48 protein-coding genes, 4 tRNA genes, 1 pseudogene and 1 riboswitch are annotated in these 51,175 nt (G+C 67.8%); of the genes and pseudogenes, 25 read left to right on the plus strand and 28 right to left on the minus strand.

Translation table 11 applies throughout. The features are described from left to right. Together ACLQ3C_RS19120 and ACLQ3C_RS19125 are read right to left on the minus strand one after the other, a co-directional pair. Positions 1-188: pseudogene (locus tag ACLQ3C_RS19120) on the minus strand (hypothetical protein); the annotation flags it as partial. A 461-nt stretch (positions 189-649) separates the two neighbouring features. Beyond that, complete coding sequence (locus tag ACLQ3C_RS19125; RefSeq protein WP_425706680.1) at positions 650-1,567, minus strand: alpha/beta fold hydrolase; 918 nt, start codon at positions 1,565-1,567, stop codon at positions 650-652. Positions 1,568-1,694: 127 nt separating this feature from the next. Here ACLQ3C_RS19125 and ACLQ3C_RS19130 point away from each other — a divergent pair, with 127 nt between their 5' ends. Beyond that, positions 1,695-2,606 (plus strand): alpha/beta fold hydrolase, encoded by a 912-nt coding sequence (locus ACLQ3C_RS19130; RefSeq protein ID WP_425706681.1) that lies wholly within the window; start codon positions 1,695-1,697, stop codon positions 2,604-2,606. A 238-nt stretch (positions 2,607-2,844) separates the two neighbouring features. On the opposite strand, the gene ACLQ3C_RS19135 is transcribed toward ACLQ3C_RS19130, so the two are convergent. Both ACLQ3C_RS19135 and ACLQ3C_RS19140 read right to left on the minus strand, forming a co-directional pair. Continuing rightward, positions 2,845-3,396, minus strand: a complete 552-nt coding sequence (locus tag ACLQ3C_RS19135) for a YceI family protein (RefSeq protein WP_425706682.1) — start codon at positions 3,394-3,396, stop codon at positions 2,845-2,847. Between the two features lie 133 nt (positions 3,397-3,529). Further along, the gene (locus tag ACLQ3C_RS19140; protein WP_425706683.1) at positions 3,530-4,186 is read right to left on the minus strand and encodes an NUDIX hydrolase; all 657 of its coding nucleotides are present in this window, start codon (positions 4,184-4,186) and stop codon (positions 3,530-3,532) included. Positions 4,187-4,348: 162 nt separating this feature from the next. Here ACLQ3C_RS19140 and ACLQ3C_RS19145 point away from each other — a divergent pair, with 162 nt between their 5' ends. Further along, on the plus strand, positions 4,349-5,308 hold the full coding sequence (locus ACLQ3C_RS19145) for a cytochrome c oxidase assembly protein (protein WP_425706684.1): 960 nt from the start codon (positions 4,349-4,351) through the stop codon (positions 5,306-5,308). Positions 5,309-5,329: 21 nt separating this feature from the next. Here ACLQ3C_RS19145 and ACLQ3C_RS19150 read toward each other — a convergent pair whose 3' ends face one another. The 6 genes from ACLQ3C_RS19150 to ACLQ3C_RS19175 form a co-directional block, all read right to left on the minus strand. Next, on the minus strand, positions 5,330-6,181 hold the full coding sequence (locus ACLQ3C_RS19150) for an SDR family oxidoreductase (RefSeq protein WP_425706685.1): 852 nt from the start codon (positions 6,179-6,181) through the stop codon (positions 5,330-5,332). Positions 6,182-6,625: 444 nt separating this feature from the next. Next, positions 6,626-7,012: a hypothetical protein gene (locus tag ACLQ3C_RS19155; RefSeq protein ID WP_425706686.1), complete on the minus strand. Its 387-nt coding sequence runs from the start codon at positions 7,010-7,012 to the stop codon at positions 6,626-6,628. Beyond that, positions 7,012-7,653 carry a nucleotidyltransferase domain-containing protein gene (locus ACLQ3C_RS19160; RefSeq protein ID WP_425706687.1) on the minus strand — a complete coding sequence of 214 codons (642 nt, stop codon included), beginning with the start codon at positions 7,651-7,653 and terminating at the stop codon, positions 7,012-7,014. The genes ACLQ3C_RS19155 and ACLQ3C_RS19160 overlap by 1 nt, the downstream gene beginning before the upstream one ends. A gap of 147 nt (positions 7,654-7,800) precedes the next feature. Continuing rightward, positions 7,801-7,874 (minus strand) — tRNA-Phe (locus ACLQ3C_RS19165). A gap of 29 nt (positions 7,875-7,903) precedes the next feature. After that, positions 7,904-7,980, minus strand: a tRNA-Asp gene (locus ACLQ3C_RS19170). Between the two features lie 33 nt (positions 7,981-8,013). Next, positions 8,014-8,086 (minus strand) — tRNA-Glu (locus tag ACLQ3C_RS19175). Between the two features lie 180 nt (positions 8,087-8,266). On the opposite strand from ACLQ3C_RS19175, the gene ACLQ3C_RS19180 reads away from it, so the two are divergent. The 5 genes from ACLQ3C_RS19180 (at position 8,267) to ACLQ3C_RS19200 (ending at position 10,739) form a co-directional block, all read left to right on the plus strand. Further along, a tRNA-Lys gene (locus tag ACLQ3C_RS19180) sits at positions 8,267-8,342 on the plus strand. 110 nt (positions 8,343-8,452) lie between these two features. Next, positions 8,453-8,647 carry a hypothetical protein gene (locus ACLQ3C_RS19185; protein WP_425706688.1) on the plus strand — a complete coding sequence of 65 codons (195 nt, stop codon included), beginning with the start codon at positions 8,453-8,455 and terminating at the stop codon, positions 8,645-8,647. Between the two features lie 241 nt (positions 8,648-8,888). After that, positions 8,889-9,251 (plus strand): ArsR/SmtB family transcription factor, encoded by a 363-nt coding sequence (locus ACLQ3C_RS19190; RefSeq protein ID WP_425706689.1) that lies wholly within the window; start codon positions 8,889-8,891, stop codon positions 9,249-9,251. Continuing rightward, positions 9,248-10,333 carry an ACR3 family arsenite efflux transporter gene (gene arsB / locus ACLQ3C_RS19195; protein WP_425706722.1) on the plus strand — a complete coding sequence of 362 codons (1,086 nt, stop codon included), beginning with the start codon at positions 9,248-9,250 and terminating at the stop codon, positions 10,331-10,333. The genes ACLQ3C_RS19190 and arsB overlap by 4 nt, the downstream gene beginning before the upstream one ends. Then, entirely contained in the window at positions 10,326-10,739 is a 414-nt protein-coding gene (locus ACLQ3C_RS19200) for a low molecular weight phosphatase family protein (protein ID WP_425706690.1), read from the plus strand. Before arsB ends, ACLQ3C_RS19200 begins: the two co-directional genes overlap by 8 nt. Before the next feature lie 26 nt (positions 10,740-10,765). Here ACLQ3C_RS19200 and ACLQ3C_RS19205 read toward each other — a convergent pair whose 3' ends face one another. Continuing rightward, positions 10,766-11,260 (minus strand): ArsI/CadI family heavy metal resistance metalloenzyme, encoded by a 495-nt coding sequence (locus ACLQ3C_RS19205; protein WP_425706691.1) that lies wholly within the window; start codon positions 11,258-11,260, stop codon positions 10,766-10,768. Positions 11,261-11,358: 98 nt separating this feature from the next. Between ACLQ3C_RS19205 and ACLQ3C_RS19210 the strand changes: the two genes are divergently transcribed. Further along, positions 11,359-11,721 (plus strand): Rv2640c family ArsR-like transcriptional regulator, encoded by a 363-nt coding sequence (locus tag ACLQ3C_RS19210; protein ID WP_425706692.1) that lies wholly within the window; start codon positions 11,359-11,361, stop codon positions 11,719-11,721. A gap of 63 nt (positions 11,722-11,784) precedes the next feature. Here the strand turns inward: ACLQ3C_RS19210 and ACLQ3C_RS19215 are convergent, their stop codons facing one another. Together ACLQ3C_RS19215 and ACLQ3C_RS19220 are read right to left on the minus strand one after the other, a co-directional pair. Next, a complete protein-coding gene (locus ACLQ3C_RS19215; protein ID WP_425706693.1) occupies positions 11,785-13,401 on the minus strand; it encodes an ABC-F family ATP-binding cassette domain-containing protein in 1,617 nt (538 codons plus the stop codon). Between the two features lie 588 nt (positions 13,402-13,989). Further along, positions 13,990-14,412 (minus strand): VOC family protein, encoded by a 423-nt coding sequence (locus tag ACLQ3C_RS19220; protein ID WP_425706694.1) that lies wholly within the window; start codon positions 14,410-14,412, stop codon positions 13,990-13,992. 102 nt (positions 14,413-14,514) lie between these two features. Here ACLQ3C_RS19220 and ACLQ3C_RS19225 point away from each other — a divergent pair, with 102 nt between their 5' ends. From ACLQ3C_RS19225 to ACLQ3C_RS19235, 3 genes are all read left to right on the plus strand, one after another. Beyond that, positions 14,515-15,507: a helix-turn-helix transcriptional regulator gene (locus ACLQ3C_RS19225; protein ID WP_425706695.1), complete on the plus strand. Its 993-nt coding sequence runs from the start codon at positions 14,515-14,517 to the stop codon at positions 15,505-15,507. Between the two features lie 159 nt (positions 15,508-15,666). Beyond that, the gene (locus ACLQ3C_RS19230) at positions 15,667-17,301 is read left to right on the plus strand and encodes an adenylate/guanylate cyclase domain-containing protein (RefSeq protein ID WP_425706723.1); all 1,635 of its coding nucleotides are present in this window, start codon (positions 15,667-15,669) and stop codon (positions 17,299-17,301) included. Between the two features lie 47 nt (positions 17,302-17,348). Beyond that, positions 17,349-18,236, plus strand: a complete 888-nt coding sequence (locus tag ACLQ3C_RS19235) for an oxidoreductase (RefSeq protein ID WP_425706696.1) — start codon at positions 17,349-17,351, stop codon at positions 18,234-18,236. Positions 18,237-18,257: 21 nt separating this feature from the next. Here ACLQ3C_RS19235 and ACLQ3C_RS19240 read toward each other — a convergent pair whose 3' ends face one another. Then, positions 18,258-18,896 (minus strand): alpha-ketoglutarate-dependent dioxygenase AlkB, encoded by a 639-nt coding sequence (locus ACLQ3C_RS19240; RefSeq protein ID WP_425706697.1) that lies wholly within the window; start codon positions 18,894-18,896, stop codon positions 18,258-18,260. A 288-nt stretch (positions 18,897-19,184) separates the two neighbouring features. Here ACLQ3C_RS19240 and ACLQ3C_RS19245 point away from each other — a divergent pair, with 288 nt between their 5' ends. The 3 genes from ACLQ3C_RS19245 (at position 19,185) to ACLQ3C_RS19255 (ending at position 22,945) form a co-directional block, all read left to right on the plus strand. Further along, a complete protein-coding gene (locus ACLQ3C_RS19245; protein ID WP_425706698.1) occupies positions 19,185-21,425 on the plus strand; it encodes an MMPL family transporter in 2,241 nt (746 codons plus the stop codon). 10 nt (positions 21,426-21,435) lie between these two features. Then, the gene (locus ACLQ3C_RS19250; protein WP_425706699.1) at positions 21,436-22,062 is read left to right on the plus strand and encodes a TetR/AcrR family transcriptional regulator; all 627 of its coding nucleotides are present in this window, start codon (positions 21,436-21,438) and stop codon (positions 22,060-22,062) included. Positions 22,063-22,132: 70 nt separating this feature from the next. Then, positions 22,133-22,945 (plus strand): mycofactocin-coupled SDR family oxidoreductase, encoded by an 813-nt coding sequence (locus ACLQ3C_RS19255; protein ID WP_425706700.1) that lies wholly within the window; start codon positions 22,133-22,135, stop codon positions 22,943-22,945. A 39-nt stretch (positions 22,946-22,984) separates the two neighbouring features. Here ACLQ3C_RS19255 and ACLQ3C_RS19260 read toward each other — a convergent pair whose 3' ends face one another. Then, positions 22,985-24,139, minus strand: a complete 1,155-nt coding sequence (locus tag ACLQ3C_RS19260; RefSeq protein ID WP_425706701.1) for a pyridoxal phosphate-dependent aminotransferase — start codon at positions 24,137-24,139, stop codon at positions 22,985-22,987. A gap of 155 nt (positions 24,140-24,294) precedes the next feature. Between ACLQ3C_RS19260 and ACLQ3C_RS19265 the strand changes: the two genes are divergently transcribed. Further along, entirely contained in the window at positions 24,295-24,891 is a 597-nt protein-coding gene (locus ACLQ3C_RS19265; RefSeq protein WP_425706702.1) for a pyridine nucleotide-disulfide oxidoreductase, read from the plus strand. An 81-nt stretch (positions 24,892-24,972) separates the two neighbouring features. Continuing rightward, the gene (locus tag ACLQ3C_RS19270) at positions 24,973-26,745 is read left to right on the plus strand and encodes a serine/threonine-protein kinase (RefSeq protein ID WP_425706703.1); all 1,773 of its coding nucleotides are present in this window, start codon (positions 24,973-24,975) and stop codon (positions 26,743-26,745) included. Positions 26,746-26,756: 11 nt separating this feature from the next. On the opposite strand, the gene ACLQ3C_RS19275 is transcribed toward ACLQ3C_RS19270, so the two are convergent. Next, positions 26,757-28,424, minus strand: a complete 1,668-nt coding sequence (locus ACLQ3C_RS19275) for a DNA repair helicase XPB (RefSeq protein ID WP_425706704.1) — start codon at positions 28,422-28,424, stop codon at positions 26,757-26,759. A gap of 295 nt (positions 28,425-28,719) precedes the next feature. On the opposite strand from ACLQ3C_RS19275, the gene ACLQ3C_RS19280 reads away from it, so the two are divergent. After that, positions 28,720-30,231, plus strand: coding sequence for an MFS transporter (locus tag ACLQ3C_RS19280; RefSeq protein ID WP_425706705.1), 1,512 nt, complete (start codon positions 28,720-28,722; stop codon positions 30,229-30,231). A gap of 88 nt (positions 30,232-30,319) precedes the next feature. Here the strand turns inward: ACLQ3C_RS19280 and ACLQ3C_RS19285 are convergent, their stop codons facing one another. The 3 genes from ACLQ3C_RS19285 to ACLQ3C_RS19295 form a co-directional block, all read right to left on the minus strand. Continuing rightward, positions 30,320-30,475, minus strand: coding sequence for a hypothetical protein (locus ACLQ3C_RS19285; protein ID WP_425706706.1), 156 nt, complete (start codon positions 30,473-30,475; stop codon positions 30,320-30,322). Between the two features lie 221 nt (positions 30,476-30,696). Continuing rightward, positions 30,697-33,021, minus strand: coding sequence for a helicase-associated domain-containing protein (locus ACLQ3C_RS19290; protein ID WP_425706707.1), 2,325 nt, complete (start codon positions 33,019-33,021; stop codon positions 30,697-30,699). 37 nt (positions 33,022-33,058) lie between these two features. Next, the gene (locus tag ACLQ3C_RS19295; protein WP_425706708.1) at positions 33,059-35,566 is read right to left on the minus strand and encodes a protein kinase domain-containing protein; all 2,508 of its coding nucleotides are present in this window, start codon (positions 35,564-35,566) and stop codon (positions 33,059-33,061) included. A gap of 167 nt (positions 35,567-35,733) precedes the next feature. Between ACLQ3C_RS19295 and ACLQ3C_RS19300 the strand changes: the two genes are divergently transcribed. The 4 genes from ACLQ3C_RS19300 to ACLQ3C_RS19315 all read left to right on the plus strand — a co-directional run bounded on the left by ACLQ3C_RS19300 (position 35,734) and on the right by ACLQ3C_RS19315 (position 37,479). Beyond that, positions 35,734-35,937, plus strand: coding sequence for a hypothetical protein (locus ACLQ3C_RS19300; RefSeq protein ID WP_425706709.1), 204 nt, complete (start codon positions 35,734-35,736; stop codon positions 35,935-35,937). Positions 35,938-36,060: 123 nt separating this feature from the next. Then, positions 36,061-36,555, plus strand: a complete 495-nt coding sequence (moaC, locus tag ACLQ3C_RS19305; RefSeq protein WP_425706724.1) for a cyclic pyranopterin monophosphate synthase MoaC — start codon at positions 36,061-36,063, stop codon at positions 36,553-36,555. After that, positions 36,552-37,031, plus strand: coding sequence for a MogA/MoaB family molybdenum cofactor biosynthesis protein (locus ACLQ3C_RS19310; RefSeq protein WP_425706710.1), 480 nt, complete (start codon positions 36,552-36,554; stop codon positions 37,029-37,031). Before moaC ends, ACLQ3C_RS19310 begins: the two co-directional genes overlap by 4 nt. Before the next feature lie 13 nt (positions 37,032-37,044). Continuing rightward, the gene (locus ACLQ3C_RS19315; RefSeq protein ID WP_425706711.1) at positions 37,045-37,479 is read left to right on the plus strand and encodes a molybdenum cofactor biosynthesis protein MoaE; all 435 of its coding nucleotides are present in this window, start codon (positions 37,045-37,047) and stop codon (positions 37,477-37,479) included. Between the two features lie 111 nt (positions 37,480-37,590). Here ACLQ3C_RS19315 and ACLQ3C_RS19320 read toward each other — a convergent pair whose 3' ends face one another. From ACLQ3C_RS19320 to ACLQ3C_RS19340, 5 genes are all read right to left on the minus strand, one after another. Next, positions 37,591-38,211: a transglycosylase family protein gene (locus ACLQ3C_RS19320; RefSeq protein ID WP_425706712.1), complete on the minus strand. Its 621-nt coding sequence runs from the start codon at positions 38,209-38,211 to the stop codon at positions 37,591-37,593. Positions 38,212-38,218: 7 nt separating this feature from the next. Then, positions 38,219-38,395: riboswitch (cyclic di-AMP (ydaO/yuaA leader) on the minus strand. A gap of 258 nt (positions 38,396-38,653) precedes the next feature. Then, positions 38,654-38,902 carry a MoaD/ThiS family protein gene (locus ACLQ3C_RS19325; protein ID WP_425706713.1) on the minus strand — a complete coding sequence of 83 codons (249 nt, stop codon included), beginning with the start codon at positions 38,900-38,902 and terminating at the stop codon, positions 38,654-38,656. Between the two features lie 4 nt (positions 38,903-38,906). Continuing rightward, the gene (gene moaA / locus ACLQ3C_RS19330; protein WP_425706714.1) at positions 38,907-39,998 is read right to left on the minus strand and encodes a GTP 3',8-cyclase MoaA; all 1,092 of its coding nucleotides are present in this window, start codon (positions 39,996-39,998) and stop codon (positions 38,907-38,909) included. After that, on the minus strand, positions 39,995-40,570 hold the full coding sequence (locus ACLQ3C_RS19335; protein ID WP_425706715.1) for a flavin reductase family protein: 576 nt from the start codon (positions 40,568-40,570) through the stop codon (positions 39,995-39,997). Before ACLQ3C_RS19335 ends, moaA begins: the two co-directional genes overlap by 4 nt. Positions 40,571-40,575: 5 nt before the next feature. Further along, on the minus strand, positions 40,576-40,803 hold the full coding sequence (locus ACLQ3C_RS19340) for a hypothetical protein (protein ID WP_425706716.1): 228 nt from the start codon (positions 40,801-40,803) through the stop codon (positions 40,576-40,578). Between the two features lie 248 nt (positions 40,804-41,051). Here ACLQ3C_RS19340 and ACLQ3C_RS19345 point away from each other — a divergent pair, with 248 nt between their 5' ends. Beyond that, positions 41,052-41,465 carry a cold-shock protein gene (locus tag ACLQ3C_RS19345; RefSeq protein ID WP_425706725.1) on the plus strand — a complete coding sequence of 138 codons (414 nt, stop codon included), beginning with the start codon at positions 41,052-41,054 and terminating at the stop codon, positions 41,463-41,465. A gap of 73 nt (positions 41,466-41,538) precedes the next feature. Here the strand turns inward: ACLQ3C_RS19345 and ACLQ3C_RS19350 are convergent, their stop codons facing one another. Further along, positions 41,539-42,060 (minus strand): DUF2771 family protein, encoded by a 522-nt coding sequence (locus ACLQ3C_RS19350; RefSeq protein ID WP_425706717.1) that lies wholly within the window; start codon positions 42,058-42,060, stop codon positions 41,539-41,541. 4 nt (positions 42,061-42,064) lie between these two features. Continuing rightward, entirely contained in the window at positions 42,065-44,077 is a 2,013-nt protein-coding gene (locus ACLQ3C_RS19355; protein ID WP_425706718.1) for an MFS transporter, read from the minus strand. A 117-nt stretch (positions 44,078-44,194) separates the two neighbouring features. On the opposite strand from ACLQ3C_RS19355, the gene ACLQ3C_RS19360 reads away from it, so the two are divergent. Both ACLQ3C_RS19360 and ACLQ3C_RS19365 read left to right on the plus strand, forming a co-directional pair. After that, positions 44,195-45,013: a DUF3027 domain-containing protein gene (locus ACLQ3C_RS19360; protein ID WP_425706726.1), complete on the plus strand. Its 819-nt coding sequence runs from the start codon at positions 44,195-44,197 to the stop codon at positions 45,011-45,013. Between the two features lie 23 nt (positions 45,014-45,036). Then, on the plus strand, positions 45,037-47,877 hold the full coding sequence (locus ACLQ3C_RS19365; RefSeq protein ID WP_425706719.1) for a sacsin N-terminal ATP-binding-like domain-containing protein: 2,841 nt from the start codon (positions 45,037-45,039) through the stop codon (positions 47,875-47,877). Here ACLQ3C_RS19365 and ACLQ3C_RS19370 read toward each other — a convergent pair. Continuing rightward, positions 47,849-48,472, minus strand: a complete 624-nt coding sequence (locus ACLQ3C_RS19370; RefSeq protein ID WP_425706720.1) for a TetR/AcrR family transcriptional regulator — start codon at positions 48,470-48,472, stop codon at positions 47,849-47,851. The genes ACLQ3C_RS19365 and ACLQ3C_RS19370 overlap by 29 nt on opposite strands. A gap of 133 nt (positions 48,473-48,605) precedes the next feature. On the opposite strand from ACLQ3C_RS19370, the gene ACLQ3C_RS19375 reads away from it, so the two are divergent. After that, the gene (locus ACLQ3C_RS19375; protein WP_425706721.1) at positions 48,606-49,748 is read left to right on the plus strand and encodes an acyl-CoA dehydrogenase family protein; all 1,143 of its coding nucleotides are present in this window, start codon (positions 48,606-48,608) and stop codon (positions 49,746-49,748) included. A 140-nt stretch (positions 49,749-49,888) separates the two neighbouring features. On the opposite strand, the gene ACLQ3C_RS19380 is transcribed toward ACLQ3C_RS19375, so the two are convergent. After that, complete coding sequence (locus tag ACLQ3C_RS19380; RefSeq protein WP_425706727.1) at positions 49,889-51,151, minus strand: DUF222 domain-containing protein; 1,263 nt, start codon at positions 51,149-51,151, stop codon at positions 49,889-49,891. Positions 51,152-51,175: the final 24 nt, after the last annotated feature.

Below are 51,175 nucleotides of genomic sequence, written 5' to 3' on the forward strand. Positions count from 1 at the left end.
TGCTCGAGGAGGTTGTGGGCGAGCAGTATTTGTTTCATCGCCGCGAATGCTTGTGGGCCGGTGAGGTCTGGGTCGAGATGGATGTCGCTGAGTTGCTCGACGATGCCGGCGAACAGTGCTTCGGCATCGATGATGCGGGCGGTGGAACTGTTTGAGCTTGTAGAGCTGGTGGTGGTGTCGTCGATCATTGCCCTCCCCTGGCGATCGCTGCGATGGGTCAAGTCTACATGGAAATCCGCTGAGCGCAAGGCCTCAGAAGACGAATACTGTTTGTGCACAACATCATTCGAGCGGTTCGAGCCGGCCGATTCTTGTCGGTGGCGTGTGGTAGGGGCCGTCGCTCACCGGGTGAAGTCGGCGGCAGCCAGATCGACGAGTTCGGTCGCGGTTGCTCCTTCGGTGAAGAGCCGTCGCTGACGCGCCGTTGCCGTCGAGTCCGTCGTGTGCGGCCCTCTACATCGCGGCCCGCAGGATGTCGGTGTCGACCACCGGTGCGGCCAGGCTCTCGTCGATGGCGGATGCGGCTCGGGTGACCAAGTCGCGCAACAGGATTGCCGGACCGATGGCATGACCCGCGCATTGTGTGACACCGGTGCCGCGGATCTCGATGATCGGCAGAAGATCCGGAGACCAGTTTACGGCGGAGTCTTTACGGCGCAGAATCCGCCTGATCCCACACGGAGAGCAGCTCGGCGAGGATCGCCGTCGACATCCCGAAGGTGCTCAGGTGGCTCTCGCCGGACAGGCGGAAGAGTTTGGAATCGCTCAGCAGCGAGACCATGTGCTCCCCGTGCGCGTAGGGGATGATGTGGTCGCGGTCGCCATGCCACCACCGCGTCGGAGTGGTGACGTCGGCGACGCGAAATCCCCAGTCCCGGGCGAAGATCACGATGTCGGCGAATGGAGCCTCCATTCGCCGGCTGCCGCCGTGAAGCAGGTCGTCGAGGAACATCGCGCGAAACTCGGGGCGGGCCAGCAACTCTCGGTCGGCGCGCGGTGAGAGCCGGCCGTAGAGGGAGATCGCTGGAGGGGCGATCGGGCGGGCCACGCCCAGCGCCGAGCTGAGGATCTTGCCCAGCGGTACGCCGGCCACCTGCACGATGGGTGCGGCGAGGGAACCCAGACGCATCGCGCCGCCGGCGATCGCCTCCGGCCCGGTGGTCGGTGCGACGCCGCCGACGATGCCGGCGACCGCGACGCGGCCGGGGTGGGCGTGCGACGTCGCAAGGGCGTACGGGCCGCCGCCGGAGACGCCGACCACCGCGAACCGCTCGATGCCCAGGGCATCGAGAACTACGGTGAGATCGCTGGGGAAGTCGGCCACGGAGTCGTAGCGGTGGGCGGTGGAGCTGCCGACGCCGGGCCGGTCGAGGCCGATCAGCCGGATGCCGTGTTCGGCGGCGAACGCCCGCGCCTCGAGCGGTATCTGACGTCGCGCACCGGGAGTGCCGTGCAACCACACGACGGCCCGTCCGTGTGCCGACCCATACTCGGCGAACCCGATCCGCCGCCTGCCGTTGTCGACGGCGACCGAGCCCTCGATCTTGGGACGATCGATCCGCATCATGGGCCTCAGCATCTCACGGTGAGTTCGGTCACGATGAGCCGGCGGGTGTGTGTGGCCTCCCGCCGAAGTGGCGGCGCATGCGGTAAGAGCAGTCACAACAGACGGTTCCTCGCGTAACGTCGTAACCGTGAGTCCTGCCGTTCTGGATCAGAAATTCCGACGTCTCCCGCATGCCCTTTCCTTCTACCCGGCGGTGCGGGATCTGCCGACCGGGACCATGGTGGAGTTGCCGGGACGGGGCGCGACCTTCGTCACCGATTCCGGGCCCGCCGACGCCCCGGTGGTCATCCTGCAGCATTCGGTGATGACGACCGGCCTGCTGTGCTGGTATCCGGTACTCCCGGAATTGAACCGGCGCTACCGGGTGATCACTCTCGACCATCGATGGCACGGCCGGGGTATCCGATCGGACCGGTTCGATCTGCTCGATTGTGCCGACGATGTCGCCGCACTCGCCGACGTCCTCGGGATCGAGCACTTCGTGTCCGCGGGTTTCTCGATGGGCGGCGGTATCTCCCAGCTCGTCTGGCGTCGCCATCGCGACCGGGTCGGCGGGCTGGTGCTGTGCTCGACCGGTCCGTACTTCAGCACCCATGACCCGCATCAGCGTGCACAGGCCGAACGCGCCGGGCGGCTGCTCAGACCGGTGTACAAACTCATCCCGCGCCCTTCCGATGCGAGTCTTGATCGCCCCGCCGGCCGCACCCTGGCTTGGGGGATGCGGCAGTTCCTCTCGACGCCTCTCTCGCATTCCGGCGACTTCGGAGAAGGCTTGGGCCGCTTCGATTCCCGCGACTGGCTCGCTGAGATCGACGTGCCCACCGCGGTCGTTGTCTCGACGCGCGACAAGGTCGTCGAACCGGAACGTCAGCAACTGCTCGTCGACGGTATCCCCGGTGCGCGCCGCTTCGACGTCGACGGCGGACACGCAACCTGCGTGATCGGCGCCGACAAGTTTCTCCCGCCCTTCCTCGACGCCGTCGACGAGGTGGTCCGCGCCGCCGATCTGCGCACCACCTCGCGCATCATCGTTCCCTAGGCAGTCGTGTCAGGCGCAGTCGCCACGCGTCGGGGAGGTCGCCGATCGCGCGGTGCACCGCGACATCGCTTCCGGTGGAGGCGGCGTCGGGCAGCGCGTCACTGAGGACCGCGATGTCGGACCGGACTGCGTCGGCGAAAAAGCGCAAGGGACCGGTACCGCACACGGGGTTTGCGGTACCGGTCCCTTGCTGCGATGACCTCGCCGATCGGGCGAGTCATCGGGTCATGGGGTGGGATCAGGCGCCCTGGCCGGCCTCGATCTCCAGGGTGATGGTGACCTTGTCGCCGACGACGACGCCGCCACCCTCGAGCGGCATGTCGATGTCGATGCCGAAGTCCTTGCGGTTGAGCACGGTCGTGGCCTCGAAGCCGGCGACCGGACAGTGGCCCATGCCGGGGTTCACGCCGTTGAACTCGAGTTTGAGGTCGACCGGCTTGGTCACACCGTGCAGGGTGAAGTCGCCGGTGAGTACGTAGTCGTCGCCATCGGGACGGACCGACGTCGAGGTGAAAGTCGCCTTCGGGAAGGTCTCGGCGTCGAAGAAGTCGGCGGAGCGGATGTGGCCGTCGCGCTGCTCGTTGCCGGTGCTGATCGAGGTGACATCGATCTCGGCCTGGACCGACGGGGTGCCGTCCTCGGCGACGGTGATGGTGCCGCTGAACGCGTCGAACGTGCCGCGAACCTTGCTGACCATGAGGTGCTTGACGGCGAAGCCGACGGTCGAGTGGACCGGATCGATGGTCCAGGTACCGGCGGCGATCGGTGCGGTGACGGTGGATGTGCTCATGATGTGCTCCTTGTCCGGGAGATGCCCGGGCTCGATGACTGCAGTGGTTTCTGGGTCGTGTCGGCCCATCACCCAGCATAACCGGACCGCGGTCCGATTTCATTCCCCGTTCGCGGAAGTTTGTCGGGCAATCTCATGTCCAGGCGAAGACCGGTTGTTCGAACTCGTCGACCCGGGTGTGGCGGCCGCGCAGGCACACCTCGGCGAACTGATAGAGCGCTGCGGCCGTCGGCGCGTGCACGAGTGTGGTCGCGCCGCTGGGGGACTGGTCGTCGGGGTCGCGGCGCAGGCCGGGAATCGGCATCTGGATCACCGGCCGCGGCGACTCCGGGATGGAGATGAACCGCGGCGGCACGAGGAGATCGGCAAGCGGGATGAAGAACCATTCCGACACCTCGTCGGGACTGGGTGTCGGTGTGGGCGGGCGGCCGGCCCAGCAGACGACCGGCGTGATGACGAAGCCCGACCGGGTCGGGTAGTCGTCGAGCATGCCGACGACATCGTCGGGGGACAGGGCGATTCCCATCTCCTCGTGCAATTCACGCAGCGCGGCGGTGCGTGCATCCTCGCCGGGATCCAAGCGACCGCCCGGGAGCGCGAACTGGGCGGCGTGCCTGCGCATCGTGATCGGCCGGCGCAGCAGCCAGATGCCCTGTTCGGGCCGGTCGTGCTCATCGACTCGTTCGACGACGACCACCGCGACCGCGGCGGGTCTCCCGGGTGCGGTGGCGGCGCGACGGTCGAAGGCCGACAGCCGGGTGGTCAGGGCGTCGTGCTCGACGGTGGTCACCGCTCTAGTTCACCACGTCGGCCATCGTCGCCGAAGGACGGGCTCGCCGGCGACGCCCCGGCCCCGGATGGTCCACCCGCATGGCCGAATTGTCCGGATAGCCTGCGCGCCAAATTTTTACGAGTCGATTACCTGATGCCTGGCGGCGCACACTGATAGGTCGTGGCAGCCCTTTCGACACCGTTGACGTTGCAGACCGCAGTCACCTCATGGCGATTCGACCTGCCGTCGTCGATCCTCGTCGTGTTGGTGGTCGGCATCTACCTCGTCGGACTCCGACGTTCGACGGTGCCCTCGTCGCGGGCGGTGCCGGTGTTGATAGGTGCCGCGGTATGGCTGATCGCCGGCTGCGGCTTCGTCGGCGTGTACTCCGACGTGCTGTTCTGGGTGCGGGCGCTGCAGGTGGTGCTCCTGCTGATGGTGGTGCCGTTCTGCCTTGCGCTCGGGATGCCGGGCACGATGGCGCGCGACATCGTCGGGCACGCCGCGTTCGACCGGGTGCTGGGGTCGAAGCCCGCGCGGGTGCTCGCGTCGCCGGCGACGACGTCGGCCGGGATCATCGTCACGCCCTGGCTCATCTATCTCACCGGCTGGTATCCGGCGATGCTGCAGTCCGGGGCCGTCGACACCCTCACCCGGCTGTTGCTGGTGATCTGCGGTGCGGGCTACTTCTACACGCGGCTGCAACTCGATCCGGTGCCGCGGCGTTACCCGCAGTCGATGTCGTTGCTCATCACGCTCGGCGAGACCCTCGGCGACGGCGTGCTCGGGGTGGTGATGTGGCAGGGAGGTCTGCTCGCCGCATCGTATTACGAAGCGCTGCACCGAGTCTGGGGTCCGTCGCTGCGAACCGACCAGACCATCGGGGCCGGGGTGTTCTGGATTCTGGGGGACGCCCTGGGCCTACCGTTCCTTCTCGTGCTCTTCTCACGCTTCCGCGCCGACGAGCGGTTGCGCGCCGAAGCCGCCGATGCCGAACTCGATGCTGCCGAACTCAAGGCTGCCGAACTCGCCGCCGCCGATCCGATACCGCGCGCAGCGGAGGGAGCCATCGATTCCGCGTCCGGGTCGACGACGCTCTGGTGGGAGAGTCATCCGGAGCTGCGTGACCGATTCCGGTGACCGAGATCCTCTCGAATTCGCCTATTCAACCGGAGTTTCCGGCTGCATCTCGTATGCGGTTGCCACCAACTCGGACCGCTGGCCGCGCCCGTCGGTCGACTTGCGATCCCACGGCGCGTCGATCTGCCCGCGCAGATCGTCGACGATCTCGGTCGGTACGACGTTGCGATAGGCGTCGGTCTCGCCGGTGACCACCCGGACGGCCGTCTCGTAGACCGGTTCGGGATCGTATTGCTCGTGTGGGAAGGCGATCTCGCTGTAGTCGAAGAGTCGGGCACCGGGGTCATCGTTCCAGCTCTTCCACGTTTCGAGCATGCAGTCGTTGAACCCGGTCAGGAATGGACCCGGATTGATGGTGGCCACCTCGATGCCGTACTCCGTGAGCTCTTGGAACAGCGACTCGGCGACGGCCTCGATCGCGTGCTTGGACGCCGAGTACGCGCCGGCGAAGGGATCGGCGGTCAGTCCGGCGATCGAGGACATGAAGATGATCTTGCCGCTGCGACGCTGCGCCATCGTCTTGGCGATCCCCTGCGTCAACAGCACCGGGCCGACCACGTTGACCTCGAACTGCCGACGCAGATTGTCGCCCGGTATGTCGGCCATCGAGCCGCCCTCGGCGACGCCGGCGTTGTTGAGCAGGACGTCGACGTCCCAACCCGAAGCCTTCTTCCGATCACCGGGATCGGTCACATCGAGCTTCTCCACCCGCACTGTGACGCCGCGTCGTGCCGCCTCCTGCTCGAGAGCCCACACCTGCGCGTAGATCTCGACGCCCGCGATCACGTCGAGGCCCCGCTCGGCGAGCCGGAACGCGATCTCGTTTCCGAACCCCGTTCCGGCTCCGGTCACCAATACCTTTGTCTCAGCCATGTGCTGCCGGGTACCCTGGGTCCTCGGTCGGGCAAACCTGCGGACGGCTCGCGGGAATGGAACTGACGTAACGTACGGGCCGGCGAATGCCGAGACAGATGACGGAGCGGGCTGGCACGCAATGTCTGCTCGGACCCCGAGACGGTCAGGCGTGCTTCGCCACATCACGGAACGGGGTCACGGATCCGCGTCAGTTATTCGGGTAGCTGCGGAACTTCGAGGGGGTTCTTCACCCATCGCTGCGCGGTTGTGTTGGGCGTTCTTGCGATATCCGACATTTGCCGGATCGATTGTCCATCGAGTTCGCCCAGTTCTATGAGCAGGCGGATTGCCAATTCGCGTGCCGTATAGAGTGCGCGCGAACATGTGCACTGCGCGGGAGGGCGATTGGCGTACCCAGCACGTACACAGTCGTAGTCGTCCGGAGATCCGGTGAGGAGCGGACTACGGCCGAGCGGCCAGTGTCTGTTTGGCTACCTCGACCAGGTACTCGGCCGCTCGGTTCATCTTCTTCAGCTCCGCAGCGGTCAGGTCCTGATGGGTGTAGGCAGCCTTGCTCTTCAAATTCAGGAGCGTATTCAGGCGCCGTTCGGACCCGCTGTCCGCACGCTTCAGTAGGGCGACCGCTTCGTTGTGGTTGCCAGTGTTCGAGTGCACGCCGAGGCGTACACAGCAGATCACGTCCGCGGCGGCGATCCCCGCATCGACGTATAGGTCCCCGGCGGCGTTCGGCATCTCCTCGCCGAGATAGTCGGCGGCGCCGAAGAACTCGTTCGCCTTGGACATCCGCCCCGCCGTGACCACGGAGTCGCAGTCGCGTTGTCCCGCCATCAGGGTCTCCTCGCGGCGGGGCGCAGCTGCGCGTTGAACCATGTCCGTGTCCCCGCGACGGTCAGGCCCTGCTTCGCCACGTCACGGAGCAAGGGTTCACCGGTGGCGGCCGCGGCTCGGAAGTCATTCTCGGCGTACTCGACGATCCGTCCGTCATTGCCGGTCCACGCGGTGACAAGTCGGGCGAGTTCGGTCACCCGTTGCTGCCACGCGTCATCGCTGTCGCGGCCGGACTCGGAGGACCGTACAAGCAGCAGGTCGATGTCGCTGTCGAGTTTCATGCGCCCGGTCGCGGCGGAGCCGAACACCGCAGCGTACTTGAGCTCTTTGCCCCACTTGTTGAAGTGCTCCCCGAGGCGGCTGCGGAAAGTGACGTTCAACCGTGACAGGGCCATGATGGGCTCGGCAGCGAGGTGTTCGGTGTTGAAGCGGTAGGTGTTGGTCCTACCCACCTGGTCGTGCAGCACCACACCCTGTCCGGTGAGCCGGTTCAGGACCTTGCGGATGCCTTCCCCGGACGCGGTGGTGAGGATGCGCTGGATCTGGCTGATGGTGAATGTCGCGTCTGCGCTCGCCAGGACCGCGAGCACGTCGCCGTCCAGGGTCGGTGTCACAGTTGCGATCGGCCTGTTGAGCTGCATGGAAAACCTCCCTCGCCCTAACTAAAGTTGGAGTATCGCAACTATAGTTGCTGCTGACGACAAGGAAGTCCGCCGTGAGAACGGTTCTCGGGCGAGGCATCCCAGAAAATAAGAAAAAACCACCTGCGAACAGGTGGTTCATCTTTGTGGCCAGAGTCGGGATCGAACCGACGACCTTCCGCTTTTCAGGCGGACGCTCGTACCAACTGAGCTACCTGGCCGGACGGCAGTGGTGCAATACCGACACCTCTGGCGACCCTGACGGGACTCGAACCCGCGACCTCCGCCGTGACAGGGCGGCGCGCTAACCAACTGCGCCACAGGGCCTTGTTCAGTTGTCTGTTCGCGAGCGAACAGGCGTACCCCCTACGGGATTCGAACCCGCGCTACCGCCTTGAAAGGGCGGCGTCCTAGGCCGCTAGACGAAGGGGGCCGGTTCTCCGTTCGGGAGACTCCGTTTGGGAGCCGACTCAGATTAGGACACGGCGCGCGGAAAACACAAATCGCCATGTCACCGGCGGCAACGCGGTTTCGACACGCGTAGGCATCACCGGCTGCCGGGTGGCCGTGACCCACCGGGTAAACTCGCATCCGCCCTCGGCGCCGAGGGCCCGCCCCTATAGCTCAGTTGGTAGAGCTACGGACTTTTAATCCGCAGGTCGTAGGTTCGAGCCCTACTGGGGGCACCATCCCATGCACCGACACGGTCGTGTCGGTGCCGCACCTTATGATTGCCGCATGAAACGGACAATCTTCGCACTCGTCGCTGCCTCGACCACGATGTGCAGCTGAGGTCGTGATGAGAAACTTCAGCGTGCAACACATCGTGCGAAACCCCAAGGTCTGGCTTGCCACGGGCGTGGTGCTCGCGGTCGTCGGCACCGCCGGGATGGCCGCGCGCGGTGCATGGCCCGAAGTCGGCATCGCCGCCGCCGCATGGCTCGGTATCGCCGCAGTGTGGTTGGCGGCCAATCAGGTTGGGCGCGAGCGGTGACTGGAGCCTAGCCCGGGTCGGCAACAAGACCCCAAGCGTCGGTCTATCCGTCGAGGCCGTGAAGTTTTAGGAGCGTCGCGGGTACTTCGGCCGGCCCGACGTCGTGGTCGGCGTGCGCCTCGGTTGAGACCGAATCGACGATCGACGCCTGGTGGCCCCCGTGGTGATCAATGCGGAACGCATGTATGCACGCGGAAGGCTACCGTTTGCTCGGTAGATTGATGCATGTCAATATTGATGGATGTCGAATAAGAACATGCTGGCGCCGGTATCGCGCGGTCTGAGCGTGGACGAGGCCGGGCTGGTCACACCGCTGTTGAAGGCGCTCGCGGACCCGGTTCGATTGCGGTTGCTGTCGGAGGTTGCTGCGCATCCGGGCGGTGAGGCATGCGTGTGCGATATCTCCGGGCCGTTCGACGTCTCGCAACCGACGATCTCGCACCATCTCAAGGTGCTGAGGCAAGCGGGCTTGATGACCAGTGAGCGTCGGTCGACCTGGGTGTACTACCGCGTGAACACCCAAGCGTTGCAACAACTCTCGGGTCTGCTGGGCGGCCTCGCCTCTGTCGTGGGGAAGGCTCGCGCGTGCGAAGCGGACCGGTGATCGCCACCGAGGACGCGGTTGCCGGCAAGTTGTCGATACTCGACCGGTTCCTGCCGGTGTGGATCGGTGCGGCGATGGTCGTCGGTCTACTCCTGGGCCGAGCTGTCCCGGGGCTGGGTAACGCACTGGCGGCCGTCGAACTCGACGGCATCTCGGTGCCCATCGCTCTCGGGCTACTGATCATGATGTATCCGGTGCTGGCGAAGGTGCGCTACGACCGACTCGACTCGGTCACCGGCGATCGCCGTCTGCTGCTGGGATCGCTCCTGCTGAACTGGATCGTAGGTCCGGCGTTGATGTTCGCGCTGGCATGGCTTCTGCTTCCGGACCTGCCGGAGTACCGGACCGGACTGATCATCGTCGGTCTGGCCCGTTGTATCGCGATGGTGATCATATGGAACGACCTGGCGTGTGGTGATCGTGAAGCGGCTGCCGTTCTCGTCGCTCTGAATTCGGTGTTCCAGGTGATCATGTTCGCCGTTCTGGGCTGGTTCTACCTCTCGGTGCTACCCGGATGGTTCGGCCTGGAGCAGACGGCCATCGACACCTCGCCGTGGCAGATCGCGAAGTCGGTGCTGATCTTCCTCGGTATCCCGCTTGTCGCCGGCTACCTCACCCGACGCATCGGCGAACGCGCGAAAGGGCGCGAGTGGTATGAGGCCTCATTCCTGCCACGTCTGGGTCCGTGGGCGCTCTATGGATTGCTGTTCACCATCGTCATCCTGTTTGCGTTGCAGGGTGATCAGATCACTTCGCAGCCGTGGGACGTCGTGCGGATCGCGCTGCCGCTGCTGATCTACTTTGCCGTGATGTGGGGTGGCGGGTTCGTTCTCGGCGCCGCAATGGGTCTGGGCTACGAGCGCACCACCACGCTGGCATTTACGGCTGCCGGCAACAACTTCGAGCTCGCCATTGCGGTCGCGATCGCGACCTACGGTGCAACTTCCGGGCAAGCTCTTGCCGGGGTCATCGGTCCACTCATCGAGGTGCCCGTCCTCGTCGCCCTCGTCTATGTGTCCCTCGCGCTGCGGAGACGATTTGCCGCAACCACCGCACCGAAGGGGCCCATGCGCGATGCCTGATCCCCTCGAAGTGCTCTTCGTCTGTGTGAGCAACCGCGGCAAGTCCGTGATGGCCGAGCACCTCACACCGACGGTCACCGATCTGGTCACCCCGTCGTCAGCCGGCACCAGTGCAAAGATCGGCGGGCAGGTCAACGAATTGTCGGCCCAGGCGCTCGCCGAAGTCGGCGTCTCCGGTGTCGCCGGTCACCGTCCTCGTCAACTCACCGACGACCTGATGATCGCCGCGGACCTGGTCGTGGTCGTCGGCACCGCCGAGGTCACCCCACCCGACGGCGTCGCTCTCGAGGTGTGGAACACCGACGAACCCTCCGAGCGTGGGATCGACGGCATCGAACGGATGCGCCTGATCCGCGACGACATCACCAACCGGATCCGCACCCTCGCCCACCGTATTGCGCGGTAGGCGAGAGCGCGAGATACGAACACTCGTCAGCAGCAAGCCGGACGAGCGTTCACCGGATCGGCGGCATCGGCGGAACTACCACCGCAACACACCGAACCCTGATCGGTGTCATCGACGGCGTTCTGCTCCAACAACTTCGGACTGGTCCCGAAGGTGTCGGAGTCGGCGAGCACGGTGTAAACCTCCCACTTCTCGTTCGCCGGCCCTGTCACCCACACCTTGTCCTGGGTCGCGAAACAACAGGTGGAGTTGATCTCCTCCTGCGTGATCAGGCCCTCGCCAGACAACCGGGCGATCTCGGCATGCACCTTCTCGCTCGATTCCACCTCAACGCCGAGGTGGTTGATCGTGCCGCCCTGGCCAGGATTCTCCAGAAGCACCAGTTTCAGCGGCGGCTCGACGACCGCAAAGTTGGCGTATCCCGGCTTGCGCTTGGCCGGAATGGTGTTGAACAGTTTGGAGTAGAACTCGATCGCGGTGTCGAGATCATCGACGTTGAGTGCGAGCTGCATACGGGACATGACCATCACCTTCACCTGTGAGACATATATCGAAATACGGTCAAAGCGCAGAGTGCCACCTTTTCGACATATGTCAAGTACGAGCGTACGATCCGGTTATGCCGAAGACCTTGCCGATGGTCGACATCAGCGCCCCGATCTGCTGCGCGCCGGTCTCAGCGGCCCCGCTCGATGACGACACCGCGCTGGAAATCGCATTGCGGCTCAAGGCTCTTGCCGACCCCGTGCGCATTAAGCTCGTCTCGATTCTGCTCGCCGACACCGCCGACGGGATCTGCACTTGCGACCTCGCAACCGCGGTCGGTCTCGCCGAGGCCACCACGAGTCACCACTTGGGGCAGCTTCGCAAAGCCGGCATGGTCACACCTGACCGCCGAGGGATGAACGTCTATTACCGCGCATTGCCGGACGCGTTGGAAGCACTGCGCAACGTCCTCAGCGCCACGACGGGGTGCTGCTGAACCGGCGTCTTTACGAATTCTCAAGCGACCGCTGACGCTGCCACCGGCCTCAACGCTGTCGGCTCAGCTCCATTGCCGCGGCAACTCCGGTCGCTGGTGCATCCGGCCGCTCTCGTCCAGTTCCAGGACGGTCTCGATGCCGATGCGCTCCAGGAAGGCGAAGTCGTGGCTCACGATGAGCAGCGCGCCGCGGTAGGCGTCGAGCGCCTCGGCAAGCTGTTCGACGCTGGTGATGTCGAGGTTGTTGGTCGGTTCGTCCAGGATCAGCAGCTGAGCCGGCGGGTCGGCGAGGAGCAGCCGCGCGAGGGACACCCGGAACCGTTCGCCGCCGGAAAGCGTGCGAACCGGCCGGTCGACGCCCTCGCCGCGCAGCAGGAGCCGGGCGAGCTGGTTACGGATGGTGCCGGCCGGGGTGTCCGGCGCGACGGCCGCGACGTTTTCCATGGCGCTGGCGTCGTCGTCGAGGCCGTCGAGACGCTGCGGGAGGAAGCCGACGTGGTCGATGAGGAGGCGTCCGTGCGGCCGCCCGGGTGCCGGCTCGGTCCGCTCCACGAGCTGGGCGATCAGCGTCGACTTCCCGGTTCCGTTCGCGCCGACGAGCGCGACCCGCTCCGGCCCCTGGATCACGATGGTCCGCTCCTCGTCGGCCAACTCGGCCAGACGCCGCCCGCGCGGGACATCCGGGTCGGGCAGGGCGAGGTGGATGTGCACTTCTTCGCGAACCCGCCCGTCGGCCGCATCGACGGCAGCCTGCGCCGCCGCGACCTTGTCGTCGAGCGTGGAACGAAGTGACCCCGCCGATGCCTGCGCCTTGCTCGCCCTGTTTCCGGCGAGGATCTTCGGGATGCCCCCGTCGCGCTGGGTCTTCTTACCCGTCCGCTCACGGCGCGCGAGCTTCGTCTCGGCCTCGACCCGCTGCCGCTTCTCCACCTTGAGCGCCTGCTGGGCAGAGCGCGCTGCCTGCATCGCGGCGGCCTGCTCCTGCTCCTGGTGTGCCTTCCACGCGCTGTAGGGACCACCGAACGTTTCCAGAGTGGCGCCGTACAACTCGGTGGTGTTGTCCATGTGCTCGAGCAGCTCGAGGTCGTGGCTGACGACGACGAGCGTCCCCGGCCATTGATCGACGAACTCGGCGAGTCGGTCGCGCGTGGCGCGGTCGAGGTTGTTGGTGGGCTCGTCGAGCAGCGTGATCGGCGTGCGACGGACGCGCAGACCAGTGATCGCGATGAGCATGCCCTCCCCACCGGAGACCTCGGCGACGCGGCGATCGAGGTCGGCAGCCGAGAACCCGATCTGCTGTAGCGCCTCGTCGGCGCGGGACTCGATGTCCCAGTCGTCGCCGATCACATCGAAGTGCCGTTGGTCGGCGTCACCCGACTCGATGGCCTTCATCGCGTCGAGGGTGGGCCGGATGCCGAGCAGCTCGGCGATCGTGGTGTCCGGTTGCAGGGTGAGTGTCTGCGGTAGATAGCCCACCTCGCCGCTGGTGTCGATGTGGCCGGAGGTCGGCTGCAGTTCGCCCGCGATGAGGCGGAGCAGGGTGGATTTGCCTGCGCCGTTGCGGCCGATCAGTCCGGTGCGGCCGGTGCCGAAGGTGCCGTTGACGCCGGCGAGGGCGACGCTGCCGTCGGGCCATTCAAACGCCAGATCACGTAGTGTGACAGCGGATTTCGTAGACATGTGCCGTGGTTCTCTTTCTCTCCCGTCGAGCACCGGTGGGGTTGTGACGGGTATCGGTGCGGTATCGATGGGCGCAGCGCAGTACGTCGGGGCCAAACCGACCACAGGCCGTTTGTCGACGAAATGAGAAGTCCGAGAGGTGGATTCGCACATTCGCAGTCACGCGACCGGGGCCGGGGCGATGCGAACATGCCGGTGAGCGTCACGCGAATGGCCGCATCCCGAAACGGGGGTGGGCCCATGCGCGTGGATAGGCGAAACGAGTATTCACTGATGCGGAGGACCCCGCACAAGTGAAAGCCACCGGCAGTTCGGTGGCTAGACTCTGTCGACCTCGATCAGCTCCATGAACAGAGATGCTATCAGCCGCGGTCCCGACGACGCCCGGCTTGCCGAGCGGCGTGGGGTGGGCAGGCATGGCGGGGTGCACCCGTGTCATCGGTGATCAGAGGTTGAATCCGCCGGAGGTCTCGATGTCCTGGGGGTCGGTGCTGGCGAAAGATGTTCGGACGATGGAACTCTCGGCGCGGCCGAGCCGAGGGCGGGCCGCCCGAGTCGCAGTGACGCGGGCGGCCCACCCCGACTCGCTCAGGCGGCGGGATATTCGGCGGCGATATCGAGGACCCAGGTGATGCCGAACCTGTCGGTGAGCTGCCCGTATAACGGCGCCCACTGGGCCGGGGCGAGGGGCGCCTTGATCTCCGCGCCGTCGGCGAGTTTGTCCCAGTGGCTCTGGAGTTCGGCGGCGTCGGTGCCGCGCACGGACACGAAGAACGGGTCTTTGCCCTGATCCCATTCGAGCTGGGGATAGGCGTCGTAGGCCATGATGCGGAAGCCGTTGTCGCCGATGACCTGCCCGAAGGTGACGTGGTCGGCGGTGGTGGGATCGGTGATCCCCATGTCGGCGTAGCTGGCGATGGTCAGCTCGCCGCCGAACACGGACTGGTAGAACTCGAGCGCCTGACGGGCGGTGCCGCGGAAGTTCAGGTGCGGGGTGACGCTGACGGACACGGTGACTCCTTGTTTGTCATGCAGCCGATGTCTTCGGCCGCATGACGAGCCTCGCAGTAGTACCGGTCATCTTGCGTCCGCTTCTCGGGCGAAGATGTACCCATGACCGGATCGCCCTCGCGGATGCTGACGCTGCTGTCGCTGCTGCAGACGCGGCGCGACTGGCCCGGTCGGGTGCTGGCCGGGCGGTTGGAGATCAGTGACCGCACGCTGCGGCGCGATGTCGATCGCCTGCGGGAACTCGGCTACCGGATCGTCGCGATCAAGGGTCCCGACGGTGGGTATCGGCTCGATGCCGGCTCGGAATTGCCGCCCATGCACTTCGACGACGACCAGGCCGTCGCGGTCGCGGTCGCCTTGCAGATCGCCGCGGGATCGGCGATCGCCGACGGTGAGTCGGCGTTGCGGGCGCTGCAGACCGTGCGGCAGGTGATGCCTTCCCGGTTGCGGCACCGGATCGACGAGGTGGCGTTCTCGACCTTGCCGGCATCGAACGCCGCGGTCGTCGAGACGGAGGTGCTGATCGCGGTGAGTACGGCGGTCCGGGCCCGGGAGGTGCTGCGCTTCGACTACGTGCCGGTCGGTCGCGATCGCGATGCCGCCGCGTCGCCACGCACGGTGGAGCCGCATCACGTGGTGCTCGCCGAGAGCCGCTGGTACCTCGTCGCATGGAGCCTCGATGCCGACGACTGGCGCGTATACCGGCTCGACCGGATGACCCCGCGTGTTCCGACCGGTCCGAGATTCACGCCGCGTCGTATTCCCGGCGGTGACGTGCACGCCTTCCTGGCCGGTCGATTCAAGGGCTCCGACCACCGAAATCGGTGGCCGTGCATGGGTGAGGTGGTGCTGGGCCTGCCCGCGGCCGAGGTGGCGCCGTTCGTTCACGAGGGGATGGTCGACGATCTGGGCCCCGATCGGTGCCGGCTGATCGTCGGGTCGTGGTCGTGGGTGGCATTGGCGGCTTCGATCGCCCGCTTCGACGGGCCCGTGCTCGAGGTGGCACCACATGAGCTCGCCGATGCCTTTGCCACCCTCGCGCACCGCTTCGCGGACGCGGCACGGCAGGGACCACCGCATCGACCGACGGTGTGACCCGCGCCATTCGGTAATCTCGAGGTGACATCGACTGCAGGGACGCCCATGACTTCATCACCGAGTTCCGAGGTCGGGCCGTCCGCTGCCGGGCAGCATGTCCGGCGTCGTCGTGGTGGCATTCGTCGGCGCAACGCCCGGCGACGCCTCGCCGCGCGGGTGTGGGGTGACGGCGAGCCGGGTACCGGGAAGTGGCTGCGGCTCGACGAGGGCGAACGCCGATGCCTCGCCCGCCGCGCGGTCGCCATCGCGGTGAGCGCGATCGTGGGCAGTAACGCGTTGATCGGCGTCGAGACCTTCTTGTTGGTGCAGCTGTCGTACAACGGCGGAACGCTGTCGGTCGACGAGACGCTGCGCGCCCCCAATTTCCCCGGGATCGTCACCGCGATCGCCGTATGCATCGTGGCCAATCTGATCCTCGGTGTGCTCCTGCTGCGGCCGCAGATCCGCTGGTTCATCCGCGGCGAACCCGCCGATCATGCCAGACGCGTTGCCGTCCAACGAATCCCGATTCGGCAGGTGCTCGGGACGATGCTTGCCTGGCTGGCTTCGGTCGTGAGTTACATTGCGATATCCGCTGATTCGCTCAGCGCGGCCACCGCGTTCGGGGTCGCGGTGGCGTTCGGTCTGGCAAGTCTGTCGAGCGCCTGCCTGACCTATCTGTTCGCCGAACGCGCCTCGCGGCCGCTGATGATGCTGGCGCTCGCCTCCGACCCGACCACTCGGGTCGTGCACGGGGTGCGGGGCCGGATGTTCGCGGTGTGGGCGGTGAGTTCGGCGGTACCGATGGTCGGCCTGATCGTTCTGAACGCCGGCCGTCGTCTCCACATGCTGCCGCCGGTGGTCGGTGACGTCGACTGGGCCAGCGTCGTTCTCGCGATCGTCGGGCTCGCCGCGGGCATCCGGATCATCGTCCTCGTCGGTCAATCATTGATCGATCCGCTGACCGAACTGCGTGATGCCGTCGAGAAGGTGCACGACGGCGATCTCGACGTGCACGTCGACGTCTACGACTCCTCCGAACTCGGTGTGCTGCAACAGGGATTCAACGAGATGGTGACGGGGCTCGACGAACGTGAACGGATGCGGGAACTGTTCGCGCGTCATGTCGGGGACACTGTCGCCGACCTCGCGATCGAGAACGGAATGGGGCTGCATGGCACCAACACCCGGGTCGGGGTGCTCCTCGTCGACATCGTCGGTTCCACCACCATCGCGCAGGAGCGGAGCCCGCAGGACACCGCCGCATTGCTCAACGAGTTCTTCGAGATCGTCGCGCAGGTCGTCGACGAGCACCGCGGGTTCGTCAACAAGTTCGAGGGCGACGCCGCGCTCGCGGTGTTCGGTGCACCCGTCGAGATAGACGACCCGGCCGGCGCGGCACTGGCCGCGGCCCGGGATCTGGCACGCGGACTCACCGAGGCCCTCGACATCCGCTGGGGCATCGGGGTCTCGTTCGGTACGGCGTTCGCCGGCAACATCGGGGCCGAACGCCGCTACGAGTACACCGTGATCGGCGACCCGGTCAACGAGTGTGCGCGCCTGTCCGACCTGGCGAAGACCAGTCGGGTGCCGGTTCTGGCGAGCGGTGCCGCGATCGACGCGGCCCACGCCGAGGCGCCTGAATGGACGATGGTGGACAAGCGGGTCGTCCGTGGCCGCAGTGAGGCGACCGAGATCTACGGACCGACCGGTCTGATGGTTGCGAGTCCGCCTACGGTGGGGGACATGATCTCCGGGCTGCTGCGGCCGGTGCGGTGGCTCGGATCGGCGGGACTGCTGCGTATGCGGTGACGGCCCAGGAAGAACGCGGCAATTCACGAAAACACAAGGGAGAGATCATGAGCGGATGGTCGACGAGCGACATCCCGGATCAGTCCGGTAGGACCTTCATCGTCACCGGGGCCAACTCCGGTCTGGGTGCCGAGACGACGAGAGCACTTGTGGGCGCCGGCGCGGAGGTGATCATGGCCTGCCGCGACACCGCGAAGGCCGAGGCCGCGGCCCGCGACATCGGCGGCGGTGCGCGGGCGGCCCGACTCGATCTCGCCGACCTCGCGTCGGTGCGCGCCTTCGCCGACGGCATCTCCCGCGCCGATGTCCTCATCAACAACGCGGGTGTGATGGCGGTGCCGCTGCGGCGCACCGCCGATGGGTTCGAGATGCAGATGGGCACCAATCATCTCGGCCATTTCGCGTTGACCGGTTTGCTGCTGCCCAAGATCGGCGACCGGGTGGTGACGCTCTCGTCCGGGCTGCATCAGCTCGGCCGCATCGATCTCGGGGATCTCGACTGGCGTACGCGCCGCTACAAGCGCTGGCAGGCCTACGGCGACTCCAAGATGGCCGACCTCATGTTCGGGATGGATCTCGCCGACCGCTTCGACGCCGCGAACGACGGCCGGCTCTCGCTCATCGCCCACCCCGGCTACGCTGCGACCGGACTACAAGGCCGCACCGAGTCCCTCATGGACGCCGTGATGAAGGTGGGGAATCTGTTCGCGCAATCCGCCGCCGGCGGTGCCCTGCCCACCTTGTACGCGGCCACCGCACCCGACGTCGTCAACGGCACCTTCTATGGTCCGACCCAATGGTTCGGCATGCGTGGCGCGCCGGGGGTGTCGGCCTTCAGTGGCCGCGCCAACGACCGCGCACTGCGTGACGGGCTGTGGGCGGCGTCGGAGAGACTGACCGGCGTCAGCTTCGACGGGCCGATACCCGGAGCCTGAGGCCGCGAGCGCCGCCGCGCCTCACCAGACGCCGGGCGGGCGGAACTGCACGCTGATGCGGGCGCCGACCCCGGCGCACTTCGGTACCGCATGCTCCCACGTCCGCTGGCAACTGCCGCCCATCACCAGCAGATCGCCCGAACCGAGCACGAACCGCAACGACGGACCGCCGCCGCGCGGCCGCAGCGTCAGCGGCCGTGGTGCACCGAGTGACAGGATCGCGACCATCGTGTCGTGGGTGGCGCCGCGGCCGAATCGGTCGCCGTGCCAGGCCACCGAGTCCGTGCCGTCGCGGTACAGGCACAGGCCCGCGGTCGAGAAACCTTCGGGCAACTCGCCGCGATAGTGCTGCGTCAGCGCCGAACGGGCTTGGACGAGAAGGGGATCGGGGAGCGTGGCGTTCGCACGATAGGTGGCGACGAGCCGCGGGACGTCGACGACGCGGTCATACATCCGGCGGCGTTCGGCCCGCCACGCCGCGTTGTCGTGCAACGCGTCGAACAGGGTCTGCGACCCCGAGATCCATCCGGGGCGCAGATCCACCCACGCGCCGTCGGAGAGTTCCCGCCGGGTGATCTGTGATTGCAGGCCGCCGATCGCCGGATCGGATCCGGCGGACTCCGCGAAATCGAAGATCGACCCCTGCATGCCTACGGTCATCCGACCACGGTAGCGCAACCCGAACGCATGTTCTAGATCCGGTGCCGGTCCATCTGGCCGCCCGGTATGCTCGGACATCACACGCGGCACCCCGGCATGTCGTTGGCCACACTTGCGCTCCACGGTGGCAGGCCGGGGGAAAGCGGAGTAAACAGTATCAAGTGTTAGTCACTCACACTTTGGTGTGATGTGTCCTGCCCGCCCGAACGCTCGCCGCCGATCGAGATCGTGCTCCACAGGTCACGTTCGCAATCGCTGGTCCACACCACAGCCTCCAAGGGGAAACGGATGTCATCAGTACTCTTCCGGCTCGGCCGGTTCTCGTTCCGACACAAGTGGTGGGTGATCGCCACGTGGCTGTTGGCACTGGTCGTCGTCGCCGGACTGGTCGGCGCGCTGAAACCGAAGTTCGCGCAGGACTTCGATCTGCCCGGGACCGACTCGGGCACTGCGACAAGTCAGTTGCAGGAGTACTTCCCCAAGGTCATGGACGAGCAGTCCCGCGGTGCGGCCACCGTCGTGGTGTACGCGCCCGACGGCCTGCAGGCACACGCCGGCCAGCTGAACGCGCTCGCCGATGACCTGCGCAAGATGCCCGACATCGCCGACCAGAAGACCGTGGTCAGCCCGCTGCTCGCCGCACAGGCGCAACCCGCTCTGGCGGCCAAGGTGCTCGGCGACAACGGACACGTGGGCCTCATCTCCGTCGGTATCACCACCAACATCCAGGACCTGACCCTCGACCAGAAGAACCAACTGCTCGACGTCCTTGCCAAACATCGCGGGGACGGTCTGCAGGTCGAGGCCACCGGTTCGCTGGTGCAGGTGATGGAGCAGGGCGGCAAGGCCGAGCTGATCGGCTTCGCGATCGCCTTTGTGGTGATGATCGTCGCCTTCGGCGCGCTCGTGGCGGCCTTCATCCCGTTGATCACCGGTATCGCCGGCGTCGCGCTCACGATGATGCTGGTGACGCTCAGCGCCAAGATCATGACGGTCAACCAGACCGCCACCGGCATCGTCACCATGCTGGGTATCGCCGTCTCCATCGACTATGCACTGTTCATCGTCTCGCGTTATCGCAGCGAGGTGAAACGCGGCGGTGACCGGACCGATGCGGCCGGCCGTGCGGTCGGCACCGCGGGTTCGGCGGTGGTGTTCGCCGGTCTGACCGTGGTCATCGCGGTGGTGGCGCTCACCGTCGTCGGCATCCCGCTGATCACCCAGATGGGTGCGGGCGCGGCCGTGGCCGTGGTCTTGGCGGTGCTGGCCGCACTCACGCTGATCCCGGCCCTGCTCGGGGCCGTCGGACGCTTCGCCTTCACCCCGCGGATCCCGTGGATTCGCCATGCCGAGGAGTCCGCGACCGCCGACAGCAACGGCGTCCGCTACGGGCGTGCGGTGGTCAAACGTCCGCTGCCGTTCATCATCGTCGGACTCGCGATCCTCGTCCTGGCGGCGATCCCGGTCGGCAAACTGCAACTGGGCATGGACCTGTCCAATTCGGACGAGGCGCGCGCTTCGACCCTGCTGCAGAAGGGATTCGGCGAAGGCGTCAACGGCCAGCTGCTGGTCATCGTGCACGATGGCGATGGCCAGATCGCCCCCGCCGCGGACCAGGCCGTCGCACACATCAAGACCCTGCCCGACGTCGCCAACGCCGCGACCCTGATGTGGATGGGTGACGGCACCGGGGCGAACCCGAACGCCGGTGCCAAGACGGCGTTGATCATGGTCACCCCCACGAGTGCACCGTCGGCACAGGCGACCCACGACCTGATGGAGAAGATCCGGGACTGGGCACCGACAATCGCCAAGAACGGGGTGGAGGTACACGTCGGCGGTCAGACGGCGATCATGTCGGATCTGTCGGCCAAACTCGACAAGGCGCTGATCCCGTATCTCGTCGTCGTGGTGGGCCTGGCATTCCTGATCATGATCGGGGTGTTCCGCTCGATCTGGGTGCCGCTGGTGGGCACGATCGGCTTCATCTTCTCCGTGCTGGCCACCTTCGGGATCACCGTCGCGATCTTCCAGGAGGGTTACCTCGGGCTGATCAGCGATACCCGCCCGACCCTGTCGTTCCTGCCGATCTTCCTCATCGGTGTGGTCTTCGGGCTCGCGATGGACTATCAGGTCTTCCTGATGACGCGAATGCGTGAGGAATACGTGCACGGCATGAACGCCAAGGACGCGATCGTCGCCGGATACCGGCACGGTGCGCGCGTGGTTACATCCGCGGCGGTGATCATGATCAGCGTCTTCGCCTCGTTCATGCTCGCACCCGACACCACGTCCAAGATGCTCGGCTTCGCGCTGGCCATCGCGGTCTTCTTCGACGCCTTCATCATCCGCATGACGGTCGTCCCCGCGGTCATCGCGCTGCTGGGCGACCGGGCCTGGGGACTGCCGAAGTGGCTCGACAAACTGGTCATCGACTTCGACATCGAGGGCGGCGCGGTGCGCAACCGCGGGCTGCCGGAAGAGAAGGACACCGCAGAGACCGCCGACACCGCGGTGGCGCCGAGCTGAGGACGTCACCGTGACCGCGACGACCGGCGCCGAACCGCCGGAATCGGTTCGGCCCCGGCCGGGTGGGCTGCGCGAGCAGCACAAGCAGCGCACCCGCCAGGCCATCCGGGATGCCGCGATGCGGCTTTTCGCCCGAGATGGCTACGCGCACACGACCGTCGAACAGATCGCGCGTGAGTCCCAGGTGTCGCACACCACCTTCTTCCGGTACTTCGCCTCCAAGGAACAGGTGGTCATCGGCGACGACCTCGACGACGTGCGGGCGGCGGCGATGGACGAGATCCCCCGCGGGCTCGGTCATTTCGATCTGCTGCGTGCGGTCGTCCGCGCGCAGGTCGCCATCACGGCGTCGGATCCATGGGCCTCGAGTGTCGAGCGGATGCGACTGATCCAGTCCGAACCGATTCTGCGCATGGCCTATCAGATCGAGGCCGACGCGGCGATCTCGCAGGGCCGCGAGTACTTCGCCGACTATCTCGGGGTGCGTGCCGACGACGCGCGCCTGCAGGTGTTCGTCGCGGCGATCGCCGGGGTCATGTTCCACGTGGCCGAGGGGGTGGTCGACCCCCGTGACGACCGTGTGCTGACGGAGTTGCTCGGTGCCATCGACCTGTTGGAACAAGGGCTGCCGCTCTGACGGTCTGATACGAGAAGCCTTGGGAGACAAGCCCAGAGAAGAGATTTCACCGAGGAGAGATGAGGAGATCATGGGACGGCTGGACGGCAAAATCGCATTCATCACCGGCGTCGCGCGCGGGCAGGGCCGCGCACACGCCATCCGGTTGGCGCGGGAGGGGGCGCAGATCATCGGCATCGATCTCGCGGGACCACTGCCGGGCGTTCCCTATGATTCGGCCACACCCGAGGATCTCGAGGAGACACGCCGGCTCGTCGAGGAGGAAGGTGGCACCGCGGTCCTGACGCAATGTGATGTCCGTGATGCCGACGGGGTCACCGCGGCGGTGGCGGCCGGCGTCGAGAGGTTCGGCGGACTCGACATCGTCGTGGCCAACGCCGGCATCTGCATTCCCCAGACCTGGGACGAGATCACGCCGAGCAGCTTCGGTGACACCCTCGACATCAACGTGACCGGCGTGTGGAACACGGTGACGGCCACGGTCGGCCATCTCATCGCGCGCGGTGGCGGATCGGTGATCATCACCAGCTCGTACGCGGGCAAGAAGGTGCAGCCCTTCATGATCCACTACACCACCAGCAAGCACGCGCTGGTGGGGATGACCCGCGGTCTCGCCGCCGAGCTCGGCGCACACAACATCCGGGTGAACTCCGTGCACCCCGGTGCGGTGAACACACCGATGGGGTCGGGGAGCATGCAAGAACGTATCGAGACGACCAATCAGGCCAATCCGCGCCTCGCGGGGATGGGCACGGTGTTCGTGAATCGGTACGCCGCCGAGGCCGAGGACATCGCCAACGTGGTCGCATTCCTCGCCTCCGACGAATCGACATTCGTCACCGCCGAACACATCTCGGTCGACGGCGGCGCCCAGCACTACTGAGATCGTCGATCCGTCGCCGGTGCCGCGGCTCGTCTCGTGTCAGAGCCGGCGCAGGCGTCGAGCGGCCTCGGCGATCACGTCGTCGCGTTTGGCGAAGGCGAAGCGCACCATATGCCGCCACGGCTCCTTGTGGTCGGCGAAGACGCTCACCGGGACACCGGCCACCCCGATCCTCTCCGGAAGCTTCCGGCAGAGTTCTTCCCCATCGGCATAGCCGAGCGGACGCGGATCAGCGCAGACGAAGTATGTTGCGTCACTGCGGTATACGCCGAAGCCGGCGTCGGTCAGCGCCGCTGACAGCAGATCTCGTTTGTCCTGCAGTGCGGCTGCGCTGCGCGAGACCCAGTCCATCTCCGACTCCAGCGCGTGGGCGACGGCGGGCTGGAACGGACCCGAACCGACATAGGTCATGTACTGCTTGGCGGCGCGCGCGGAAGCCACCAGTTCCGGTGGCCCGCAGAGCCAGCCGACCTTCCAGCCGGTGCAGTTGAAGGTCTTGGCGGCGCTCGAGATCCGCAGGGTGCGTTCGCGCATGCCGGGCAGCGTGGCCAGCGGGGTGTGGCGCCGGCCGTCGAACACGAGGTGCTCATAGACCTCGTCGGTCACCGCGATGACGTCGTGGCGGATGCACAGGCGCGCGATCTCGGCGAGGTCGTCGTCGCCGAGGACCGTGCCGGTCGGATTGTGCGGCGAGTTGAGCAGGAGCAACGCGGTGCGCGGACCGAATGCGGCGGCCAGCGCGTCACGGTCGAGGCGGAAGCCGTCACCGTCGGCGACGAGCGGCACCGTGCGTCGCACGCCGCCGGCCATCGCCACCGTCGCGGCATACGAGTCGTAATACGGCTCGATCATCACCACCTCGGACCCCGGTTCGGTGAGCCCGACGACAGCGCCCGCGATGGCCTCGGTGGCGCCGACGGTGATCAACACCTCCGTGTCGGGGTCGTAGTCGAGGCCGTAGTGCGTGCGCTGATGCTCGGCCACCGCCCGCCGCAACCGCGGCACCCCGATGCCGGGCGGGTACTGGTTGTGGCCGTCGTTGATCGCTGCACACGCGGCCGCCAGCATCGACTCGGGGCCGTCGGTGTCGGGGAAGCCCTGACCGAGGTTCACCGCGTCGTGGGTGAGTGCGAGCGCCGACATCTCGGCGAAGATCGTCTCGGTGAACGGGCGCAGTCGGGTCACGGTGGCCATGGATTCAGGCTGTCACATCCACCCACGAGTTGCCGCGGCCACGTGGTTCCACGTCGGTGCCACTCGGGCGCCGATTCCATGTCGACGCCAAGGTGGCCACAAGCGCGCGGCGCGAACCTTCTCGGGCAGACCCCACCCCGATGAGAGGACCCGCGATGTTCACCACCGAAACCGAAGACGGCCCCGCGCCTCGGCCCCTTGCCGACCCGGTCGTCGCGCCACTGTCGCGACCCGGCCGCCGGCTGGCCTGGCGCCTCGGCGTCATCGCCGGCGCGCTGGGCGTCGCACTGCTGGCCGCCTGCGACGTCAGCGTCGGCTCGGATGCCATCGATGCGCCCGATGACGCGGCCGTCGGCGAATGCCTGGCCCTCGGGCCCGACGAGGAATCCGGCAAGGTGCGGGCGTCGACGGCCTCGTGCGAGGGTGCCGACGGGCTCACCTTCTACGTGGCACGTCAGATCGCCGCCGGAGCCGAGTGCGAGGCGGCCAACACCTCGACGCTCACCTTCGGGGCCGGACGCGAGAAGCTGTGTCTGACCCCCAATTTCGCGTCCGGCAAGTGCTATCAGATCCCGGTCGGCGGCGAGCTCGCCGACTATCGCGAGGTGGGTTGCGGGGATCCGGCACAGTCGCAGACCCTGGTCGCCGAGACCGTCGGTCGTGGCGACGAGGCAATCAATTGTGGTGCGGACGAGACGATGTGGTCGTTCACCGCGCCACGTTCGCTCGGATACTGCCTGCGGCCGGTGTGAGACGCAGGTAATGTGACCAGGGCCTGACCGCCCCCGCGGGCCGTGTGGCGAGTACGCGTGTCCGCTGCCGAGGAGGGCCGAGTGGTCTACCAACCAGGTGACTCGTTCGCCGGCTACACCATCGTGCGCCTGATCGGCCGCGGCGGGATGGGCGAGGTCTATCTGGCCCGGCACCCGAGCCTGCCGCGCAACGAGGCGGTCAAGATCCTGCCCGCCGACCTCAGTCGGGACCCGATGTTCCGGCAGCGGTTCGCGCGGGAGGCCGAACTCGCGTCGAGCATCGTGCACCCGTCGATCGTCACGATCTACAACTCCGGCGAGCACGACGGTCACCTGTGGCTGTCGATGGAGTACATCGACGGAGTCGACGGCGGGGAACTGTTGCGGCGCAGCCCGCGCGGCCTGAATCCGGTCCTCGTGTCGGCGATCGCGACGGCGGTGGCCGCCGCGCTCGACGCGGCACATGCGCGGGGACTGCTGCACCGCGATGTCAAACCCGCCAATATACTGGTGGCCCAAGGTGATTCGGATGATCCGACGCACACCTCGGCCGGGCCGCCGGAGCGGGTACTGCTCGCCGATTTCGGCATCGCCAAGACGACCGACGACGTCAGCAACCTGACGTCGGCCAACATGTTCCTCGGCACCGTGGCGTACGTGGCGCCCGAACAGTTACTGGGGTCGGTGGCCGACGGCCGCGCCGACCAGTACAGTCTTGCCGCAACCCTGTTCCAATTCCTTTGCGGCCGACCGCCATTCGAGGGGACGAGCCAGGCGAACGTGATCGCGGCGCACCTCAGCGATACCCCACCGGCGATCTCGGCGCTGCGGCCGGCAACACCGCCGGCGCTCGACGACGTCATGAACCGCGCACTGTCCAAGTCGCCGGAGGATCGCTACTCCTCGTGCGGTGAGCTCGCCGATCAACTCACCGGCGCACTGCGGGCGCCGCCCACCCGGATCGCCACGCCGGTCCTCGGGCCGGCCGAGGTGATCGCGCAGCCGCAACCACCGGGCCCGACGCATCCACCGGCCCCGACGCATCCACCGGGCCCGACGTTGCCGCCGGCCCCGGTCTACTCACCGCTGCCTGCGCCCGTGCAGTACCCGGCGGGCCGGCAGTCGGCGCCCCAGTACCTCGCGCCGCCCCATACGGGTCCGTTTCAGTCGGGTCCGCTTCAGACCGGCGCGCTGCCCAGCCAGCCGCCGCGCCGCTCGCGCCCGACGGCGATGATCGTGCTGGCGTCGGTGGTTGCGCTGGTGCTCGTCGTCATCGCGGGCGTGGTGGTCGCCAACCTGATCTCCGGTTCGTCCGGACCGACCACGAGCACCACCGCCGGTGGTTCATCGTCGACGACGGGGCCGGCCCCCGGCGTGACGACGCCCTATGTCCGCCCGCCGGTGACCGAGGCGCCGACCGCGATCACCGGAGCCGACCAGATCACGGTGGGCGAGTGCGTGCAGTTCGGGCGCCAGCGGGACGCGCAGGGCAATGTGTCGACGTCCAAGGTCGACTGCGCCACCCCGGCGATGACGTTCTACGCGGCGGGGTTCATCGCCGGTACCGCAGACTGCCCCAACGAGCACAATGCCAGTCTGGGTTTTGGTGACTCGACGCAGAAGCTCTGTCTCACACCGAATTTCGCTCCCCAGGAGTGCTATCAGATCCCGCGGTCGGGTGGTTCGCTCGCCGACTACCACGAGGTGGCCTGCGGCAGTGCGGCCGCCGCGGGGACCGTGCTGTTCCGGGTCACCAACCGCTCGACGAGCGCGCTGGTCTGCGCAGGCGGCGAGCTGCGCTGGGTGTTCGAGCAGCCCGAGTCGCTGGGCTATTGCCTCGTCGAGGGTCCGTGAGTCCCTGGGTCTCAGCCCGCCGATTCCTCGCCGATCGTCGGCCCGAGAAGGTCGTCGGCGTCGGCGATCCGGTAGGCGTAGCCCTGCTCGGCGAGGAACCGCTGGCGGTGCGCCGCGTAGTCGGCGTCGAGGGTGTCGCGAGACACCACCGAATAGAAGTGTGCTTGTCCGCCATCGGCTTTCGGACGCAGCAGCCGGCCGAGTCGCTGGGCCTCTTCCTGGCGTGAGCCAAAGGTTCCCGACACCTGGACCGCCACCGACGCCTCGGGCAGGTCGATGGAGAAGTTGGCGACCTTGGAGACCACGAGCGTCTGCAGTTCACCGGAACGGAAGCGGTCGAACAGGGCCTCGCGTTCCTTGTTCTTCGTCGAGCCCTGGATCACCGGGGCGTCGAGTTCGCGCCCGAGGTCCTCGAGCTGATCGATATAGGCCCCGATGACCAGCGTCTGCGAATCGGCGTGCCGCGCCAGGATCGACTTGACGACGTTGACCTTGGTGTGGGCGGTGGAGCACAGCTTGTACTTCGCGTCGTTCTCGGCGACCGCATACTGCAGGCGCTCCTCGTCGGTCAGCGTCACGCGCACCTCGATGCACTCGGCCGGTGCGATCCAGCCTTGGGCCTCGATGTCCTTCCACGGCGCGTCATAACGCTTGGGACCGATGAGGGAGAAGACATCACCCTCGCGGCCGTCTTCGCGGACCAGGGTCGCGGTCAGCCCGAGCCGGCGCCGCGACTGCAGGTCGGCGGTCATCCGGAACACCGGTGCGGGGAGGAGATGCACCTCGTCGTAGATGATCAGACCCCAGTCCCGGGAATCGAACAGATCGAGATTCTTGTACTCGCCCTTCGACTTCCGGGTCATCACCTGATAGGTGGCGATGGTCACCGGGCGTACCTCTTTACGCTCGCCCGAGTATTCGCCGATCTCGTCTTCGGTGAGGGTGGTGCGGGCGATGAGTTCACGCTTCCACTGCCGTCCCGCGACGGTGTTGGTGACGAGGATCAGGGTGGTGGCACCGGCTTTGGCCATCGCTGCGGCGCCGACCATCGTCTTGCCCGCGCCACAGGGCAGGACCACCACGCCCGAGCCGCCCGCCCAGAAGGAATCGGCGGCCATCTCCTGGTAGTCGCGGAGGTGCCAGTTGTCCTGGTCGAGCGCGATCGGATGCGCCTCCCCGTCGACATAGCCGGCGAGGTCCTCGGCCGGCCATCCCACCTTGAGCAGGATCTGCTTGAGCCGGCCCCGCTCGGAGGGATGTACGACGACGGTGTCGTCGTCGATGCGCGCACCGAGCATCGGCGCGACCTTCTTGTTGCGCAGGATCTCCTCGAGGACGGCGCGATCGAGACTCACCAGCGACAGACCGTGGACGGGGCTCTTGACCAGTTGCAGCCGGCCGAACCGCCCCATGGTGTCGACGATGTCCATCAGCAGGGGCTGGGGCACCGCGTACCGCGAATAGCGCACCAGCGCGTCGACCACCTGCTCGGCGTCGTGGCCGGCCGCGCGTGCGTTCCAGAGGGCCAGCGGGGTCACCCGGTAGGTGTGTACATGCTCGGGTGCGCGTTCGAGCTCGGCGAACGGTGCGATCGCCGCTCGGGCCGCCGCCGCATCAGGGTGGTCGACCTCGAGCAGCAGCGTCTTGTCGGATTGCACGATCAGGGGTCCATCAGTCACCGGATCCAGTGTAATGACGTGGCAAGCCGGTGCGTCCGGCTCGCAGCCCTGGCCAGGGAGGCGGCACCCGACGGACCCGGGCCGACGTTCGCTCGCGTCTGCCCACTATGCCCGGTATGTCCGATAGTGGGCGGCCGAAAGCCGCAGCGAGAAGGCACATTCCGCGACCCGACGGCGCGGTAGGCTGGTCGGCGTGCAGCCTTTCAGGTGACATTTCCCGGTGGTCCACGTGGCTTGCACCGCGCGTCGGCAGACCTGGCGCCCCCACCTCACCTCGACTTGAAGCGGGTCCCGAATGTCCACCTCCGACTTTTCGCAGCAGGCGCAACCCGATCCACGACGCTGGAAGGCGCTGGTCTTCATCTGTCTGGCGCAGCTGATGGTGGTGCTCGACGGCACCGTGGTCAACATCGCGCTGCCCGACGCCAAGATCGATCTCGGTATCAGTACCTCGAATCAGCAGTGGGTGATCACGGCTTATGCGCTGGCCTTCGGTGGCCTGCTGCTGTTCGGCGGCCGCATCGCCGACCTGTGGGGACGCCGACGGGCGATGATGATCGGTCTCGTCGGTTTCGCGTTCGCCTCGGCGCTGGGTGGCGCTGCGGTCAATCAGGCAATGCTTTTCGGCGCGCGGGCACTGCAGGGCGTCTTCGGCGCGCTGCTGGCTCCGGCGGCGCTGTCGTTGTTGACAGTGATGTTCACCGCGCCCAAGGAACGCGCCCGGGCCTTCGGCATCTTCGGTGCGATCGCCGGCGGCGGCGCCGCGGTCGGGCTGTTGCTCGGTGGTCTGCTCACTCAGACCCTGGACTGGCGCTGGACCATGTACATCAACGTGGTGTTCGCCGCCGTTGCGCTGGCCGGCGCGATCTTCGAGATCAAGGAGCCGCCCCGCGCCCACGACCACACCACCCACCTCGACATCCCCGGGGTCATCCTCGGCGGTGCAGGACTCGCGCTTGTCGTCTACGGGTTCAGTCGCGCGGCGGAGAAGGGGTGGAGTGATACCGGCACCATCACCTGCCTGATCGCCGCCGTGGTCTTGCTGGTGGTGTTCGTCGGCTGGCAGGCGCGCGCCCGGTACCCGTTGCTGCCGTTGCGGGTCGTCGCCGACCGCGCGCGAGGCGGTGCCTACCTCAGCGTCGCGCTCGCCGTGATCGCGATGTTCGGATCGTTCCTGTTCCTGACGCTCTATATGCAGGACGTCCACCATTATTCGCCGCTGTCGGCCGGCGTCGCCTTCCTGCCGATGGTCGGCGGCATGCTGGTGGGCTCCACCCAGATCGCGGCGCGGCTGATCACGCGGGTCCCGCCGCGCTACCTTCTCGTGCCCGGCGCACTGCTCGGTGCGTGCGGGATGCTGCTGCTGAGCCAGATCTCGGCGGATTCGACCCGCTATTGGAGCGTGGTGTTTCCCGCACTGCTGCTGCTCGGCGCCGGTATGGGCACGGTGTTCATGACGTCGATCAACCTCGCCACCTATGGGGTGGAGCCCCGAGATGCCGGCGTCGCGTCGGCGATGGTGAACACTTCGCAGCAGGTCGGCGGCGCGGTCGGCACGGCGTTGCTCAACACCATCGCCGCCAATGCGGCCGCCGCCTACGTCACCGATCACATGTCATCGGTCCACGGACCCGCCGATGCGGCGGCGCTGCAGGCGTCGGCGCTGGTGCACGGGCAGAGCATCGGCTTCTATGTCGCCGCGGCGATTCTGGCGTTCGTGGCACTCGAGGCGGGCCTCCTGATCAATGTGCGCCGGCCGATCGGGGCCGCGCACGAGGACGAGCCGGTCGCCGCACCGGCTGCCTAGCCGGGGCCCTCTATGAAGTTCTCAAACAACAGTTGCGGTCCCGGCGGGCCGGGTGCACGGGTCGGAAGTTGTTGCGGGTGAGCCTGTTTCAGGCTGCGGTGTCCAATCGGAGAGTGCGCTGCATCGCCGCGTGTGCTTGCGGCCCGCTCATGTCGGGGTTGGTGCGGAGTTCGGTGAGCTGGTCGACAATGCCGGCCAGAATTGCTGCGGTATCGGTGCTTTCGATGGTGTCGTCGGCGATCATGGTGCCCCCCTGGGCGATCGATGCGATGTCTCCATCTTACCCGCATGCGCCGACAACGGCACCCAGATCTGCGGCATCTGTGTATCGAATACTGCTTGTGGACAACAGGTTTCGCGCCGAAGGTGAATACGCGATTCTGTCGGACGGATGTGGTATCGGGCAGGTGTGGCGCGGCATCGGTTGCAGTGGTGGAACTTTCGTGCCCCGCGCGGTCCCGTCGGTCAGCTGTCGAGGAGTTCGACGCTGGTGATGCGGTGCAGCGAGAACCGTTGTTCGTCGTCGGTGCCGTCCTCGACACCGACGAGCTGCCCGGCGCCGAGGGTCCGCGGGGAGACGACATGCCGCGACGCGCTGCCATGTGCGTCGACGTAGCCGACCCGCAGTTTCCGGTTGGCACGCAACGCCAATCGGATGAGGGCAGTGGTCGGTTCACCGCCGCCGGAAGCGCGTACCGATCCCGTGGCCGGTCCGGTGGCCGGGGTGGCGACCGCGGCCCGATCGCCCGATCGCATCCGGCCGACGATGGCCGCGATCTGGTCGGGGCCGAGCGCGCCGCGGCGTGGTGCGGGACTCGGGTGGCGCCGGGCGCGGTTGGTGGCGACCCGGCTGCCACGGTCGGCCATGTCGACCACCTCGCCTGCCGAGTCCTCGCCGGCCGGCGCGAACCCGGCGGCGCGCAGCGCGTCGAGCACATCACGAATTCCGCTGGGCGACACCGCAACCGTCGGTGCCAACGCGCGGAGCGCGAGGTGTTGCGCGGCGTCGCTGCGCAGGACGGCCGCGAGAGTGGCAGCGTCTTCGCAGCGAATGAACGACGAGGCGATCCCCACTCGTAGCTGTCCGTGGCGCCGGGCGACGTCCTCGATGAGGTACGTCAGTGACTGGGGCACCGGGGTGCGCGAGTGGGTGGTGAACATGGTGAGCAGTTCGCTGCTCGACCGGCCGGCGTCGAGGGCTCGCCGGACACTGTTCTCGCTGACCCGGTATACCGATGCGGCGCCACCGGATTCGAGGTCGGCGACCATTTCCACCCGCTCGGCGAGTTCGGCCGTCATCGGCCCGGGAACGGTGATCGTCAGGTCGGCCTGGGTGAGGAAGTGATCGACCGGGGCAGGCAGGGCCTTGCGCATTGCCGTCAGGATCGCGGAATCGTCGTCGGCATCCGCGTCGAGCACCGCCCGGCCGACCGAGGTCAGCGCATGGTGGCCGACCAGTCCTACGGCGCGGGCCTCGTCGAGGGTCGCCCCGACCACGCGGAGGGTGAGCCGCCGCAGCTGGTGCGGATGATCCCAGCCGAGGGTGGCCACCATCCCGGCGACCGACACCGGCGTCGCGGGAGCGGTTCGGGCCAGCGCGGTCAGAATCGTGCGCCGCTGCGCAGGGGCGTGCGAATCGTAGTTCTCGCCGGACAACGCGGGGATCGTGGTGCCGTCGCGGTCGGGTTCGCCGACCTGCCAGGCCTGTCGCGGCATCGTCAGCCATGCCTGCGCGAGGGTGAGCCACTGCCGTTCGCGCGGCTGATGCAACCAGGTGTCGGCGGTGGTGGTCGGGGCAAAGGCGTGTTCGCCGGTGTCGCCGGTGGGCGGCGGATCGGGGAATCCCACGTCGATCAGCCGCGCATGCGCGAGAAGTTCGGCCAGCAGCGCGAGCCGCGGTTGCTCGATGCCGGTGGCCTTGGTCAATCGACGCAACTCGCGGATGCCGAGGGCGCCCGAGCGCAGCACCGTGGCCGGGGTACGGCCCAGCGTGCGCAGCACCGCGGTGGCATGGCGGATCAGCTCGAGAGCCTCACCGCCGCCGGCGGCGTCGATGTCACGTGCGGAAAATCGGCGGGTCGCCGATTCGTCGTCGGGCTGCGGCCGTTGCAGCTCGTCGGTGCGCAACGCCGGTTCGCCGCGGAGCAACTGCCCCGATTGTGGTGGCAGCTCGACGGTCTGGTGGTCGATGCGTGCGAGCATGCCGTCGGCGATCAGACGGGCAACCGGTGCGCTGGGGTCGGCGTCGGGGGCGGCGTCGCGGCTGCGGCCGAGTGCCGGGCCGCGGGAGAGCGCACCGAGCAGCTCCCGTTGGCGTTCGTCGACGGCGTCGAGGCGCGCCCGGAGCTCTTCGGGGGCCCACCGGGCGATCGGGCCGGTCAGGTGCAGACCGCGCCACGGCAGCGCCGATGATGCATTCGCACCGATGTTCAGGGCGTCGTCGGGGCCCCAGAGGAGCGCGAGTCGCCGCAGATGCGCGATGCGTGCCGCGATGTCATCGGGATCGGCGCGGTCGCGTAGCGCCGCAACGATCGATGACGCGGACACCACCTCGGCGGCCGGCGGCCCGGCGGCGATGGCGTCCTCGAGGACGGCGAGATCGAGCAGATCGAGTTGATCGCCTGCGGCGGCGACCGAAGCCGCCGACAGTGCGCGTTGGGCGAGGACCTGGCTGCCCTGCGGAGGTGGTGAGGCGAGATCGGGCCGCAGCGTGAACAGGTCGGCCAACGCCTCGTCGGTGCGCGAGATCAGGTCCTGGGCGAGCCCCTCGGCCCGATCATCCTGACTCATTCGGCCGATTCTACCGAGCGCGGTGCGCCCGGCCGGTTCACGCGGGCAGGTTCAGCAGTGTCGGGCTCGATACCTTCTGATCCTCGCCGCTCGAGCCGTTGCCGACCTGGCCTGCGGCGTTACGGCCCCAGCAGTAGAGCGAGCTCTCGTCGACGAGCGAGCACGTGGTGCCCAGGCCGGTGTAGACGGCCTCGACCGATCCCGGCAACGCCGTCACCTGGGTCGGCTTGGTGGTGCCGTCGCCCGCGCCCGTGCCGAGTTGCTGGCCCTCGTTGTCGCCCCAGCAGAAGAGCTTGGAGTCCGACACCGCGCACGTCGAGCCCCAGCCGGTGTTGATCTGGCTGACGGTCCCCAGGCCGGTGACCGGTGTCGGCGTGTGGCGTGATTCCTTGGTGCCGTCGCCGACCTGGCCATAGCGGTTGTCGCCCCAGCAGTACCCCTTACCTGACGCCGACGCGCACACCGTCGTGTACTGATCGGGCTGGTCGGTGATGCTGTAGGAGCCGACCGAGATCGAATCCGCGCCGGTCAGCGCGACCTTCTGCGGCGTGTTCGCCCGGGTGGTGGCGCCGGTGCCGAGTTGGCCGCTGTCGTTGTTGCCCCAGCAGTACACAGTGTCGGCAACCGCGCACGTCGTGCCCTGCGCGGCGGCGACCGCGGTGACGTTGCCGGAGATCCCGGGTACCGCGGTCGGGGTGGCGGTCTGGTCGGTGATCGACTCGACGCCGACCTGGCCGTCGTCGTTGTCGCCCCAGCACGAGAGCTTGCCGTCGGCGATCGCGCAGGTGCTGCCGTATCCGGTGGCGATCGCGGTCACCCGGCCGGACAGTCCGGTCACCTTGACCGGCGACTGGGTGTCGGTGGTGGAGCCGTTGCCGATCTGGCCGAACTTGTTGGCGCCCCAGCAATACGCCGAACCGTCGGATACCGCGCATGCGGTGGTCACGAGCTTCTTGTCGGTGTTGGTGTAGCCACCGAGGCTCACGGCGGTCACGTTCGGGAGATCGACCTTCACCGGTGACGACGACGCGGTCTCGGTCCCGTTGCCGAGCTGCCCGTCGTAATTGCCTCCCCAGCAATACAATTGCGCGTTGGTGATTCCGCAGCTCGAGTTGCCAGAGACCGCCAGGATTCCGGGATGGGCCGTCGGCGCAGACGGTTCATCATTGCTGAATGCGCCGGTGGCAAAGGCGATTCCGACGCCCAGGACGACCACCACGACGACGACCGCCGCGATCACGCCGACGATCAGCCCGGTGTGCTTCTTCTTGGGTGCTCCGGCCGGGCCCGGTGGGGGATAGCCCCCGCCGAGAAGGTGATTCGGCTGCGATGGCGGGTACGCCGGTGGTTGCCCGGCCTGGTTGCCGGGGTAGGCGGCCCCGGGTGGCGACTGTGGATACGACGAATTGGCTTGGGGCGACGGGTTACTGGCGACCGTCGGGCCGGGGGGCGCGAATCCGCCGAAGGCCGGCGCCGGTGTCTGGGGTCCCGGAGTCTGGGGTCCCGGAGTCTGGGGACCCGGAGTGTGTGGTGCCGGGGTATGGGGTGCCGGGCCCGGATAGGCGGGTGCGGGAGTCGATTGCGGCGCGTAGGAGGGCGCGCCGGGACCATACGGCGGAGGCACGGTGGGCTGGGAGTACGGGCGGTTCGGTGCTCCCAGTGCCCCCGCTGCCCCGACCGCTCCCGGGCCCCCGGGGCGCGGCGCCGATGCGGCGCCGCCGTGGCTCTCGAGGGCCTGGCGCAACGCCGTCGCGAACGAGCGGCAGTCTGGGTACCGGTCGGTGGGATTCTTCGCCAACGCCTTCTGCAGTACCGGATCGAGGCGAGCGAGATCCGGCCGCAACGAACTGATCGGCGAGATCTGCTTGGTCAGATGTGCCATGACCAACGCCGACGGTGAGGTGGTGGTGAACGGGGCCTGGCCGGTGAGCAGTTGGAAGACGGTGCAGGCCAACGAGTATTGGTCGGAGGCGGCGCCGGCATCGTGACCCTCGATGACCTCGGGGGCGCAATAGGCCAGCGTGCCGATGAAGGCGCTGGTCGCGGTGAGTGACGTCGAGTTCACGAGTTTGGCGATGCCGAAATCCAACACGGTGACGCGGTCGATCTGGCCGCGCTCGTCACGGCTGACGAAGATGTTGGCGGGTTTGACATCGCGGTGAATGATGTTGCGGCGGTGCGCGTAATCGAGGGCGTCGGCAACGCGGGCGGTCAGCGCGGCGGTGTCGGCGGCCGAGACGGCGCCGTGGGTCAAATCGGCGCCCTCGAGGTGGTTCATGGTGAACCACGGGGTGCCGTCCTCGTTGATGCCGTACTGGTGGATCGAGATGATGCTCGGGTGATCCAGCGCAGCAGTGGTGCGTGCCTCGTTGGTGAAGCGCTTCTGGAAGTCGGGATCGTGCGCGCCGGCCAGTGAGATGACCTTGAGTGCCTCCCGACGCAGGAGGGTCGGGTTCTCGACGAGGTAGACCTCGCCCATGCCGCCGGATCCGAGCAGCGAGATCACCTTGTACCCGGCGACCTGTGAACCTGGACTCAGAGGCACGATTATTCCTTTGATCGGGGGCGGGCCGTTGGCGGTGACCTTACCCAACGGGCTCGCAGGTCGGCCTTTGTATCATTCGAACGAAGGGCCCGGCCCGCTCGGTATCGACATCACCGGGCCCCGGATGCGGGAGCACGCACGTGGCGGCAGGCGCGGCATGGCACAATATGCGCGTGGCTGAGAGCAATTCGAAGAAGCACTACGTGGACAACGGCTGGCCGAAGTCCTCCGGCGACGACGCCCCTGAGCACGCGGTCTCGGAGTTCGCGGCCGACCTGCCGGGCGCGCTGTCCCCGTTCGGGGATGTGGAGTTCCCGCTGCCGGCCGACGAGATCAACTACATCTCTCCCAAGACGGTCATCAACCGCTGACCGGACCGCCGTGAGCCCCGAGGTGAGACCGTGAACCAGGGTGAGACCGGGAACCAGGGTGAGACCGGGAACCAGGGTGAGACCGGGACCGCCTCGGCCGGCGGTGCCGGCCCCGCGGCACGCCTGTCGCACGTCGATGAGGCGGGTGCGGCCCGGATGGTCGATGTGGGCGACAAATCCGTGACCCGCCGGCGAGCGCGCGCCGGCGGTACCTTCCGCACCACCGCCACCGTCATCGACCTGCTCACCTCGGCATCGCTGCCCAAAGGTGATGTCCTCGCCACCGCCCGCATCGCCGGGATCATGGCGGCCAAACGGACCGATTCACTCATCCCGCTCTGTCATCAGCTGTCGCTGTCGTCGGTGGACGTCGAATTCGAGATCGGCGCCGACCACATCGACGTGGCCGCCACCGTGGCCACGGCCGGTCCGACCGGCGTCGAGATGGAGGCGCTGACCGCGGTCGCCGTCGCCGGACTGACCCTGCACGACATGGTCAAGGCCGTCGACCGGCACGCTCAGATGGATGGCATCCGCCTGCTCGAGAAGTCCGGTGGCCGCTCGGGCGACTGGCGCCGTGACGATGATGCGCCCGACGGCGCCGGAACACGCCGATGAGCGGCCGGCGCATCGCCCGGGTGATCGTCGCCTCGACCCGGGCGGCGCGCGGCGTCTACCCCGACCGCACGGGCCCGATCATCGCCGAGTGGCTGACCGCCCACGAATTCGCTGTCGACGAGGTCGATGTGGTCGGTGACGGCCGACCGGTGGGCGACGCGATCCGTACCGCGATCTACGCCGACGTCGACCTCGTCCTCACAACCGGTGGTACCGGTCTGGCACCGACCGACCGCACGCCCGAACAGACCCGCCCATTGCTCGACATCGAGATCCCGGGTCTCGCCACAGCCGTTCGCGAGGCCGGGCTGCCGCAGGTGCCGACGGCGGTCCTCTCGCGCGGCACGGCAGGGGTGGCCGCCACGACGTTGGTGATCAACCTGCCCGGCTCCGTCGGCGGGGTGCGCGACGGCCTGTCGGTTCTCGAGGACGTGCTCGATCACGCGCTCGACCAGATCCGCGGCGGCGACCACTGATGGGTATTCGCTGATGGCAGTGGTGATCCGGGCCGCGGTGAGCGCCGATCCGATCGGCCTGGCCGAGCATGAGGCGCTCGTCGTCGAGGCCGCAGGCGGACATGCGGGCGCGGTGGTCGGATTCGTCGGAGCCGTGCGTGATCACGACGGTGGGCGCGAGGTGACCCGGCTGTCCTACTCGGCACATCCGACCGCACCGCAGGTGTTGGCGGACGTGGTCGCCGAGATCGCCGCCGGTGCCGACGGTGTGCGCGCGGTCGCCGTCTCTCATCGGGTGGGCGATCTGGAGATCGGGGACGTGGCGTTCGTGGTCGCGGTCGCCGCCGATCACCGTAAGGAGGCGTTCACGCTGTGCGCGCGGCTCGTCGACGAGGTCAAGGCCCGGCTGCCGGTGTGGAAGCACCAGTACTTCGGGGACGGGCGCGACGAATGGGTCGGCTCCGCCTGAGGGACCTGAGTGGGTTGGAAGACCGGAGAATTGGAAAAAGGGCCCCGCACGGTCGGAACATCGTGCGGGGCCCTTTGTCTGGGGCCGAGTCAGCCGGCAGTGCCGGGTGGCTCAGGGGAGCGGGATCAGGCCCTTGTTGTCGTTGAACAGGCGCAGCTGATCCGGGGTGAGCTGGTAGCCGCTGTCCTTGGCGGCCTTCAGCAGGCTCTTGACCTCGGGGCTCACGCCGGCGTCGCCGACCTGTGCCAGAGCCTCATCGGTGTTCTGGGCGTTCGGCGTGTGTGCCAGGCCCGGGGTCGTCGAAGGCGCAGCGGGGGCGGCCGGGGGAGCCGGAGTCGCGGTGGGAGCCGTGCGCGGGGTCGCACCCGACAGGCCGGTGCCGCAGACGGGCCAGGCGCCCTTGCCCTGCGATGCCAGGACGCGTTCGGCGACGGTGATCTGCTGTTCCTTGGAAGCCTGGTCGGCGCTCGGCGCGTACTGGGTACCGCCGTTCGCGGCCCACGTGCTCGGGCTGAACTGCAGTCCGCCCTGGTAGCCGTTGCCGGTGTTGATGGCCCAGTTGCCACCGGATTCGCACTGGGCGACCTGATCCCATTCGGAATCGCTGGCGGCATGTGCCGAGCCGGTGCCCAGCAGTGCAGCGCCGCCACCGAGAACGGCTCCGGTCAGTGCGACCTTGGCGAAGGTCTTGGTTGCGGTGTTGGTCGTCGATTTGCGGTGACGTCCGGACATGTGTCGAATTACCTCTCTCCACGCGCCTGCGAAGTCAGCTGTCGGGTTCGAGCGAGAGGTGCTCGGTCCGGCCAGACCGGGTGGTCGCCGGACTTAACCCCAAGGACGTCGTGGACGTCCGTTCTTCCGTGCTGGAAGGGGTGGGTCCCCCGCCCTCGTTCCCATATGTGTGCTCGTCATTCCACCGGGGGAACGAGGCTCGGCGCGACCGGTGGAAATCATGGTGTCGTTTGCAGTGTTGTGACCTTCGGTGAAGGACGCTTCGTACAGTACGACGTCCGGGCCGGTGATTCATACCCTTCGGCGCAGCGGATTTCGGGGCTGCCAGTGGGTATTTCGGCCCCATTCGGGCGTCCATGCAGTTCACGGGCATGATGCCCCGTTCGTGTCCATCTCGTTATGGACTCGTTATGTGACAAAGGTCACAGACGATCCGGGCGGGTCAGCCACCCGCAAACGGGGGCAGGACGTCGATCGTGCGCGTCGGACCGAGCTGTCGGGTGCGGTCGGCCAACGCGATCTCGTCACGCAGATACGAGCAGCGCGGCAGCACGTGCGCCAAATCCGGATTGTCGGCTGCCAGAATGTGTTCGAGCTCACCGAGAGTGATGTCGTCGGCAACGTCGACCATCGTGGATTCGGACTTCGCGGCCGCGCATGCGGCGGCGAAGTAGCGGATCAACAATTGCACCCCGTCAGCCCCCGATCGCCGACATCGGGCGGTCCGGCTGACGGAAGCCTGCGGTGTTGACGGCGTGTCCGGCACGCTTGGCCCACATGTTCTCGCGCCACAGTCGGGCGAGGCGACTATCGATGTCGTCGCCGCCGCCGCGCAGCACCGGCATCAGCGACGTCTCGGACTGTGCGAACAGGCAATTGCGCAGCGCGCCGTCAGCGGTGAGGCGGGTGCGATCGCAGTCGCCGCAGAAGGGCCGCGTCACCGAGGCGATCACCCCGATCCGGGCGGGTGCGCCGCGGGCGTCGGTGTAGCCGTCGGCGAGCCACGTCTGGGCCGGGGCGGCGCCGCGAGGGACGGTGTCCGGGCGCAGCCGGAACCGGGTGGACAGCTCGGCGAGAATCTCGTCCGCGGTGACCATCTGGCCGCGATCCCAGCGATGCCCGGCATCGAGCGGCATCTGTTCGATGACCCGCAACTGATATCCGGCGTCGAGGCAGAACTGTGCGAGATCGGGCAACCGCGCGAGGTCCCCGCGATCCGGGACCACCGCGTTGACCTTGACCGGGTACAGGCCGCTGCGCCCGGCCGCGGTGAGGCCGGCCAGCACATCGGGCAGCCGGTCGCGCCGCGTGACCTCGGCGAAGCGTGCGGCGTCGACGGTGTCGAGGGAGACGTTGACGCGGTCCAGGCCGGCCTCGACGAGCCCGTCCACCCGCCGCGCCAGGCCCAGACCGTTGGTGGTCAACGCGATCTTGGGGCGCTCGGGGAGCGAAGCAACCGCCCCGATGAGTTCCTCGAGATCGCGGCGCAGCAGCGGTTCACCGCCGGTGAACCGGATGGTGCGGATGCCCAGCTCGGTGACCGCGACCGTCAGGACCCGGATGAACTCGGCGGTGCTCAGCACCGCCTCGGTGGGCAGCCAGTCCAGCCCTTCGGCGGGCATGCAGTAGTCGCAGCGCAGATTGCAGCGATCGGTCACCGACACCCGCAGGTCGGTGGCGACGCGGCCGAAGGTGTCCCGCAGTGGACCGGACGTCGGTGCGGGCGCGGCCGGCTCGTCGGCGGTATGTGCCGACGGCAGTGGGAGTCCGAGGTCGACGGCGGTCATCGCCCGCCGCCTCCGTCGTCGGACGTGCGCGCCTGTAATGCCCGGAAAGTGCTGGCGTGGAAGACAAGTGGCTCCACATCCGGATGGGCATCGAGACGCCGGATACGCAGCAGCACCAGAATGTGGTCACCTGCGGTGATCTCGGTGTCGATGGTGCACGACAGGTGTGCGGCCGCGCCCGGGATGAACAGCGCGCCATCGTCGGAACCGAGCAGCTCGATGCCGTCGAACCGGTGCGGTGCCGGCCCGGCGAGCTGCCGGCACAACTGCGCCTGATCGTGCGCGAACACGCTGACTCCGACGGTGCCCGCATCGCGCAGACGTGGCCAGGTCGTCGATGTGTCCTGCACGCAGACGCTCACCAACGGCGGATCCAGCGACACGGAGGTGAATGCGCTCGCGGCCATGCCGATCAGCTCGGTTCCGGCCGCACCGGCGCGGTGACAGCACACGGCGACCACCCCCGACGGGAAGCAGCCGTATGCCCGCCGCAGGGCATCCTCGTCGGACGCCGGCGCCAGGTCGGTGTCTGCCGCGATCACCGCGGAATCCGGATCGACGGAGGCCGACACTCGCCTCACCCGGCTCTCCGCGCCGACCGCAGCGCATAGATCACGCCCAGCAGCAACCCCAGCGGCGCGCACATCGTGAGCAGATAGACCGCGGTGGGTGCCGTCGCGCCGCCGGCCACCAACGGCGTGACAAAGAGCGCGATGATCGCGACGACCCCGATTGCGAATGCCACGCCCGCCACCTGCAGCAACCGCGAACCCGGTTTGCGCTCGGCGCTCCCGGTCGGTGCCATTCGCCCCGCTCGCTGCGCGCTTCGGGTAGGTGAATTCCGTGCCATACATTCCACGGTAGAGCACCTGCGCCCGTCGCGACCGCGTCGTGCCCGGTCAGCAGTGGTGACGTGCACCCGCGGAAACCGTTTTGTCCGTTGGCTAGACTGTCGGTACCAGGCGCCTTGCTCATTGTCGTGGGTCAAGGCGCCCTTTCATGTGGTGGATCGGCCACATGTGACGAATCGACGTTCAGATGAGGGTGAGCACAGTGCCGAGCGGCAAGGTGAAGTGGTACGACGCCGAAAAGGGCTTCGGGTTTCTCTCGCAGGAGAGCGGTGAGGACGTGTACGTGCGTTCGTCGGCGTTGCCCGAGGGCGTCGAGGCGCTCAAGCCCGGTCAGCGGGTCGAGTTCGGCATGGCCGCCGGCCGTCGTGGTCCGCAGGCGCTCAGTGTCACCGTGCTCGAACCGGCGCCGAGCGTCGCCAAGAACACCCGGGAAGCCGCCCGTAAAGAGGTCAAGCGTCACAGCCCCGACGAACTGCACGGCATGGTCGCCGATCTGATCACCCTGCTCGAGGGCAAGGTGCAGCCCGACCTGCGCAAGGGCCGTTACCCGGATCGCAAGACGGCACAGCGCATTTCCGAGGTGGTCCGCGCCGTCGCCCGCGAACTCGACGCGTAGGTCGCGGCGTGCGCTCGCCGCACCGGACCCAACCGCACTGGGCTCAACAGCACTGGGCTCAACCGCACTGGGCTCACTTGGGCGGGGCGGTGTCGGCGGTCACGAGTCCGCGCGCGATGTTGCCCGAGCCGTCCTGATCGATGCTCAGCGCAGAGGCGGCGGTGACCGTCACACCGAGCAACACCCGGCCGGGACGCGATCGCAAGGCCACCGTGTACGTCGAGTCGGAGGCCTTCGGCGACTCCTCCTCGACGATGCCCTGCGGCGTCCAGTACAGCGTCGTCAGATTCCACGGTGACTCGGCGATCGACTGCGAAACCGACAGCAGCACCGTCGAGTTCACCGGCACCGGCACCCGCGGGGTCGCCCGCTGCGGTTGATCGTGCGGGGGCGTGCAGTCCCGCACGAACACGTCGCACCAACGCGCCGGCTCGACCTGGTGGAGCTCGTCGCCGACGGCGATCTGGATGTACGCGTCGTCCTTGTGGGACTTGCCCTGGACCACGACACCGACGGTCACGCCGACGACGGCCACGAATACGACGGCCACGATGGCGATGATCGCGATCGCCTTCTTCTCACCCGGGTTGAGCACGTCTCTAGTGATATCCCATCCGCTTCGTCGGCTGCCCACCCGGTCCGCTCGCGTCGGGGTCGGGCAGGGGTGCATCCGGGCCGGGGCTCGCCGCCCGATGCGGTCGCGTGGGTGCCGACGCCGGGTCTCCGGGCCGGTCCGGGCCCGGACGTGGCGCCGGCCCGGGCTGGGTGCGCGGCGTCGAATGACGCTGCGTCGGATGGCTGTAGGCGGGTCGCCCCAGATCGGGGAAGGACATCGTCGGTTCGGCATGCACGGGACGTTCACCACCGAGGCCCGGTACGAGAGTGCGCCCGCGCAGTGTCGTCGCGGTCTGTGCCAGCCCGAGTCCCAGCAGCACGGCCACCACGGTGAAGCCGATCCACAGTGTCGTCGGCAGCAGCACACCCAATGCCGCGCCGAGTACCCAGCACAGCTGCAACACGGTCTCCGACCGGCCGAACGCCGACGCCCGCGACTGCTCGGGCAGGTCGTCCTGGATCGACGAGTCCAGGCAGACCTTGCCGATGGCGCTGGTTCCCGACGCCACCAGCGCGGTCAGGGTGGCCAGCACGATGTTGCCGAACACCGCTGCGAGCGCGGCCATCACGAAGCACGCGGCCGTGGAGTACAGGACGATCTTCGACGGATTGCGCAACGTGAGCCGGGTGCCGACGCCGTTGCCGATCATGTTGCCGACGGCCGCGGCGGCGCCGACCGCGCCGAGCAGGCCGAGTTGCTTCCAGTCCGAGTGCACGCCCTGCTGGGACTTGGCGTAAAACGCGATGTAGAGCGTCAGGAATCCGGTCAGGATGCGGATGGTGCCGTTGCCCCACAACGCGGCAACGACCTTGCGGCCCAACGGCTGGCGCATCTTGGCGGCCAGCGCCTTGGCGCCGCCGCGCACGCCGGCCCGCCCGCGTGAGGTCGGCGGCTCGCCGTGCGGGGCGTGATAGGTCAGCGTCGCGGGGATCTCGCCCTCGGTGACCTCCACCCACGCCGGGATGCGCATACACAGGTAGGCGCCGTATGCGGCGATGATCGCCAGCCACAGCATCGCGCCCGGCAGATGCCACGGCAATGCCTTGGCCAACAGTATTTCGAAGAGCCCGGCGACCGCGCCGCCGATCATCGTGCCGCCGATCAGGCCGAAGGTGGTCAGGCGGGAGTTCACGCGCGGCAGATCGATCGTCGGGGGCACCACGCGCGGGGTGACCGCCGACTTGAGGACGCCGAACGACTTGGACAACACGAGCAGCCCGAGCGCACACGGGTAGAGCACCCACGGGTCGTAGTTGAGCTGATCGGCGATCGGATCCCAGCTGACGTTGGCCATGATCAGCAACGCCAGCACCACGCGCGCGGCGAAGGTGGCCGCCATCGCGATCCGGCGTCCCTGCTGCAGGCGGTCGAGCAGCGGTCCGATGAGCGGGGCGATCAATGCGAACGGGGCGATCGTCAACGCCAGATACATCGCCACCGACACCTTGGACTGGCCGGTGGCCGCCGAGAAGAACAGGGTGTTGGCCAGCGCCACCGCCATCGCCGCGTCGACCGCGAAGTTGACGATCACCGGCAGCGTCAGCGCCGTCAGCCCGGACTGGTCGGCGCCGTCGGCGGTCGCGGCCTGGTGGATCTTGCCGAGGCCCTTGACGGTGAGCTGGCGGCTGCGCATCGCGGCGACGCGGGCGACGGTGATCTTCTTCGGCACGTCATGCTGCTCGGGATCGGTGGGCAGCGCCTGCGTACGCGACCGTTGGGCACCGCCGGCATCGTGCGGATCGGTGGGGGCGTCGTCGAGCGGCGGCAGGTGCGGATTGTGCGTTCGCGGAGGCAGATAGGCCTCGCCCCGGTTGCCGCCCGGCGGATTGCCGTGGGTACCGACGCGCGTGGGCGTGGCCCGACGACGCGGCCCGTCGGCGGGATAGTTGGCGGCGCCGGGGTGGTCGACGGGGTCGCGGTGGGTACGCGCGGCACTCTGCGGCTGCGATGCCCCCGCGTGCCCTGCGGCGTTGTCCTTCGGCTTCCGTCCGATCACATACCAATTGTTCCTCATCGCGGTCCCGGAGGCCCGGACGGTGTCGTTCGGAAGTGTCGCCGGGCGATGTGTCACGGATCCGGCCGGTGAGGCACACTGGAGGGCGTGACTGGAGTAATGGACGGTACGCGGTTGCTCGATGCCGTCGAGGTCGCCCGAGGCGCGCTCGTCGAGGACGGGCACGAGCCGGGGGCTCATCGTCAGGCGGTCGCCGAAGGCGAGTGGGCGGCGGCGCACTACTTCGATTCGGACCTGCCCGGCTACCGCGGATGGCAGTGGTGCGTGGTGGTCGCCGGTGCGCCCGGCACGGATGTGGTGACCGTCAGCGAGGTCGTCCTGCTGCCCGGTGAAGGGGCTTTGCTCGCGCCGGAGTGGCTGCCGTGGAGCGATCGCGTCGCCCCCGGTGATCTTTCCGTCGGTGACATGCTCGCCGCCGGGCCCGATGATCCGCGGCTGGTGCCCAATCACATCGACACCTCGACTGCTGTTGTTCCCGGGGTCGCCGACGAGTACCCGGCCGACGGTGTCGAGGCGTCGGCCCCGGACCCGGAGGATCTGGCCGAGGTGGCCGGCGCGCTCGGCCTCGGCCGCAAACGCCTGTTGAGTCGCGAGGGGCGCGATGCCGCCGCGCAGCGCTGGTACGACGGCGAGCACGGTCCCGGCGCGGAGATGGCGGTGGCCGCTCCGTTCCCGTGCTGCACCTGCGGCTTCTACATCCCGCTGTCGGGTGCGCTGCGGGTCGCTTTCGGGGCATGTGCCAACGAGTACTCCGCCGACGCCCAGGTGGTCTCCGCCGAATACGGGTGCGGTGCCCACTCCGACATCGTGGCCCCGAGTGGTGAGGGTTCGCCTGCCTACGATGCCTTCGACGACGGAGTCCTCGAGATCGTCGCGGTCGGTGCGGGCTCCGGCGGCGAGTCGGACGCGCAGTCCTGACCCCAGATCTGTCCGGCCCAGATATGTCCGGTCCAGATCCGATCGGCCCGGACCCGTTCGGTACCGCGGCTGCGCGTGCGGCGACGTTGTCGGCGTGGCGGGAGTCGCCGACCCGGCTGGCCGAAGATGTTGCCGCCGAGGATGATCTGGCGAGTGTCGGCTACCGCGATCGGCTGTTCGTCGAGCTCGTCACCAATGCCGCCGATGCGGCGCGGCTGGGCGGGATCGTCGGGGAGGTCGCGATCTGGGCCGACGGCGACGGCGTGCACATCGCCAACACCGGGGCGCCCCTGACCGATTCCGGTGTCCGGTCGCTGCTCGCATTGCGGGTGTCGGCCAAGGTGCCCGACGATACGGGCGCGGTGATCGGCCGCTTCGGGGTCGGATTCACCGCCACCGCCGCGGTCGCGGCGACCGTGGAGATCCGCTCGGTCACCGGCGCCATCCGATTCGACCGCGCGCTCACCGCCGATGCGGTCGCCGACGCGGGAATCATTGGGGGCCCGCGGGTTCCGCTGTTGCGCCTGGCCTGGTCGAGTGCCGGCGCGCCGCGCGCGGGCTTCGCCACCGAGATCGTCCTCGGTCTCGCCGAGGGCGTCGTGCCGGCCGACCTACTCGCCGCCGCCACGGCACAGGCGGCCGACCTGCTCCTCGCACTGCCCGGGCTGCACCGGATCACCGTTGCCGACACCGTCTTCGAGATCGATCGCACCGATCGCCCAGATCGCCCGGCTGACGGATTGGCGCCGGGGGTACGGGCGTACCGGCTCGTCGTCACCGTGGCGACCGGCGGGGGACCGGCCGAGCAACGGTCGTTCACCGAGGTCGAGCACGGGCCGTCGCGGTGGCTCGTCGCCGATGACGGGCAGCCCGTGGGCACCGGCCGGGACGTGTTGTGGGCGCCCACCCCTACCGACATCGAACTGTCGCTACCCTGCCGGCTGATCGCCCGGCTCGCGCTCACCCACGACCGTCGGCATATTCACCCCGACGCCGACATCGCCAGTGCCGCAGCAGGTTACGTCGACCTGATTCGCCTGGCCGAACCCGCCGACAGCCTGGCGCTCATCCCGCGGCCACACCGCGCACGAGGTGGTGACGACGCCCGGCTGATCGACGCCGTCCTCGACGAACTGCGGGCCGCGGCCTGGCTTCCCGGCACCGACGCGACGACGCTGGTGCCGTCACGTGCGGCGGTGCTGGTCGGCCTGAGTGCGGAGCTGGCCGACGTCCTCGACGACGTGTTCGCCGACCTCGTCCACCCCGACCTCGCACTTGCTCAACATGTTCCGCTCCTCGAGTCGCTGGGCGTCACCCAGATCGGGCTCGCCGAGGTGGCGCAGCGACTCACCGGCGTCGAACGCGACGCCGGGTGGTGGGGCCGGCTCTACGCCGTGCTGGCACCGCTGGTCGCGACCGCGGTCGACGTCGAAGAGCTTGCCGCGCTGCCGATCCCACGCACCGACGGCCGGATGAACATCGGTGCCCGCGGACTGTTCACGACGCATGCCGTGCAGACGCCGTTGCGCTGGATTCGCACCGTCGACCCGGTGGCCGACCATCCGATCCTGGAACGACTGGGTGTGCAACGACTTTCGGTTGCCGACGCGCTCGCCGACCCGGTGCTGCAGACCCTCGTCGAGGAGGCGGCCGAGTCCGTCGAGGACGGCGACGGGGCTGATTCCGGCGCCGCAGGGCTGGCCGACGAGGTCCTCGCATTGATCGTGGCCGACGCCGCGGCACCGGTTCCGGAGTGGCTGTCGCGACTGCCATTGCCGACCGGCGATGGCGAGTGGCGCAGCGCCGATGAACTGCTTCTCGCCGACTCCCCGTTGGCCACGGTACTCGTCGACGACCATCCGTTCGGTCTGCTCGACGACGGCTTCGCCGAGCGGTTCGGTGCCGATGCGGTGCGCCGCCTCGGTGTCGGATGGGGCTTCTCGGTGGTGCGCGACGAGTTGCCCACCGGGCCCGATCACGAACTGCCCGATGAGGAGCAGTGGTGGGATGCGTCCTCTGATGGCCCGGAGGCTCCCGAAAGATTCAGCGCCGTCCGCGATCTCGACCTGGTCGACCCGGATCGGTGGCCGACGGCGTTGTCGCTGATCGTCGGTGACGAGTCCTCGGCGCAGGCCCTGGGAGACCGTGGTGGTTACACCGCATGGTGGCTGCGTCATTTCGCCGAGGTCGACGGGCTGTTGCTGGGGGAGTATCGGGCGCCGTCGGATATGTCGCTGGCCGGCGTCCTCGATCCGCTCGACCATCCGCTGGCCGACACGCTCGCACCGGCCCTCGCGGCGCTGCCGCCCGAATCGGCCGACGAGGCATCGCTGTTCCTTGCGCGCGTCGGTGACGAGGAGTGCGCGGTCGCGCCCGGCGTCGCCCGGGGCATCTATGCCGCAGTGGTGGCGTCGTGCCGGTCGGGTGCCATCGGCTGGGCCGACATCGACGATCCCGGCGGTGTGCGTGTGGTGTCCGGGGGTGTTGCGGGGACTCAGGGCGTCACGGTGCCGGTGATACTCGACGAACCGTGGTGGGCGCAGGCCGTCGACCCCGACCTGCTCGTCGTCGGACCATCCGATGCCGAGGCCGCCGGCACGCTCGCCGACATCCTCGATCTCCCGCCGGCGTCGGAGGAATTCACCGCCGACCCGATCGATGCCGGGACGTATACGACGGCGGCCTCGACCGAGGTGGTGCTGTTCTCCGCGGAGACCGGGCGGTCACCGGCGGGCGAGGTTCGTATTCACGATGACCTTCGAATCCTGCTGTCGCGGAACGGTTCGTCGGGTGCGCGCGAGGTCCGGGTGCGCTGGTGGGTTGATCGGCACGGTGTCACGCATTTGTCCCGGCGTCGCGACTGACCTGCGCGGACGGCGCGTCGATACCGGTGGTCAGCAGTGCCGCGAGCTGCCGGTAGGCAGCTGCGTCGCCGAGTCCCGTGGTCGCGGTGACCTCGCGACGCTGAATCCGGCTCATCATGGTCGCGGCCATGTCGGCGGCGAAGGCGGCGTTGACGTCGCGGAATTCGCCGGCGCGCACGCCCGCGTCGATCAGCTCCCGCACTCGGCGCGCGGCGGTCGCGGTGTTGCGCTCGTACAAGTCACGGGTCGGACCGAACGCATGTAGGTCGCTCATGAACTCCTCCGACGCCGGCGACAGCTCCTCGCCGACCGCGATCAGGTAGTCCACGACGGCCACGCGCGGAGACCCGGCGGCGGCGACGTGCGCCTCGACGCGCTCGGTGGCGGTGCGGAAGAAGTGCGTGACGGTCTTGGTGACCAGCTGTTCCTTGCTGTCGGCGAGGGTGTAGATCGTCGACTTGGAGCAGCGCAGCCGGGTCGCGAGATCGGCGACCGACAGATGCGCGAAGCCTTCCGCCAGCAACAATGCGAGAAGGTCGTCGAACAATGCGGCGCGTCTGCGCGTACCGAAGTCGGGGTGCTGTGGGCCGGCCACGGACTCTCCTCTCGTTCAGCGGGCCGCGATGTCGGCAAGTTGGGGTGCCGATGGTGTTCCCGCTCTCCGAATAGTACCGTAGACCGTACTTGGGTACTGATTTGAGAATGTTGTGAACGAGAGGTTCCGGATAATGGCTGTTGACCGTCTGCTCCCCGACGACGAGGCGCGTGACCTCATCGCGTTGACCCGCGACATCGCCGACAAGCGGCTCGCCCCGATCGTCGACGAGCACGAGAAGGCCGAGACGTATCCCATGGGCCTGTTCGCCGAATTGGGTGCGGCGGGTCTGCTCGGATTGCCGTACCCGGTCGAGTGGGACGGCGGCGGCCAGCCGTATGAGGTGTACCTGCAGGTGCTAGAGGAACTTGCGGCGCGGTGGGCTGCGGTGGCCGTCGCGACCAGTGTGCACGGTCTGGCGTGCCACCCGCTGTTCCACTTCGGTACCGACGAGCAGAAGCAGCGCTGGCTGCCGGACCTGTTGAACGGCAAACTCATCGGCGCGTACAGTCTGTCCGAGCCGCAGGCCGGATCGGATGCGGCTGCGCTGAACTGCCGTGCCGTCCCTGCCGATGGCGGTTACCACGTCACCGGTACCAAAGCGTGGATCACGCACGGCGGTATCGCCGACCTCTACAACCTGTTCGCGCGGACCGGCGAAGGGTCCAAGGGGATTTCGTGCTTCCTGGTCGCCCGCGACACCGACGGACTCACGTTCGGCAGGCCCGAGGAGAAGATGGGCCTGCATGCGGTCCCGACGACCTCGGCCACCTATGACGACGCCGTCGTCGATGCCGACCGGCTGATCGGTGTCGAGGGGCAGGGCCTGCCGATCGCTTTCTCCGCCTTGGACTCCGGACGTCTGGGTATCGCCGCGTGTGCCACCGGACTGGCCCAGTCCGCGTTGGACGCCGCGATCGAGTATGCCCAGGAGCGGACAACGTTCGGCCGCAAGATCATCGACCACCAAGGTCTGGGTTTCCTGCTCGCCGATATGGCTGCGGCCGTCGACTCCGCACGCGCCACCTATCTCGATGCCGCCCGGCGCCGTGATGCGGGGCAACCGTATTCGCGCGCCGCCGCCACCGCGAAACTCGTTGCGACCGATGCCGCGATGAAGGTCACCACGGATGCGGTGCAGGTGCTCGGCGGAAATGGCTACACCCGCGACTTCCGGGTCGAGCGACTGATGCGTGAAGCCAAGATCACCCAGATCTTCGAGGGCACCAACCAGATCCAGCGTCTGGTGATCAGTAGGGCGCTGGCACACGGCTGAGCGCCCATTCACTATGGAGTTGTCAAGGTACACAGTGGCTTCCGCAGAAGCACGGTCCGGGCGGCCACAGTCAGGTGAAGACAGTCAGGTGACCACAGTCAGGTGGCTGATGTCACGCAGCTGATTTCAGGCAATCGGTTTCAGGCAGCGTCGTCGAGGCGTAGTGAGCGTCGGTTGTAGGCCGGTAACGGTCGTCGTCGGGGATCGACCGTGGCGGGCGGGATGAGCCATGGGTGCCGGTCGAAGCCCATCACGACATCCCACCCACTATCGTGGACGTCGTGGTGGCAGCTGGTGCACAGCAAGCAGCCGTTGTCGAGGTCGGTGGCCCCACCGTCAATCCAGTGCTCGAGGTGGTGCGCTTGGGTGCGTGACGCGGGCGCGCCGCATTTGACGCAGCATTTGTCGCGCAGCAGCAACGCTTTTCGTTGCGTCGGGGTGAACAACCGCTTCTCGCGACCCACATTCAGCGGCACTTCGTCGCCGTCGACGATGACCACGGTGATCCCTGCGTCACAGCCGAGAGTTTTCGCGGTGGCGGGCGTGACCGAGCCCATGAACTCGAGTGCGGAAAGCTTCGGGGTGTCGGCCGGGATGGTCAACAGCACTCCACCAGTGGGTTTGCACGACACGGTCTCATCGGCGAGGCCCTTTTGGGCGAGTTCGAGGATGGTTTCGAGAGCGTCGGCGCGTTTGCGTTCGGCCGGCCGTGGATCGTGCGAGCCGTTGGGTTGAGGCTTTGGCGCGGACAGTGTTTCGACGAGGCTGTGCAGTTTCTCCCCGGCGACCGCATCGAGGTTGGCGCGCACGTCGAGGCGTCCGTCGCTGGTCTTGTGGTAGCCGAGTTCGTTGACGGTCTTGTCTTCGGCGGCAGGTATGCCACCGGTGTCGTCGGCGAGAGTGTTGCCGAGTTGGTGTGCGTGCTTGCCGATTTCGGCGGGACTCATCCCGGACAGTGCTTGGGAGACGAGTGCTCGGGTGTGGTCGCGGCGTTGCTCGGGGGTGACGGGTTCGCCGGCGCGGGATTCGATGTGGGTGAGTCCGCGGACGACGGCGTCGGCGTGGTCGAGGGACACCGACCCGTAGGCGCTGTGCTTATGCAGTCCGTCGATGTTGTCGGCGGTGCCGACGTGGACGAGTCGGCCCGCGACGGCCGGGGCGAATCCCATGGTGATCAACAGTTCTCGCACCGATCGGCCTTGGGGTGCGGTCATCTTGAGGCGGTCGAACTCGCCGGTCAGGGTCGCCGCGTAGTGATCGAGCATGTTGCGCAACGTGTTCAGTTGCTGCATCGCGGCGAAGGCTTCTCGTGAGGTGAGGTCTGGACTGTAAGTACGGTCATCGAGAAGTCCGATAAGGTGCCCGTACAGTTCGGCGGAAAGAGTGGTGGTGTCGTCGATCATGGATTCCCCCCTGGATGATCTTGC

The organism is Gordonia sp. DT30, assembly GCF_049844915.1.
GTDB lineage: Bacteria > Actinomycetota > Actinomycetes > Mycobacteriales > Mycobacteriaceae > Gordonia.

What these genes read in the sequence shown, in the direction of transcription:
- ACLQ3C_RS19125 (WP_425706680.1), bottom strand. Translation starts at nt 1,567, where the DNA reads ATGATGCGGATCGATCGTCCCAAGATCGAGGGCTCGGTCGCCGTCGAC.
- ACLQ3C_RS19135 (WP_425706682.1), bottom strand. Translation starts at nt 3,396, where the DNA reads ATGAGCACATCCACCGTCACCGCACCGATCGCCGCCGGTACCTGGACC.
- ACLQ3C_RS19150 (WP_425706685.1), bottom strand. Translation starts at nt 6,181, where the DNA reads ATGGCTGAGACAAAGGTATTGGTGACCGGAGCCGGAACGGGGTTCGGA.
- ACLQ3C_RS19155 (WP_425706686.1), bottom strand. Translation starts at nt 7,012, where the DNA reads ATGGCGGGACAACGCGACTGCGACTCCGTGGTCACGGCGGGGCGGATG.
- ACLQ3C_RS19160 (WP_425706687.1), bottom strand. Translation starts at nt 7,653, where the DNA reads ATGCAGCTCAACAGGCCGATCGCAACTGTGACACCGACCCTGGACGGC.
- ACLQ3C_RS19185 (WP_425706688.1), top strand. Translation starts at nt 8,453, where the DNA reads ATGAGAAACTTCAGCGTGCAACACATCGTGCGAAACCCCAAGGTCTGG.
- ACLQ3C_RS19190 (WP_425706689.1), top strand. Translation starts at nt 8,889, where the DNA reads ATGTCGAATAAGAACATGCTGGCGCCGGTATCGCGCGGTCTGAGCGTG.
- ACLQ3C_RS19200 (WP_425706690.1), top strand. Translation starts at nt 10,326, where the DNA reads ATGCCTGATCCCCTCGAAGTGCTCTTCGTCTGTGTGAGCAACCGCGGC.
- ACLQ3C_RS19205 (WP_425706691.1), bottom strand. Translation starts at nt 11,260, where the DNA reads ATGTCCCGTATGCAGCTCGCACTCAACGTCGATGATCTCGACACCGCG.
- ACLQ3C_RS19210 (WP_425706692.1), top strand. Translation starts at nt 11,359, where the DNA reads ATGCCGAAGACCTTGCCGATGGTCGACATCAGCGCCCCGATCTGCTGC.
- ACLQ3C_RS19215 (WP_425706693.1), bottom strand. Translation starts at nt 13,401, where the DNA reads ATGTCTACGAAATCCGCTGTCACACTACGTGATCTGGCGTTTGAATGG.
- ACLQ3C_RS19225 (WP_425706695.1), top strand. Translation starts at nt 14,515, where the DNA reads ATGACCGGATCGCCCTCGCGGATGCTGACGCTGCTGTCGCTGCTGCAG.
- ACLQ3C_RS19235 (WP_425706696.1), top strand. Translation starts at nt 17,349, where the DNA reads ATGAGCGGATGGTCGACGAGCGACATCCCGGATCAGTCCGGTAGGACC.
- ACLQ3C_RS19240 (WP_425706697.1), bottom strand. Translation starts at nt 18,896, where the DNA reads ATGACCGTAGGCATGCAGGGGTCGATCTTCGATTTCGCGGAGTCCGCC.
- ACLQ3C_RS19245 (WP_425706698.1), top strand. Translation starts at nt 19,185, where the DNA reads ATGTCATCAGTACTCTTCCGGCTCGGCCGGTTCTCGTTCCGACACAAG.
- ACLQ3C_RS19255 (WP_425706700.1), top strand. Translation starts at nt 22,133, where the DNA reads ATGGGACGGCTGGACGGCAAAATCGCATTCATCACCGGCGTCGCGCGC.
- ACLQ3C_RS19260 (WP_425706701.1), bottom strand. Translation starts at nt 24,139, where the DNA reads ATGGCCACCGTGACCCGACTGCGCCCGTTCACCGAGACGATCTTCGCC.
- ACLQ3C_RS19265 (WP_425706702.1), top strand. Translation starts at nt 24,295, where the DNA reads ATGTTCACCACCGAAACCGAAGACGGCCCCGCGCCTCGGCCCCTTGCC.
- ACLQ3C_RS19280 (WP_425706705.1), top strand. Translation starts at nt 28,720, where the DNA reads ATGTCCACCTCCGACTTTTCGCAGCAGGCGCAACCCGATCCACGACGC.
- ACLQ3C_RS19285 (WP_425706706.1), bottom strand. Translation starts at nt 30,475, where the DNA reads ATGATCGCCGACGACACCATCGAAAGCACCGATACCGCAGCAATTCTG.
- ACLQ3C_RS19290 (WP_425706707.1), bottom strand. Translation starts at nt 33,021, where the DNA reads ATGAGTCAGGATGATCGGGCCGAGGGGCTCGCCCAGGACCTGATCTCG.
- ACLQ3C_RS19300 (WP_425706709.1), top strand. Translation starts at nt 35,734, where the DNA reads ATGCGCGTGGCTGAGAGCAATTCGAAGAAGCACTACGTGGACAACGGC.
- ACLQ3C_RS19310 (WP_425706710.1), top strand. Translation starts at nt 36,552, where the DNA reads ATGAGCGGCCGGCGCATCGCCCGGGTGATCGTCGCCTCGACCCGGGCG.
- ACLQ3C_RS19315 (WP_425706711.1), top strand. Translation starts at nt 37,045, where the DNA reads ATGGCAGTGGTGATCCGGGCCGCGGTGAGCGCCGATCCGATCGGCCTG.
- ACLQ3C_RS19320 (WP_425706712.1), bottom strand. Translation starts at nt 38,211, where the DNA reads ATGTCCGGACGTCACCGCAAATCGACGACCAACACCGCAACCAAGACC.
- moaA (WP_425706714.1), bottom strand. Translation starts at nt 39,998, where the DNA reads ATGACCGCCGTCGACCTCGGACTCCCACTGCCGTCGGCACATACCGCC.
- ACLQ3C_RS19340 (WP_425706716.1), bottom strand. Translation starts at nt 40,803, where the DNA reads ATGGCACCGACCGGGAGCGCCGAGCGCAAACCGGGTTCGCGGTTGCTG.
- ACLQ3C_RS19360 (WP_425706726.1), top strand. Translation starts at nt 44,195, where the DNA reads ATGGACGGTACGCGGTTGCTCGATGCCGTCGAGGTCGCCCGAGGCGCG.
- ACLQ3C_RS19365 (WP_425706719.1), top strand. Translation starts at nt 45,037, where the DNA reads ATGTCCGGTCCAGATCCGATCGGCCCGGACCCGTTCGGTACCGCGGCT.
- ACLQ3C_RS19375 (WP_425706721.1), top strand. Translation starts at nt 48,606, where the DNA reads ATGGCTGTTGACCGTCTGCTCCCCGACGACGAGGCGCGTGACCTCATC.
- ACLQ3C_RS19380 (WP_425706727.1), bottom strand. Translation starts at nt 51,151, where the DNA reads ATGATCGACGACACCACCACTCTTTCCGCCGAACTGTACGGGCACCTT.